The organism is Fundidesulfovibrio agrisoli (assembly GCF_022808715.1).
In the GTDB taxonomy this organism is placed as follows: domain Bacteria; phylum Desulfobacterota; class Desulfovibrionia; order Desulfovibrionales; family Desulfovibrionaceae; genus Fundidesulfovibrio; species Fundidesulfovibrio agrisoli.
Genome location: NZ_JAKZKX010000025.1, coordinates 1 through 53,170 on the forward strand (window position 1 = coordinate 1; position 53,170 = coordinate 53,170).

Annotated in this window: 38 protein-coding genes and 1 pseudogene; 14 read left to right on the plus strand and 25 right to left on the minus strand. The window is 60.8% G+C overall.

Annotated features, from left to right (window positions below; genetic code table 11):
* The 3 genes from MLE27_RS15055 to MLE27_RS15065 all read left to right on the plus strand — a co-directional run.
* Nucleotides 1-567 (plus strand): NADH-quinone oxidoreductase subunit B family protein (locus MLE27_RS15055; RefSeq protein ID WP_480017371.1); only part of this gene is annotated, 567 nt, incomplete at its 5' end.
* Nucleotides 568-593: 26 nt separating this feature from the next.
* Nucleotides 594-2,360: a nickel-dependent hydrogenase large subunit gene (locus tag MLE27_RS15060; RefSeq protein ID WP_243312935.1), complete on the plus strand. Its 1,767-nt coding sequence runs from the start codon at nucleotides 594-596 to the stop codon at nucleotides 2,358-2,360.
* Between the two features lie 257 nt (nucleotides 2,361-2,617).
* Entirely contained in the window at nucleotides 2,618-2,980 is a 363-nt protein-coding gene (locus tag MLE27_RS15065) for a DUF488 domain-containing protein (RefSeq protein WP_243312936.1), read from the plus strand.
* 32 nt (nucleotides 2,981-3,012) lie between these two features.
* On the opposite strand, the gene MLE27_RS15070 is transcribed toward MLE27_RS15065, so the two are convergent.
* Nucleotides 3,013-3,534, minus strand: a complete 522-nt coding sequence (locus MLE27_RS15070; protein ID WP_243312938.1) for a YbjP/YqhG family protein — start codon at nucleotides 3,532-3,534, stop codon at nucleotides 3,013-3,015.
* 192 nt (nucleotides 3,535-3,726) lie between these two features.
* On the opposite strand from MLE27_RS15070, the gene MLE27_RS15075 reads away from it, so the two are divergent.
* The gene (locus MLE27_RS15075) at nucleotides 3,727-4,659 is read left to right on the plus strand and encodes a YceI family protein (RefSeq protein ID WP_243312941.1); all 933 of its coding nucleotides are present in this window, start codon (nucleotides 3,727-3,729) and stop codon (nucleotides 4,657-4,659) included.
* A gap of 89 nt (nucleotides 4,660-4,748) precedes the next feature.
* On the opposite strand, the gene MLE27_RS15080 is transcribed toward MLE27_RS15075, so the two are convergent.
* The 4 genes from MLE27_RS15080 to MLE27_RS15095 form a co-directional block, all read right to left on the minus strand.
* Nucleotides 4,749-5,006: a hypothetical protein gene (locus tag MLE27_RS15080; RefSeq protein ID WP_243312943.1), complete on the minus strand. Its 258-nt coding sequence runs from the start codon at nucleotides 5,004-5,006 to the stop codon at nucleotides 4,749-4,751.
* 143 nt (nucleotides 5,007-5,149) lie between these two features.
* Nucleotides 5,150-6,406: a hypothetical protein gene (locus MLE27_RS15085; RefSeq protein WP_243312945.1), complete on the minus strand. Its 1,257-nt coding sequence runs from the start codon at nucleotides 6,404-6,406 to the stop codon at nucleotides 5,150-5,152.
* A 62-nt stretch (nucleotides 6,407-6,468) separates the two neighbouring features.
* Nucleotides 6,469-9,213, minus strand: a complete 2,745-nt coding sequence (locus MLE27_RS15090; protein WP_243312948.1) for an MGH1-like glycoside hydrolase domain-containing protein — start codon at nucleotides 9,211-9,213, stop codon at nucleotides 6,469-6,471.
* Between the two features lie 157 nt (nucleotides 9,214-9,370).
* Nucleotides 9,371-11,449, minus strand: coding sequence for a WD40/YVTN/BNR-like repeat-containing protein (locus MLE27_RS15095; protein ID WP_243312950.1), 2,079 nt, complete (start codon nucleotides 11,447-11,449; stop codon nucleotides 9,371-9,373).
* A gap of 231 nt (nucleotides 11,450-11,680) precedes the next feature.
* On the opposite strand from MLE27_RS15095, the gene MLE27_RS15100 reads away from it, so the two are divergent.
* Nucleotides 11,681-11,926: a hypothetical protein gene (locus MLE27_RS15100; RefSeq protein WP_243312951.1), complete on the plus strand. Its 246-nt coding sequence runs from the start codon at nucleotides 11,681-11,683 to the stop codon at nucleotides 11,924-11,926.
* A gap of 196 nt (nucleotides 11,927-12,122) precedes the next feature.
* On the plus strand, nucleotides 12,123-13,304 hold the full coding sequence (purT, locus tag MLE27_RS15105; RefSeq protein ID WP_243312953.1) for a formate-dependent phosphoribosylglycinamide formyltransferase: 1,182 nt from the start codon (nucleotides 12,123-12,125) through the stop codon (nucleotides 13,302-13,304).
* 114 nt (nucleotides 13,305-13,418) lie between these two features.
* Here the strand turns inward: purT and MLE27_RS15110 are convergent, their stop codons facing one another.
* On the minus strand, nucleotides 13,419-14,030 hold the full coding sequence (locus MLE27_RS15110; RefSeq protein ID WP_243312954.1) for a TetR/AcrR family transcriptional regulator: 612 nt from the start codon (nucleotides 14,028-14,030) through the stop codon (nucleotides 13,419-13,421).
* Between the two features lie 159 nt (nucleotides 14,031-14,189).
* On the opposite strand from MLE27_RS15110, the gene MLE27_RS15115 reads away from it, so the two are divergent.
* Both MLE27_RS15115 and MLE27_RS15120 read left to right on the plus strand, forming a co-directional pair.
* Nucleotides 14,190-15,605 carry an amidohydrolase family protein gene (locus MLE27_RS15115; protein ID WP_243312956.1) on the plus strand — a complete coding sequence of 472 codons (1,416 nt, stop codon included), beginning with the start codon at nucleotides 14,190-14,192 and terminating at the stop codon, nucleotides 15,603-15,605.
* Between the two features lies 1 nt (nucleotide 15,606).
* Nucleotides 15,607-19,056 (plus strand): acyl-[ACP]--phospholipid O-acyltransferase, encoded by a 3,450-nt coding sequence (locus tag MLE27_RS15120; protein ID WP_243312958.1) that lies wholly within the window; start codon nucleotides 15,607-15,609, stop codon nucleotides 19,054-19,056.
* 37 nt (nucleotides 19,057-19,093) lie between these two features.
* On the opposite strand, the gene MLE27_RS15125 is transcribed toward MLE27_RS15120, so the two are convergent.
* Entirely contained in the window at nucleotides 19,094-19,540 is a 447-nt protein-coding gene (locus MLE27_RS15125) for a hypothetical protein (RefSeq protein WP_243312960.1), read from the minus strand.
* Nucleotides 19,541-19,813: 273 nt separating this feature from the next.
* On the opposite strand from MLE27_RS15125, the gene MLE27_RS15130 reads away from it, so the two are divergent.
* The 4 genes from MLE27_RS15130 to MLE27_RS15145 all read left to right on the plus strand — a co-directional run bounded on the left by MLE27_RS15130 (nucleotide 19,814) and on the right by MLE27_RS15145 (nucleotide 23,790).
* Complete coding sequence (locus MLE27_RS15130) at nucleotides 19,814-20,209, plus strand: (R)-mandelonitrile lyase (protein ID WP_243312961.1); 396 nt, start codon at nucleotides 19,814-19,816, stop codon at nucleotides 20,207-20,209.
* Between the two features lie 349 nt (nucleotides 20,210-20,558).
* Nucleotides 20,559-20,837: a rhodanese-like domain-containing protein gene (locus tag MLE27_RS15135; RefSeq protein ID WP_243312963.1), complete on the plus strand. Its 279-nt coding sequence runs from the start codon at nucleotides 20,559-20,561 to the stop codon at nucleotides 20,835-20,837.
* Between the two features lie 30 nt (nucleotides 20,838-20,867).
* Nucleotides 20,868-21,353, plus strand: coding sequence for a rhodanese-like domain-containing protein (locus MLE27_RS15140; RefSeq protein ID WP_243312965.1), 486 nt, complete (start codon nucleotides 20,868-20,870; stop codon nucleotides 21,351-21,353).
* Nucleotides 21,354-21,366: 13 nt separating this feature from the next.
* On the plus strand, nucleotides 21,367-23,790 hold the full coding sequence (locus tag MLE27_RS15145; RefSeq protein WP_243312966.1) for an EAL domain-containing protein: 2,424 nt from the start codon (nucleotides 21,367-21,369) through the stop codon (nucleotides 23,788-23,790).
* A gap of 26 nt (nucleotides 23,791-23,816) precedes the next feature.
* Here MLE27_RS15145 and nudC read toward each other — a convergent pair whose 3' ends face one another.
* The 10 genes from nudC to MLE27_RS15195 form a co-directional block, all read right to left on the minus strand.
* Nucleotides 23,817-24,647: an NAD(+) diphosphatase gene (nudC, locus tag MLE27_RS15150; RefSeq protein WP_243312968.1), complete on the minus strand. Its 831-nt coding sequence runs from the start codon at nucleotides 24,645-24,647 to the stop codon at nucleotides 23,817-23,819.
* A gap of 171 nt (nucleotides 24,648-24,818) precedes the next feature.
* Nucleotides 24,819-26,141: a BatD family protein gene (locus tag MLE27_RS15155; RefSeq protein ID WP_243312970.1), complete on the minus strand. Its 1,323-nt coding sequence runs from the start codon at nucleotides 26,139-26,141 to the stop codon at nucleotides 24,819-24,821.
* Entirely contained in the window at nucleotides 26,138-26,809 is a 672-nt protein-coding gene (locus tag MLE27_RS15160) for a tetratricopeptide repeat protein (RefSeq protein ID WP_243312972.1), read from the minus strand. The genes MLE27_RS15155 and MLE27_RS15160 overlap by 4 nt, the downstream gene beginning before the upstream one ends.
* Entirely contained in the window at nucleotides 26,802-27,764 is a 963-nt protein-coding gene (locus MLE27_RS15165) for a VWA domain-containing protein (protein ID WP_243312974.1), read from the minus strand. Before MLE27_RS15165 ends, MLE27_RS15160 begins: the two co-directional genes overlap by 8 nt.
* On the minus strand, nucleotides 27,764-28,741 hold the full coding sequence (locus MLE27_RS15170) for a VWA domain-containing protein (protein WP_243312976.1): 978 nt from the start codon (nucleotides 28,739-28,741) through the stop codon (nucleotides 27,764-27,766). The genes MLE27_RS15165 and MLE27_RS15170 overlap by 1 nt, the downstream gene beginning before the upstream one ends.
* Before the next feature lie 3 nt (nucleotides 28,742-28,744).
* On the minus strand, nucleotides 28,745-29,284 hold the full coding sequence (locus tag MLE27_RS15175) for a DUF4381 domain-containing protein (RefSeq protein WP_243312977.1): 540 nt from the start codon (nucleotides 29,282-29,284) through the stop codon (nucleotides 28,745-28,747).
* Between the two features lie 113 nt (nucleotides 29,285-29,397).
* Nucleotides 29,398-30,381 carry a DUF58 domain-containing protein gene (locus tag MLE27_RS15180; RefSeq protein WP_243312979.1) on the minus strand — a complete coding sequence of 328 codons (984 nt, stop codon included), beginning with the start codon at nucleotides 30,379-30,381 and terminating at the stop codon, nucleotides 29,398-29,400.
* A 20-nt stretch (nucleotides 30,382-30,401) separates the two neighbouring features.
* On the minus strand, nucleotides 30,402-31,367 hold the full coding sequence (locus MLE27_RS15185; RefSeq protein ID WP_243312982.1) for an AAA family ATPase: 966 nt from the start codon (nucleotides 31,365-31,367) through the stop codon (nucleotides 30,402-30,404).
* A 110-nt stretch (nucleotides 31,368-31,477) separates the two neighbouring features.
* The gene (locus tag MLE27_RS15190) at nucleotides 31,478-33,043 is read right to left on the minus strand and encodes an arylsulfatase (RefSeq protein WP_243312984.1); all 1,566 of its coding nucleotides are present in this window, start codon (nucleotides 33,041-33,043) and stop codon (nucleotides 31,478-31,480) included.
* A 545-nt stretch (nucleotides 33,044-33,588) separates the two neighbouring features.
* Entirely contained in the window at nucleotides 33,589-34,425 is an 837-nt protein-coding gene (locus tag MLE27_RS15195; protein ID WP_243312985.1) for an alpha/beta fold hydrolase, read from the minus strand.
* A gap of 325 nt (nucleotides 34,426-34,750) precedes the next feature.
* Between MLE27_RS15195 and MLE27_RS15200 the strand changes: the two genes are divergently transcribed.
* Together MLE27_RS15200 and MLE27_RS15205 are read left to right on the plus strand one after the other, a co-directional pair.
* Complete coding sequence (locus MLE27_RS15200; protein WP_243312987.1) at nucleotides 34,751-36,535, plus strand: diguanylate cyclase; 1,785 nt, start codon at nucleotides 34,751-34,753, stop codon at nucleotides 36,533-36,535.
* A gap of 416 nt (nucleotides 36,536-36,951) precedes the next feature.
* Nucleotides 36,952-39,042 carry a serine hydrolase domain-containing protein gene (locus MLE27_RS15205; RefSeq protein WP_243312988.1) on the plus strand — a complete coding sequence of 697 codons (2,091 nt, stop codon included), beginning with the start codon at nucleotides 36,952-36,954 and terminating at the stop codon, nucleotides 39,040-39,042.
* Nucleotides 39,043-39,622: 580 nt separating this feature from the next.
* On the opposite strand, the pseudogene MLE27_RS15210 reads toward MLE27_RS15205, so the two are convergent.
* The 8 genes and pseudogenes from MLE27_RS15210 to MLE27_RS15245 form a co-directional block, all read right to left on the minus strand.
* Nucleotides 39,623-40,703, minus strand: a pseudogene (locus MLE27_RS15210) (IS3 family transposase).
* A 67-nt stretch (nucleotides 40,704-40,770) separates the two neighbouring features.
* Entirely contained in the window at nucleotides 40,771-42,981 is a 2,211-nt protein-coding gene (locus MLE27_RS15215) for a tetratricopeptide repeat protein (RefSeq protein ID WP_243312989.1), read from the minus strand.
* 648 nt (nucleotides 42,982-43,629) lie between these two features.
* Entirely contained in the window at nucleotides 43,630-44,415 is a 786-nt protein-coding gene (locus MLE27_RS15220; protein ID WP_243312991.1) for a glycosyltransferase family 2 protein, read from the minus strand.
* 37 nt (nucleotides 44,416-44,452) lie between these two features.
* Entirely contained in the window at nucleotides 44,453-47,089 is a 2,637-nt protein-coding gene (locus tag MLE27_RS15225; RefSeq protein WP_243312994.1) for a hypothetical protein, read from the minus strand.
* 206 nt (nucleotides 47,090-47,295) lie between these two features.
* The gene (locus tag MLE27_RS15230; protein ID WP_243312996.1) at nucleotides 47,296-49,056 is read right to left on the minus strand and encodes a glycosyltransferase; all 1,761 of its coding nucleotides are present in this window, start codon (nucleotides 49,054-49,056) and stop codon (nucleotides 47,296-47,298) included.
* A gap of 117 nt (nucleotides 49,057-49,173) precedes the next feature.
* A complete protein-coding gene (locus tag MLE27_RS15235; RefSeq protein WP_243312998.1) occupies nucleotides 49,174-49,764 on the minus strand; it encodes a hypothetical protein in 591 nt (196 codons plus the stop codon).
* 248 nt (nucleotides 49,765-50,012) lie between these two features.
* A complete protein-coding gene (locus tag MLE27_RS15240) occupies nucleotides 50,013-51,737 on the minus strand; it encodes a glycosyltransferase family 4 protein (protein WP_243313000.1) in 1,725 nt (574 codons plus the stop codon).
* A gap of 507 nt (nucleotides 51,738-52,244) precedes the next feature.
* Nucleotides 52,245-53,170: hypothetical protein (locus tag MLE27_RS15245; RefSeq protein ID WP_243313001.1), on the minus strand; the 926-nt coding region annotated here is incomplete at its 5' end.

The window sequence follows — 53,170 nt, forward strand, 5'->3', positions numbered from 1 at the left end:
GGCGCCTACGGCACCATCGGCGGCGAGACCATGCTCTCCATCGCCCAGCGCGTGCTGCCCAAGGCCAAGGCCGTCATCGCCTACGGCACCTGCTCCTCCTACGGCGGGCTGGCCGCGGCCGCTCCCAACCCCACCGGGGCCAAGGGCGTGGGCGACCTGGGCATCCTGGGCAGCGTCCCCCTCATCAACGTGCCCGGCTGCTCGCCCAACCCCTACAACCTGGCCGGCGTGCTCACCACCTACCTGCTCAAGGGCACCCTCCCGGCGCTGGACGCCAACAAGCGGCCCACCTTCGCCTTCGGCAAGACCGTGCACAGCCAGTGCCCCAGGCCCCACGGCTGCCTCGAGGACTACAAGTGCAGGGGCAAGGTCACCTACAACAATTGCCCCACCGCCAAGTTCAACGACGGCACCTCCTGGGACATCCAGGCCAACCACCACTGCGTCGGCTGCTCCACCCCGAACTTCTGGGACGTTAACGCCCCGTTCTACAGCAGTAGCTTCGGCACTCAGTACGCCGCGAGCAACCACAGCAAGATCCAGGCTGTCGCCGCCGGCGGCGACTAACCTAATTTTTCAAGGAGAATATACTTATGGCCACCACCGGTAGCGTTCTCACTGGCGCGGCTCCCGCCGCCAACACCGCAGCCACCACCGCTGCGGCCATGCAGCCCGCGCTCAACCTGCTCCTGACGAACACCACCAGCACCGGCGGCAGCGCCGGCGCCAGCATCACCCTGGACCCCATCAGCCGCATCGAGGGCCACCTGCGCATCGACGCCAAGGTCGGCACCAACGGGACCATCGAGTCGGCCTGGTCCTCGGCCACCCTGTTCCGTGGCATCGAGATGATCCTGGCCGGACGCGATCCCCGCGACGCGCCCCTGATCACCCAGCGTCTGTGCGGCGTGTGCACCTACATACACCTGCAGGCCTCCACCACGGCCATCGAAAACGCCATGAAGCTGACCGTGCCCGCCAACGCGCAGATCGTGCGCAACCTGCTCCAGGGCACCCAGTTCCTGCACGACCACATCGTGCACTTCTACCACCTGCACGCCCTGGACTGGGTGGACGTGACCAAGGCCCTCACCGCCGACGTCGCCGCCACCGCGACCCTGGCGGCCCAGGTTTCCCCCTCGGCCCCGTCCATCGACTTCGCGGCCGTGCAGACCAAGCTCCAGGGCCTGGTCAGCTCCGGCCAGTTGGGTCCCTTCTCCAGCGGCTACTGGGGCCACCCGGCCATGAAGCTTTCGCCCGAGGCGAACCTGCTGTTCGTGGCCCACTACCTCCAGGCCCTGGCCCAGCAGGCCAACACCGCCAAGATGATGGCCCTGTTCGGCGGCAAGAACCCGCATCCCCACGTCACCATCCCCGGCGGCGTGACCAGCGGCAACGAGCTGGCCGTGGCGGCGAACATCACCAACTTCACCACCCAGCTCACCGCCACCAACGACTTCATCAAGAACTTCTACATCCCCGACGTGGTCTACCTGGCCAAGCAGTACCCCGAATGGGCCAAGATCGGCGGGTTCGACAACATGCTGGCCTTCGGCGAGTTCCCGGACACCTACGGCTCCGGAACCAACTTCATGCCCGGCGGCGTCATCATGGGCCGCAACGTGGGCAGCGTGGCCACCGTGAACACGGCCTCCATCACCGAGGACGTCTCCCGCGCCTGGTACAACACCTCCAGCCCGCTCAACCCGGCCTCTGGCGTCACTTCGCCCAACTACACCGGCTACAACCAGTCGGCCCAGTACTCCTGGCTCAAGGCCCCGCGCTACCAGGGCAAGCCCATGGAGGTCGGCCCGCTGGCCCGCGTGCTGGTGGCCTACGGCAAGAACCACGCCCAGGTGAAGCCCGCCGTCGATTCGCTGCTCTCCACCCTGGGCCTGACCATCAACGACATGTTCTCGGTCATCGGGCGCACCGCCGCCCGCGCCATCGAGACCCAAGTCATCGGCAACGCCATGGTCGGCTGGCTCAACACCCTGAAGAGCAACATCGCGGCCAACAACCTCGCCACCTACGCCAGCAACACCGTGCCCGCCAACAGCACGGGCGTCGGCCTGGGCGAGGCTCCGCGCGGCGCGGTGGGGCACTGGCTGTCCACCGACGCCTCCTCCAAGATCAAGAACTACCAGATGGTGGTGCCTTCGGCCTGGAACTTCGGCCCCCGCGACGCCCAGGGCGTCTCCAGCGCGGTGGAGTCCTCCATGGTGGGCGTGCCCATCGCGGACTCCAACAGCCCCCTGGAGATCCTGCGCCTGGTGCACTCCTTCGACCCCTGCATCGCCTGCGGCGTGCACCTGATCGACGCCGAGGGCAAGGCCGAGACCCTGGTCACCGTGCGCTGACCGGAACCGGCAAACGATACTGAAGGGGGGCCTCCGCAGGGAGGCCCCCCTTTTTCATTCCGCGCGTGCATGATGCTGTGGATGGCTGGCGGAGAGCGCGGGGAGATTGTCATGCATCGCGCGCACGCAGGCCCCGGGCGGGATTGCCATGAACGCCGCGCCGGGCTAGCGTCCTGGGTGATTTTGTCCAACACCCGCCCCCCGGGAGGCCGCCGTGGCAACCTCCCGGCGGGTCTGACGAAGCGAGGCGCAACCCTATGCTCTTTATCAAACGCGTCTACGACGAGCCCTCCCCCGAGGACGGCAAGCGCTACCTTGTGGACAGGCTCTGGCCGCGCGGCATCGCCAAGGAGGCCCTGCGCCTGGACGGCTGGCTCAAGGACCTGGCCCCAAGCAACGCCCTGCGTACCTGGCTGCACCAGGACCCCGCCCGCTGGGGTGAGTTCGCCCCGCGCTACGAGCGGGAACTGGCCGCCCCCGACGCCGCAGCCCTGGCCGCCAGGATCGCCGCCGAAGCCAGGGAAGGCGCGGTCACGCTGCTCTACGCCGCGCGGGACAGGGAGCGGAACCACGCCCTGGTGCTGAAGGAGTATCTTGAGCGGCTGGGCGCAGGCGCCTAGCCCGGCCAGCCCTGCAACCAGCCCGGGGAGGGCTATTTTCCTTTCAGGATGCCCTGCAGGGTCCAGATTTTGCCGTCGACGCCATACCGGGCGTCGTCCATGACCCAGCGGCCCGACTCCTTGACCAGGACGAACACGTAGGGCTTTTGCCCCTTGCAGCCGTTTGTCACGGTCATCAGGTAGGAGTCCTTTTCCTGAGCCAAGCCCAAAATCTTAAGCGGCTTGCCGCACTCGTCCTGGGCGTTGAAGAAGAGGTCAAAGTCGAGCCGCCCCATCCCTTCCTTGTTCCTGAGGCGCTGTTCGGCCTTGAACAGCTTCTGCAACGCGGAGGAGAACATGTTCTTTTCCAGCGCGAATCCGACGGGATCTGAGGGCTGCGGCTTCAGGAACAGCCGAGAGTACTCCGCCAGCAGGGGCCGGTACACCTGCAGGATGGCTTCCGATTCGTCCGCCGCGCAGCGCCCGGGAACGGGGACGGCCAGGAGCAGAACAATCAGCGGAACCAGGCAGCCCAATGCCAACCGGCGGAAATCGCGGCGTGCTCTCGGAATCATGGGTGCAATCCTCACGTAAATCGGGTGACGGGTTCTGTTCCGCAGTTCATAGGGCGAATGCCCCCGCTTGCATAGAACGGATTCAGACCAGAGCGCGATAATGTTTCTACTTCCCCGCCGCTTCTCAAAACCCGGCCGTTCTGCTACAGAGCGCCCATCATCTCCATCCCGGGCCATTCCCAGGAGGCATTCATGAATAACGAGACCTTTCCCGAGCTGACGCTCGAGGAAGTCAAACTAGCGGTCGAATCCGGCGGCGCCATGCTCGTCGACGTGCTTCCCCCCGAACATTTCGAACGCCGCCACATCCACGGCGCGTTCAACGCCTGCGTGTACCAGGTCGTCTTCCTGGACATGGTCGCCAAGCTGGCGCCCGACAAATCCATGCCCATCATCCTCAGCGGCGCGGGCGCGGGTTCCATGGACGTGCACACCGCGGCCCAGAAGCTTCGCCGGGCCGGATACGCCAACATCTCCGTGTATCCCGGCGGCATCGAGGAGTGCGCCGAGGCGGGCTACTCCCTGGAGGGCAGCGCGGCCCAGTCGCTGGACCAGCCCTTCCCGGCCTTCGCCCCCGAGCCCAGACTCTACAAACTCACCAGCGGCGACGCGGCCATCCTCTGGACGGGCCGCAACCACAACATCAGCCACCACGGCACCCTCTCCGTCTCCAGGGCGGAGATGGACTTCACTCAGGGCGTGCGCAGCGGGTTCAAGGGCCTCTTCGAGATCGACATGACCAGCATCGCCGACAAGAACCTCGAGGGCGACCCCCTCAAGGACGTGCTGGAGGCCCACTTGGCCTCGGACGACTTCTTCTTCGTCTCCCTCTTCCCCACGGCCGTGTTCACGCTCACCGAGGCCACCCCCGCCGCCGAGGGCACCGCCACCCGCCCCAACTACGTGATGACGGGCCAGCTCTCCCTGCGCGGCGTGGGCAAGACCATCTTCTTCCCGGCGCACCTGCGCATGCTTGGCGACGGCAAGATCGGCCTGCACGCCAACTTCGACTTCGACCGCACGGATTGGGGCGTGATCTACGGCTCGGCCAGGTTCTTCCGGCACCTGGGCATGCACGTGGTGTACGACCACATCTCCGTGGAGATCAGGCTCGTGCTGGAATGAGCCGGCATCCAGCCGACACCGCGCAATGAAAACGGGGCCGGGTTCTTCACCCGGCCCCGTCGTTTCCTGTCAGAAGCAGAAGCCCCGGCCTAGTTCCAGCCGGACTCCTTGTCGCACTCGGCCCGCTCCTTGGGATGGGTCTTCTCCCACTGGGTGATGGACTGGGTCTCGTTGTCGCTCATCTTGTTGTTCATGCAGGTGCAGTACTTGGTGATGACTTCGACGGGCACCTTGGCGTCCTTGTTGTCCTTGAGGCACTGGGCGATCCATTTGGCGTCGTCGGCGTTGGCGAAGGCCAATCCGGCGGAGAGGAGCAGCGCGAGGGCGACGGAGGCGAGAATCTTCATCTTGAACTCCTTGGCGTTGTGGGGTTGACGCAATTCGGAACCGACTCATCAGTAGGAATGTCCGAGGGTTCCGACTTCTTCTTATAATACCCCCAAACAATTCGCCTCACAAGCAGATTGTCCCGCTTCCTTGGCGGCCCTGCTCAGTACCACGTACCCAGCAGCTTCTTCGCCCCCTCCTCCTGCAGCTTCCAACCCATTCGCTTGATGAGCCTCTTGCTCATGGGGCTGGCCTTGCCGGTCAGCCACAGCTCCACGCCCCGTGCGGAGAGCTCCCGGGCCTTGTCCGCCATGGCCTCGATGATGGAGGCGTTGGTCCTGGTGCAGGCCAGGTAGTCCAGGGGGAAGGCCAGCACCAGCGTGCCGTCGTCGCGCTGCGCGCCCACGAACCGGCCCAGGCGAACGAAGCGCGCCAGGTTGGCCACGGTGTTGTCGTACCCGGCGTACATGCGGGCCATGCGCTGACGGAACAGGGCCACGTCCTGCTCCTGGGTGCCCGCCGCGAATTCCACGAAGTCGGCCACGCCCTGGGTACCCTGCATGGAGGTCAGCGCCTTGACGATGGAGGTCTGCTGGGTGGGGGTGAACTGCTCGTTGTTGATGAACAGCCTCGCCAGGGACTCGGGCACCCCGGCGTCGAGCAGCGCCTGCCGGTTCTGCCTTCGCAGGTCGGTGGGCGGCACGGAGACGTCGATGTCGCCCAGCACGGCCGTGCCGCTCACGCCGGAGACCGCGATGCCCACCCCACCGGGGATCAGGGCCTGCAGCGCCGAGCCCGTGATGCTCCCGGCGTAGCCCGCCTCGGCCAGGGCGTTGAGCTTGTCCTGGAGCACGGGGTTGGTGGAGTAGGGGTCCACGCCGAACTGCTTGGCGTAGTCCCGCTTGGTCTGGGAGTAGCCGATGAGGTTCTGGAAGCGGTTGCCCTCGTACTTGCTGGGGGTGCTCTCCACCAGGCTCTCCTGGGCGCGCACGAACATCTTGCCCACGCCGGAGAGGGCCCCGCCCACGGTGTTCAGCGGGTCGGTGACCAGATTCACGGCGCCCTGCACGGTCTGCTTGCCCTTGTCCGCCAGGGAGGTGCCGAAGGCCGAGGTGCCCGCCACCTGCTCCATCTTGTCCATGGCCGCGATCTCCGCGATGCGCGTGTAGAGCAGCGCCGTGGATTCCGCGCGGAAATCCCCGAAGCGGGAGCGGATGGTGTAGGCGTTGAGGTAGCCGTCGTTGGTCACGACGCTGTCCACATAATAGGACGGCCCCGAGAGAATGGCCTTGGGCAACACGGCCCGGGCCTCGAAGGTGGGGGGCGTTTCGGTTTCCTGGGCCAGGGCCGTGGCCGCGAGCAGGGCCGTGAGAGCCAGGGAGGCCAGCAGGGCCCCCCAGGCCGCGCGATGCGTCGTCATTGTCCGCCTTTTCCTTGTGCAATGGGTTTATGCCGCAGGTGCATGCCGCCGGTCCGGGCGCGTCAGGCCCCGGCGTCCGAACCCTTCCGGAAGGCGCTGTGCTTGCCGCGCTCCAGGTAGGTTTCAGCGTCTATCAGCCCGAATATCTCGATGAGCTTGGCCACCAGGCCAGTCCACCCCGTCTGGTGGTTCGCCCCGATGCCCGCGCCGTTGTCACCATGGAAGTACTCGTAGAACAGGATGTTGTCGCGCCAGTGCGGATCGGCCTGGAATTTTTCCGCCCCGCCGAACACGGGCCTGCGGCTGTCCTCCCCGCGCAGGAAGATGCGCGTCAGCCGGGAGGCGATCTCCCGGGCGACCTCGAAGAGGTTCATCATATTCCCCGAACCCGTGGGGCACTCGATTGTGAAGGTGTCGCCGTAGTAGGTGTAGTAGTTGAGCAGGGCGCGCACGAGGAGGATGTTCACGGGCATCCACACCGGGCCGCGCCAGTTGGAGTTGCCCCCGAACATGCCCGAATCCGATTCGGCCGGGAGGTAGCCGACCCGGTACTCGTCGCCGTTGGCCCGGAACACGTAGGGATGGTCCTGGTGGTGGCGGGAGAGCGCCCGGATGCCGTAGGGGCTCAGGAACTCCTCCTCGTCGAGCATGCACGTGAGGATGCGCCGCAGGCGCTGCTCGTTGACCAGGGCGATGATGCCGCGCCCGCCGTGGCCGTAGTGCCCCGGCCCCGTAAGGTGAATGCTCTCCAACAGCTCGGGCATGCGCCGCATGAGCCTGACGACTGACGATGCGGCCCGGGGCATGCGCTCGCGCTGCCAGGGCTCGATCACCGTCACCGCGCACAGGGGCAGCAGTCCCACCATGGAACGGACCTTGAGCCGCTGGGCCGAGCCGTCGGGCAGGCGCAGGATGTCGTAGTAGAAGCCGTCCTCCTCGTCCCACATGCCTTCCCCGCCCCCCTGGTTGACGGCGCTGGCGATCCACAGGAAGTGCTCCAGGAACTTGGTGCAGAGGTCCTCGTAGAAGGGGTCCTCCTCCACCAGCTCCGCGCAGATCTCGATCATGTTCTGGCAGAAAAAGGCCATCCAGGCCGTGCCGTCCGCCTGCTCGAGGTGCCCCCCCGTGGGCAGGGAGGCGCTGCGGTCGAACACACCGATGTTGTCCAGCCCCAGAAAGCCGCCTTCGAAGACGTTCTTGCCGAAGCGGTCCTTGCGGTTGACCCACCAGGTGAAATTCAGGGTCAACTTGCTGAAGCAGCGCCGCAGGAACTCCGTGTCGCCCTTGCCGTCCCTGGACTTCTCCGTGAGGTACAGGAACAGGGCGGCCCAGGCGTGCACCGGGGGGTTCACGTCGCTGAAGTTCCACTCGTAGGCGGGCAGTTGGCCGCTGGGGTGCATGTAGCTCTCGCGCAGCATGAGCTCCAGCTGCTCCTTGGCGAAGTCCGGGTCCGCGGAGGACATGGCCACGGTGTGGAAGGCCAGGTCCCAGGCGGCGTACCAGGGGTATTCCCATTTGTCGGGCATGGAGATCACGTGGTCGTTGACCATGTGGAACCACTCCCGGTTGCGGCTGGCGCGCTCCTGGCGGTGCAGGGGGTGGGCCTTGTGCTCGTCGAGCCATTTGTCCGCGTCGAAGTAGTAATACTGCTTGGACCAGAACATCCCGGCCAGGGCCTGGCGCAGCACGCGGGCCTCGTCCTCCCCGGCGTTCTTCGGGGTCTGGTCCGCGTAGTACTCGTCCGCCTCGCCCTCGCGCAGCGCGAACAGATCGTCGAAATCGTGTCCGAAGGGCTCCCCGGCCGCCCCGCCCACCCCGGCCTCACCGCTTGGCCGCAGCCGCACCCTGATGACGGCCCCGGCCCCGGGCTCCACAAGCACGCGGTAGCGCGCCGAGGCCTTGGTGCCGGTCAGGTCCGGGTTCACCGCATCCCGCTCGCCCTGCACCACGCTGCGGTGGATGCCGTCCTTGACGTAGGGCGATTCGTTGGGCTGGCCGTAGAGCCTGACGCGGTTGGTGTCGTTCTCGGTGAAGAGCAGTTCCGGCTCCGCCTCGCAGCAGAGGGCGAATTCGGGCAGGCTCTCCAGAAACAAGGGGTCGGTGTGGCGGGCCAGGATCTCTTTCCCGTGGCCCCTGTCCACGGCCCGGAGCTCCGGCCGCGAGCCCCCCTCCGGCCAGGACCAGGTGTTGCGGAACCAGAGCGTGGGCAGCACGTCCAGCACGGCCGCCTCCGGCCCCCGGTTGCACACGGTGACCCGGATGAGGATGTCCTGGGGAGAGGCCTTGGCGTACTCCACGAACACGTCGAAGTAGCGGTCCTCATTGAAGACGCCGGTGTCCAGCAGCTCGTATTCGGGCTCCAGGCGGGTGCGCCCGGCGTTGGTGCGCACCAGGTCTTCGTAGGGGAAGGCCTGCTGCGGGTATTTGTAGAGGTACTTCATGTAGGAGTGCGTGGGCGTGCTGTCGAGGTAGAAGTAGTACTCCTTCACGTCCTCCCCGTGGTTGCCCTCGCTGTTGGTGAGGCCGAAGAGGCGCTCCTTGAGGATGGGGTCGCACCCGTTCCACAGGGCCAGGGCGAAGCAGAGCACCTGGTGGCTGTCACTGATGCCGGCCAAGCCGTCCTCGCCCCACTGGTAGGCGCGGGAGCGGGCCTGGTCGTGGCTGAAGTGGTTCCAGGCGTCTCCGTCCTGGCTGTAGTCCTCGCGCACCGTGCCCCACTGGCGCTCGCTGAGGTACGGCCCCCACTTCCTCCAGGGGACGCCCTCATCCCTGGCCTCCGACAGCCTGCGTTTCTCTTCGGTGGTCATGAAGCCTGCTCCCTGCATCGCGATTGGCGGAGGGGAAGCCCGTCGATCCGGTCTTCTTCCGCGGATTGTCCAGCCTGCCACGCGAGGCGCCCTCAGTACATGCCGGGGGCCATTTCAAGCGGAAACTTCGCCCTCGCAGCCGCCCAGCCCGGGCGGGCTACTGGTTCACCAGCAGCATCAGGGCCCCAGGAAGGGCGCGGTTGAGCCCCGGCTCCCTGAAGTTGGGGTTGGTGGTCCAGATCACGCCGTTGTCGCCCACGGCGAACAAGGCCTGCTGCTCCGGCGCGCTGGAGAGGTTGTAGATCATGGAGCTGAACCCGCCCTGCACCAGCTCGGCCGTACCGTTCTGGATGCGATAGAGATAGGCCTTGCCCCCGTCGGTGTAGCTGCCGCTGGTGATGAGCGCGGCCCAGAACACTCCGCCCCCCGCGTGGACCACGCTCCTGAAGAAGGCCAGGGGCCCGGCCTCCTGCGGCGGCCGCCGCGTGACGCCCGCCACCGGCTGCCAGTTGGAGCCGCCGTCGGTGGAGTAGAAGGCGGCCTGGTTCTCGCCCAGGGGCACCACCATGCCCGGGCCCGCCGCCACCGCGTTCAGGCCGTCCTTGGGGGAGAGGCCCTGCGCGCCCACCACGCTGGTGCTCCATGTCCCGTTGCGCCAGACGGCCAGGCGGCCCTCCTGCCCCACGGCGTAGACGCTCCCGTCCGGCCCGGCGGCGATATCGGCGTAGGTGTAGGAGTTCGGATCAAAGGGGTCCAGGCAGGTGGTGGAGGCCGCGCCCGCGAAGCAGGGCTGGCCCTGGCTGTTGGAGGCCAGCAGGATACCGTAGCCGCCCGTCGCCTTGGCCACCCCGGTGATGGCCTGGGGCAGGCCGAAGAAGCCGGGGGGCTGCCAGTCGGACCAGGCGGAGCCGTTGAAGCGCTTCAGGTAGTTGGCGCCGTCGCTGGAGGCCACGGCCGAGAACCAGACCTCGTTGGAAGCGAACACCTTGAAGGCCCGCAGGTAGCTGTCGCTCACGCCCGGGATGGGGTGGCTCTGCATCCTGCCCTTGCTCCAGGAATAGATGCCCGTGGCCTGGGAGATGTACATGGGCGCGAGCCACAGCCGCGACCCCAGGCCCGCGCCGCCCCAGGCCAGGCTGTTCCCGGCGACGGTCTTGCTGGAGAGGGCCGTGCGCGCGGCCGTGGCCCCGTTGAAGGTTTCGATGAGCCCCAGCTCGCCCGCCAGGAGGTAGCTGTTGCCCGTGAGGCGGGTGATGGCGTGCCTGCCGTACAGGGGAACCGTGTCGTGGTTGGCCAGTTGGTCCACCGCGCCGGTCCAGTGGCGCAGTGTCCCGGCCAGGCCCGCGAGCCAGACGTCGTTCGGGCCGGTGCCGCTCATGGCCGCCAGGTCGTACCCGTTGAACAGCCCGCCGCCCTGGTTGACCATGCTCCAGGCCGGGGCCTGGGCGGTGTTGTCGAGCATGTACATCTGGCCGAAGTTGCCGCTGGCGAACACCGTCGCCGCACTGGGCCCCCAGACGCTCTCCAGCAGGTTGAAGGTGAAGGTGCCCCCGGAGCCGCCGTCCGTCTCGAACTGGGCCATGAGCTTCCAGCCCGAGGCGTCGCGGTGCAGCACCGTGCCGTAGGAGCCAGCGGCGTAGACGTCGGTGTCCGAGAAGCCGAAGATGGAGGAGCAGGAGAAGTCCGACCGGGCGTTGGGGTGCGCCTGGTAGTCGATGACCAGATCCTCGAAGACCCACTTGTTCTGGCCCGTGTCGAAGCGCGCCGGGGCGTTGTTGTACTCGACCACGGCGAAGGCGCCGCCCGTGGGGCTGACCCAGACCCCGTTGACCACGTAGTTCTGGGCCAGGCCCTGAATGCCCGGCGGGGTGGTGCGCGTCCAGCTCTGGCCGTTGTAGTGCAGCAGCACGCTGCGCTCCGGGTCGGTGCTGGACTCGGTGAAGGAGCTCCCCCCCACGGCCCAGATGTCGTTGGGCCCCGAACCGGAGACCCCGCGCAGCGGGGCCATGGTGCCCGTATCCATCAGCGAGAAGGCGGTGCCGGATTTCTTCACGATCACCCCGCCGTCGCCGGCGAAGTAGACCGTGGCCCCCGCGTCGGGAGTATAGGCCGACAGGAGCGTGTTGGCCGTCGGGGAGTAGTTGAGGAGCTTCCAGGGGGCATCGGCCCTGGCGGGGGCGGGGGCCAGGGCGACGAGCGTGACGAGCAGCGCGAGGAAGGCCGGTCGGGTGAACATGGCGGCGCTCCGCAGGGGTGTTTACAGCTTGGTTTGAACCGCAAACGCATGGGAACGGCTGGTCATGCTTGCTTCCGGCATAGCACTCCCGGCCCGGGCTGTGAATGGGAAGCTGCACACCCCGACGCCTTGGGGGAAGACCTGGGGGAAATATTCGGCTAGGATCACGCCAGGATTCCATGCGCGCCGCCGCCCGGTTTCGGCGGCGCACCAGCGCCCCTGGAGGCCGCCATGCCCAAAACCTACCTCCTCTACCGTTGCGGCGAAGCCGGTCACAGGACACCGGTGACGTTCTTCACGGCCGACTCCGAGCAGGAGGCCCGCGAGGCCCCCACCTGGCTCAGGCACCAGCACCCTGGCAGCGCCACGCTGCACCTGGGCCCCGGGGAGTTCTTCGAGATCATCGAGGAGGGCAGGTGCCCGCCGCAGGAGTGGGAAGAGGCAAAGGCCCTGCTGGATACCGGCGCGGCTCGGTAGACCCCGCGCCGGTTCGGCCCATGCCTCTTCGGCCACTGTATTCCGGCTCCCCTGTTCCGTCCCAAATATCCGGCCCTAATGCCCGGCCGATATGTTCCGGCCCACGCCGCTAGCCCGGGCATCGGGGCGGCGTATTGTCCTCCCCGCCGCTTCCGGGTAGGCTGCGCCCTTTCGAATTTCCCTTCAGGAGGTTTCCATGGCCCGCATCGGCACGCCCAACACGGCTTCGGCCACCAGGATCATGCTGCTCGGCTCCGGCGAGCTGGGCAAGGAGGTGGCCATCGAGGCCCAGCGCCTCGGCGTGGAGGTCATCGCCGTGGACCGCTATCCCAACGCCCCGGCCATGCAGGTGGCGCACCGCTCCCACGTGGTGAGCATGCTCGACGCCGGGGCCCTGCGCGCCGTCATCGAGCGGGAGAAGCCCGACTTCGTGGTGCCCGAGATCGAGGCCATCGCCACCGAGGAGCTGCTGGCCCTGGAGGCTGAAGGCGTCACCATTGTGCCCACGGCCCGCGCCGCCCGCCTGACCATGGACCGCGAGGGCATCCGCCGCCTGGCCGCCGAGGAGCTGGGCCTGGCCACCTCGCCCTACCGCTTCGCGGACACGAAGGAGGAATTCCTGGCGGCCTGCGAGGCCGTGGGCTTCCCCTGCGTGGTCAAGCCGGTGATGTCCTCCTCGGGCAAGGGCCAGAGCGTGGCCCGCGACATGGCCGGGGCCGAGGCCTCCTGGGAGTACGCCCAGACCGCCGGGCGCGCCGGGGCGGGCCGCGTGATCGTGGAGGGGTTCGTTGATTTCGATTACGAGATAACCCTGCTCACCGTGCGCCACGCCGGGGGCACCAGCTTCTGCGAGCCCATCGGCCACCGGCAGGAGAAGGGGGACTACCGCGAGTCCTGGCAGCCCCACCCCATGAGCGCAGCGGCCCTGGCCGAGGCCGAGCGCATGGCCAAGGCCGTGACCGGAGCCCTGGGCGGGCGCGGCATCTTCGGCGTGGAGCTGTTCATCAAGGGCGACACGGTGCTCTTCTCCGAGGTGTCGCCCCGGCCTCACGACACGGGCATGGTCACGCTCATCTCGCAGGACCTTTCGGAGTTCGCCCTGCACGTGCGGGCCATCCTGGGCCTGCCCATCCCGGCCATCCGGCTCTACGGCCCGGCGGCCTCCCGCGTGATCCTGGCCGAGGGCGACAGCGCGGCCCCGGCCTTCGAGGTGGCCCCTGAGGCCCTGGCCGAAGCGGACACTTCCCTGCGCCTGTTCGGCAAGCCCGAGGTGCACGGCACCAGGCGCATGGGCGTGGCCCTGGCCCTGGGCAAGGACGTGGAGGAGGCCAAGGCCAAGGCCATCCGCGCGGCCTCGCACGTCACGGTGAAACTCTAATCGTTCATGCTGCCGGGGTGCGGGCCAGTCCGCGCCCCGGCTTCACTGTGCGGGCTGGCCTCCACTTGGGGCCCGAAACTTGTACCCGCCCGCCGATCGGAGCCCTGCCTCCAGTCATCCTTCGCCCCGGGCGGCCTTGAGCCCGCCCACGTAGTGCACCACCAGGGAGCGCGCCAGCTGCGCCGCGCTGCGCGCCGTGACCACCTCCAGCTTGCCGCTGGTGGCCAGGGAGCCGATGCCGTGCAGGCTGGCCCAGAGCACCTGGACGGCCTCCTCCACCCCGGCCGTGTCTTCGGGCGCGAACAGCGGCGCAAGAACCCGGGCCATGCGGGCCAGGATGGCCTCGATCCTGCCGGTGAACCACCGGGGCAGCTCGGAGCCCTCGCCCAGGCGGTACTCGAAGAGCAGCTCCCACAGCCTGGGGTGGCGCTCCACGAAGCCGAAATAGGCCAGGGCCAGGGCCAGGGCGTCGGCCTGGGGGTCGCCCGTGGGGGCGGCCCCGGCGAGCTCGCCGTCCAGAAGCTCCAGGGTGCGCGCGTTCACGTGCACCACCAGGTCGTCCAGGTTCTTGAAGTGGTTGTAGAGCGTTCCCGGGGAGTAGCCCACGGCCTCGGCCACGCGCCTGGCCGTGAGGGCCTTGAAACCCTCGGCCTCCACCAGCCGCTGCGCCTCGCCAAGCACCAGTTCCGCCAGTTGCTCGCGTGTATGGTCCGACCGCCTGGCCATGGCTTGCCTCCTGCCGCTTCCCGGCTCCGGGCCGGAATCTCGCGGTTGGATGAAAAATATATTGAACATTGTTCAGAAGCAAGCTATTCCCGTTTCTGAACAGCGTTCAATAAGCTTGCGGCGCTGTTCTGAACAATGTTCAATTTTAAGGAGGCACCCATGCAGGCCAGATCCTTGTTCACAGCCCTGTCAGCGCTGCTCATCCCGCTTGCCGCCGAGGCCCAGGCCGCGCCCCCCGCGAAGGCTCACGCGATCCCCCAGGAGAGCTCCCGGGCCATCCCTCAAGCCACTCCCCGGGGCCTCTCCGGCGGCCTTCCAGGGGACAGCTCGGCAAGCCTCCCCCCGCACGTCTCCAAGTCCATGCCCAGGCCAAGCGACAAGCGCCGGGACGCCGCTCCCCTGAGCCCCGGCGCGCAGGCCCTGGTTGAGCGCGCCTTCGCGGACCTGGGCGGCCGCAAGCCCCTGGACTGCCACGTGCACATCCTGGGCCTGGGCACGGGCGGCAGCGGCGTGTACGCCAGCCCGGCCCTGCGCAGCTGGCTGCGCCCCTGGTCCCGCCTCAAGGCTGGCGCGGTGCTGGCCGCATCGGGCGTCACGGACCCGGCCCGGGCCGACCAGCAGTACGTTGAGCGCCTGCTGTCCCTGGCCAGCGATTTCCCCGTTCCGCCCAGGCTGGCCGTGCTGGCCTTCGACTGCCGCCACACCCCCGGCGGCGAGCGCGACCTGGAGCGCACCGAGTTCCGCATCCCAGACGGCTACGTGCTGGACCTGGCCCGCAGCCACCCGGACACCTTCGTCCCGGTGGCCTCGGTGCACCCGCGCGACCCGCACGCCCTGGCCCGGCTGGAGAGCCTGGCCGCGCAAGGCGTGCGCGTGATCAAGTGGCTGCCCAACGCCCAGGGCATGGACCCCTCGGACCCGAGCTTCGACCCCTTCTACCGGGCCATGGCCCGGCTCGGCATGGCCCTGCTCTGCCACACCGGGCACGAGGCCTCGGTGGCCTCGGCCGACCAGCGCCTGGGCAACCCCCTGCTGCTGCGCCGTCCCCTGGACCTGGGCGTCACCGTCGTCATGGCCCACGCCGGGAACCGGGGATCAAGCGAGGACCTGGACCACCCCGGCCGCCGCGCCCGCAACTTCGAGCTGTTCCTGCGCATGATGGACGACCCGCGCTACGCGGGCCGCCTCTACGGCGACATCTCCATGCTGGCCCAGACGGCCCGCAGCACCGGCGACCTCAAGACCCTGCTGGAGCGCGCCGACCTGCACCCGAGGCTCATAAACGGCAGCGACTATCCGCTCCCCGCCGTTGACATCCTCGTGCAGCCGCGTGTTTTATGGCTGGCGGGTTTCCTGACCGAGCGCGAACGCCGTCAGCTGGACGAAATCCGCAGGGCCAACCCCCTGCTCTTCGATTTCGTGCTCAAGCGCACCCTGCGCCACCCGAAGACCGGGGCGCGCTTCCCGGCCTCCGTGTTCGTGGAGCACCCCGCGTTCGCCTGGCGCGACGCGCCCGAGTTTGAAGCGACCCCGGCCGTGACTTCGGCCTCGGCCCCCATCCCGGGAGGATTGTAGAATGAACGCAGGAATCACCCGCGTGCTCGGCAAGCGCAGCTTCTGGCCCCTGTTCGTCAGCCAGTTCCTGGGCGCGGCCAACGACAACGTGTTCAAGAACGCCATCGCCATCCTGGTGATCTACCGCCTGGGCGAGGCCTCGGCCATGCCCCCGCAGGTGCTGGTCAACATCGCCTCGGGCCTGTTCATGCTGCCCTTCTTCCTGTTCTCGGCCACGGCCGGGCAATTGGCCGACCGCTATGAGAAGAGCGGGCTCATCCGCCTGGTCAAGCTGGCGGAGGTGGCCGTGGTCTCGCTGGGGGCCTGGTCCCTGCTGGCCGAAAGCGTATCCGGGATGCTGGCCGTGCTCTTCCTGCTGGGGGCGCAGGCCACGTTCTTCGGGCCGCTCAAGTACGCCATCCTGCCCGAGCAGCTGCCCGAGGCGGAACTGGTGGACGGCAACGCGCTCATCGAGGGCGGCACCTTCCTGGCCATCCTGCTGGGCACCATCGCCGGGGGCATGCTGGTGCTGGAGCGGGGCGGCGTCGCCATCATCTGCGTCATGCTCGTGGGCTTCTCGGTGCTGGGCTTCGCGGCCAGCCTGCTGCTGCCCGAGGCCAGACCCGGAGACAAGACCCTGTCCGTGAGCCCGCACATCCTGCGGGAGACCTTCGCGGTCATGGGAATGGCCAAGAAGAAGCGGGACGTGTACCTCTCGGTGCTTGGCATCTCCTGGTTCTGGCTGGTGGGCATCACCTACCTCTCGCAGTTCCCGGCCTTCGCCAAGGACGTGCTCCACGCGGGCGAGCACGCCGTGACCCTCATGCTCACCGTGTTCTCCGTGGGCATCGGCCTGGGATCGGCGCTCTGCTCCAGGATGCTCAAGGGCGAGATCTCGGCCCGGCACGTGCCCCTGGCCGCCCTGGCCATGAGCGCCTTCGCTTTCGACCTCTGGCTCTCCTCCGCGCACTTCGCGCACCTGTCCGCCGAGGCCCCGGTCATGGGGCTCTCCGCCCTGCTGGCCATGCCCGGCGCGTGGCGGGTGCTGGCGGACCTGCTGCTGTTCTCCGTGGCGGGCGGCGTGTACATCGTGCCGCTCTACGCCATCCTCCAGGCCCGCAGCGAGGAGCACGAGCGGGCGCGCGTGGTGGCCGCCAACAACATCATGAACGCGGCCTTCATGGTGGCCGCCTCCCTGGCCGGGGCGGGCATGCTGGCCCTGGGCTTCGGGGTGGAGCAGGTCTTCCTGGCCGTGGCCGTGTCCACGCTGGCGGTGGCCGTGTACATCTGCAAGCTGCTGCCCGACGCCCTGTTCAAGGCGTTCTTCGTCTGGCTGCTCAGGTCGCTCTACCGCGTGGAGGTCCGGGGCGTTGAGAACCTGCTGGCCGCCGGCGAGCGGGCCGTGGTGGTGGTCAACCACGTCTCCTTCCTTGACCCGGTGCTCCTGGCGGCCTTCCTGCCCGGGCGGCCCGTGTTCGCGGTGAACAGCTTCGTGGCCCGGCTCTGGTGGGTGCGGCCCTTCCTCAGGCTGGTGGAGGCCTACCCCATGGACCCCACCAACCCCATGGCCACCAGGGGCCTGATCCAGGCCGTGCAGGCAGGGCGGGTCTGCGTGATCTTCCCCGAGGGGCGCATCACCACCACCGGGGCGCTGATGAAGGTCTACGCCGGGCCGGGCATGATCGCGGACAAGGCGGACGCGCCCCTGGTGCCCGTGCGCATCGAGGGCGCGCAGTACACGCCCTTCTCGCGCCTGGGCGGCAAGGTGCGCCGACGCCTGTTCCCCAAGATCACCATAACGGTCCAGCCGCCGCAGCGCTTCGAGCTGCCCGAAGGGGCCAAGGGGCGGGAGCGCCGCAAGGTCATCGGGCTTAAGCTCTACGACGTCATGTCGAACATGATGTTCGCCACCTACGACCACCGGCGCACCCTCTTCGCCGCCCTGCTGGAGGCCCTGGGCACCCGTGGGCGCGGGGCCGTCGCCTGCGAGGACGTCAACCGCGCGCCCCTGAGCTGCGGCAGGCTCGCGGCCGGGGTCATGGCCCTTGGCAGGCGCGTGGCTGGCATGACGGCCCCGGCCGAGGCCGTGGGGCTGATGCTGCCCAACTCCAACGCGGCGGCGGTGGCCTTCTTTGGCTGCCAGGCCTTCGGGCGCGTCCCGGCCATGCTCAACTTCACCTCGGGCGTGCAGAACGTGCTCTCCGCCTGCGACACGGCGCGCATCGCCACGGTGCTGACTTCGCGCCGCTTCATCGAGCAGGCCGGGCTGAGCGTTCTCGCTGACGCTTTGGCCGCCAAGGTGAATCTCGTCTACCTGGAGGACCTCAGGGCGCGGATGGGCCTCGCCGACAAGCTGTACGGGCTGGCCGCGCCGCTCCTCCCCGGGCGGTTCGCTCCGGGGCTGCGCCTGTCCTGCGACGACCCGGCCGTGATCCTTTTCACCTCCGGCTCTGAGGGCGCGCCCAAGGGCGTGGCCCTGTCCCACGCCAACATCCTGGCCAACTGCGGCCAGTTGGCCGCGCGGGTGGCCTTCTCCGCCTCGGACGTGGTCTTCAACGCCCTGCCCGTGTTCCACTCCTTCGGGCTCACCGGGGGCATGATCCTGCCGCTGGTCTCGGGGCTGCGCACCTTCTTCTACCCCTCGCCCCTGCACTACCGCATCGTGCCCGAGATGGCCTACGACACCAACGCCACCATCATCTTCGGCACGGACACCTTCCTGGCCGGGTACGCCCGCGTGGCCTCGCCCTACGATTTCTACAGCGTGCGCTACGTGTTCGCGGGCGCGGAAAAGGTGCGCGACGAGACCCGGCGGCAGTGGATGGACTCCTTCGGGCTGCGCATCCTGGAGGGGTACGGGGCCACCGAGACCGCCCCGGTGCTGGCCGTGAACACGCCCATGCACTACCGGGCCGGCACCGTGGGCCGCCTGCTGCCGGGCATCGACTGCCGCGTGGAGCCCGTGCCCGGCGTGGACGAGGGCGGCCGGCTGTGGGTGAAGGGCCCCAACGTGATGCTCGGGTACCTGCGGGCCTCGCGCCCCGGCGTGCTGGAGCCGCCCGTCGACGGCTGGTACGACACCGGGGACATCGTCTCGGTGGATGAGGCGGGCTACGTGCGCATCCTGGGCCGTGCCAAGCGCTTCGCCAAGGTGGGCGGGGAGATGGTGCCCCTTGGCCGGGTGGAGAGCGAGATTTCCGCGCTCTGGCCCAAGCAGGCCCACGCCGTCGTCGCCCTGCACGGCGACAAGGGCGAGCGGCTGATCCTGGCCACCACACGGGCCGGGGCCACTCGCTCCGAGATACTGGCGCACTTCCGGGCCACGGGCCTGCCCGAACTCATGGCGCCCAAGGCCATCCAGGTGCTCCCGAAGATGCCTCTGTTGGGCAACGGCAAGACCGACTACGTGAGCGTGCAGGCTTTGATGGAGGCGGCCGAGGCCGCCAAGCGCGAGGGGAGCGGCGGCGAATAGCCGCACCGGCAATCCGAACGAAAAGAGGCCGCCCGGCTCAGGGGGCCGGATCGACGCTGTGCGTCACGGAGATCTTGGCCAGCTCGCGGTCCCTGGCGTCCAGGGCCTTGACCTGCACCTGCACCTGGCTCGGCTTCTCCTTGGGGCAGGGCATCTGGGCCGGGCCGTACATCGACCCCTTGGGCACCATGGCCTGGGCCCCGTTGATGTAGAGGCCCGTATTGGTGGTGGTGAAGCCGAAATCCTGGTTGAAGATCTCGGACCCGAACTCGAAGTTGAGCACCTTCACGTTGAGCTTCTTGGTTTCGGGCGGGATGTTGTCGATGTGCATCTCGGGGGAGACGTTCTGGCACATCTCCACGGCCTTGAAGCCGACCCTCACCCCGAAACCCTTGGCCGCGTCCACTCCGTCGCCGGTCTTAGGCGCGCAGCCCGCGAGAAGGGCCAGGGCGGCGAACATGACAGCAAGTCGAAACCCGTTCATGGAGCCTCCACCGTTCAGCGGTTGTGTTTGAGCGGCCCTGGCCGGAGCCGGAATAGCCGCCGGTCGCCCGAACCGTAGCACGGGGCGGAGGCTCTTTGGAACTGGGAATCCACATGGAGGGGCGGCGTCACTTCTGGGGACGCTCGCCAGGGCGTGTATGAATATCCCCCGGCAAACATTGGCACATGCGCCACGACCGCGTTATGATCCGGCAGGCCCGGCCTGCGGACACCGCGCCCCGGCCGGCATCAACACAATCAAAGGAAGAAGCCCATGGAAGTCACACGGAGCGGCGCTCAGCCGTCAATCAAGGGATCGGAAGAGAACTACACCGGGGCGGTGCGCATCGACCCGCAGTTCACACCCGAGGAGCCCGCGCGCGCTGGCTGCACCCTGGTAACCTTCGAGCCGGGGGCCCGCACCCGCTGGCACTTCCATCCCCTGGGCCAGCACCTGATCGTCACGGCGGGCAGCGGCTGGGTCCAGCGCGAGGGCGGCCCGGCGGAGGCGATCCACCCCGGCGACGTGGTCTGGATCGCCCCGGGCGAGAAGCACTGGCACGGAGCCACGGCCAGCACCGCCATGAGCCATATCGCCGTGCAGGAGAAGCTCGAGGGGAAGTTCGCCACCTGGTTGGAGCCCGTGAGCGCCGCGCAATACCCCGGATGACCAGGCGGCCCGGCTTTTTCCGGGCCGGGCCGGGCGGCAGCGGCGAGCCCGGCGGTCCGGAGGGATTTCCGCCCGGTTGTCTGCGACCGGCCCCATTGGTGTCCATCAGCGCGGCCGAATCCGCCCGGCCAATATTTCGGTTGCCACGTTGCCTCAAATTGATATGCATGGTCACTCAAACCCAAAGGGTTGTGGATAGCGCGCCGGAGCACCCTCGCGTGCCCGTTCCCGGAGGCGCGCCCGGAGCCCGGCCTGGCGGCTCCAGGCCGCCATGGGCTCGGCTCAACGCAGCGAACGTAACGGAGTAACTGCTTACCGGACAACCTCAACGCGTTGCGAGGGCGGATCAGTGAAACATCTCACAGTCTTCCTGCTGGCGTTCCTGTTGTGGCCCCTCCCGGCGTCCGCCTTCGACCGCTTCGACATCGTGACCACCGAACAGGTCCGGGAGATGCTCGCCGCCCGCGAGGCGGGCACCGGCGAGGACTTCCTGCTGGTCAACACCCTGGACGACATCATCTACCACCACGAGCACATCCCCGGCTCCGTGAGCCTGCCCTGGACCCGCGTGGCCGAATACGAGGCCGTGCTCGGCGGCGACAAGGGCAAGTGCCTCGTCTTCTACTGAATGGGTTCAAGGTGAGTATTCGCCTACAAGGTGGCGGTCGCCATCAAGAACCAGGGCTACACGAACATCAAGATTTACAACGGCGGCATCAAGGATTGGAAGCAGGCCGGGCTGCCCGTGGCCTCCATCGAGCCCCTGCCGGAATACACCGGCGAAATGATCACCTGCGAGGAGGTCTACGCCATCATGCAGCGCAGCGAGAACTGCCTGGACGAAAACGGCAACCCGCTGCTGACGATCCTAGACTTCCGCATCGAAAACTCGCTGGAGGAGGCGGCCGACGGCCTGAAGCGCATCAAGACGCGCTGCCCGGTGATAACCTGCCTGCTCGACGAGGTGCGCCTGCCCGAGCAGCGGGCCCGCATCCCCAAGGAGGGGCTCGTGGTCACCATCACGGAGACGGGCAACCGGGACGATGTGGCCATGCGCTACCTGAGCGGGTTCGGCTACAGGAACGTGAAGGGTCTGGAGTTCGGCATGCGCGGGTGGATCAAGAGCAAGCTCCCCATAGAATAGCCGGGGGAATCCGATGCATCTGCCGTCCATAGGTACCCGGCTGTACCAGCTTGTGGTTCTGATGTGCCTGCTCGTCGGGCTGGCCATCTCCATGCTGGTGCTCAAGAGGGTCGACTCCCACATCCAGGAGCGCACGCAGGAGGTGCTCCGGCTGGACAAGGCCCTGAGCAGCCTCGACGCCGACGAGGAGGCGGCCCTGCGCGGCGAGACCGTCGCGATGCCCTCCGGGCATCTGCGGATATCCGAGCACTTCAAGGGTCACCTGACCCCCGAGGTCGAAGGGATGCTGGTCACGCGCGGCGGCATTTTCGACCAGCTCCTTGTCCTGACCCGGCGCATGGAGAACGAGCACACCGAAGTCTTCTCCAAGCTGCTCGACATCACGGACGCCGTCCGCTACATCCACCAGCACCATGCCACCTTCCTCCAGAACCTGGTCAACCGCGAGGCCATCTCGGGGCCATCTCCCTCCGGCCGCGACCCCCAGCGCAAGCTGAACGAGTCCGCCAACACGGAGCTCTCCATCATCCGTGAATCCCTGAACATCTATACGTCACTCTTCGATATCCACGCCGTGTTCTTCAAGCTGCAGCAGGCCGGGCCCGAGGGCGTGGGCGAGCTGTTCCAGAAGCACATGGCCAAGTTCAATGCCGCCATCACCGCCTTCGAGGACTACTCACTGGACGCGCAGGACGGCCTGCTGGTGGAGGAGCTGCTGCTCACGGGCAAGAACTTCGAGCAGTCCTTCTCCGGGCTGGTGGAGATGGCCCGGGAGCGCGTGCGTTTTCTCCAACTGCTGGACCAGAGCAAGGCCGCACTGAACGTGACCACGCAGAAGTTCCTGGCCGAGCAGGAGGCCGAGGTGCGCAAGGCCCAGCTCTGGTCGGACATCCTCCAGACCACCTTCATCGCCGTCATCGTGCTGTTCGCGGCCCTGTTCATCGCCCACTGCTCCCAGATGTCCAGGGCGGTGAAGCGCATCGCCAACGAGGCCCACATGCTCCAGAAGGACCTGGGGCACCGCGTGGACACCGATTCGGCCTGGTTCGACGAATTCCAGGCCGTCTTCATGACCTTCAACACCATGGCCGGGACCCTGGGCCATCAGATGGGGCAGCTCACCTCCCTGGCCTTCAACGACACCCTCACCGGGCTGCCCAACAGGACGCACCTGCTGCACCGGCTGGAATACGCCATCGCCGCCTCGCGCAAGACCCCGGACTACATCTTCGCGGTGGTCTTCCTGGACCTGGACCGCTTCAAGATCATCAACGACAGCCTGGGGCACGAATGCGGCGACGAGGTGCTCAGGACCTTCGGGCGCACCCTCGTCGAGTGCATCCGCGAGGGCGACACGGTGGCCCGCCTGGGCGGCGACGAGTTCGCCATCCTGCTTGAGAACCTGCGCTCCCGGAGGGAGGTCATCCAGGTGGTCAAGCGCATCAAGGCCCGCATCGCGAAGCGCATCTCGGTGTCGGGCTTCGGTCTCATCGTCCAGGCGAGCATCGGCATCTCCATCAACCCCAAAGGGCAGAAACCCGAGGACATCCTGCGCGACGCCGACATCGCCATGTACGACGCCAAGAAGAAGGGCGCGGGCAAGTTCAAGGTCTACACCCCGCGCCTGGGGGAACAGGCCCTGCGCGTACTGAACATGGAGCTGGACCTGCGCCAGGCCATCGAAAGGGAGGAGATCGAGGTCTATTTCCAGCCCATCATGGAACTGGAAACCGGCAGGCTCCACGGCTTCGAGGCCCTGGCCCGGTGGAGCCACCCGGTGCACGGGGTCATCCCGCCCTCCAAGTTCATCCCCCTGGCCGAGGAGACCGGGCTGATCCTGCCGCTGGGGCGGCTGGTGCTGTCCCGGGCCTGCGGCTACGCGGGCCGCTGGCACGACACCCTCGGCCCCGGGGTGGGCCTGATCGTGCACGTGAACCTCTCCCCCAAGCAGTTCTGCGACGCCGGGCTGGTGCAGGAGGTGGCGCGGGAGCTGGGTACCCACGGGCTGCCCGCCCGGCTGCTGAACCTGGAGATCACTGAGACCATGCTCATGGCCAACGCCATCAACGCCCTGGGCATCATGAACCGGCTCAAGGATCTGGGGGTCGGCCTCTCCCTGGACGACTTCGGCACGGGCTATTCCTCCCTGGGCAATCTCCGCGACTACCCGGTGGACACCTTCAAAATCGACCGCTCATTCATCACCAGGCTCTGCCACGACCAGAAGACCGAGGATATGGTCCAACTGGTGCTGGCCATGTCCAGGACGCTGGGCAAGGAGGTGGTGGCGGAAGGGGTGGAGAACGCGGGGCAGGTCGCGCTGCTGCGCAGCCTGGGGTGCAGGCTGGTGCAGGGGTACCATTTCTCCCGCCCGCTCAGCCCCCGGGATATGGACGCCTTCATCGAGTTCGGAGTGCCGCGGTACCAGACGGCCTGATCGCCCGCCCGTCCTTCAGGCGCGGGTCAGGCCGCGCCGTTGCGGAAGGCCTCGATCATGTCCCAGGTGAGGCTCATCAGGGATTCGGCGGGGGGCAGTTCGTGCCGCCCGAACCAGCGCGCCTCGGCCAGCTCCTTGCCGTCCAGGGTCACGGCCGGGTCGCCGTCCAGATCCGCGAAGAAGCCCATCAGCAGGGAGTGGGAAAAGGCCCAGGGCTGGCTCTTGTAGTAGCGCGGGTTGGCGACCTTGAGCCCCACCTCCTCCATCACCTCGCGCGCCAGGGCGGCCTCCAAGGTCTCGCCCGGCTCCACGAAGCCGGAGACCAGCCCATGGTAGCGGTACTCGCCCCGGGCGTTCTTCACCAGCAGCAGGGAGTCCCCGTGCACGATGCCCACGATGACCACGGGGTAGACGTTGGGGTACTTCACATCGCCGCACTCCGGGCAGGCCAGCGCGCGTTCGTCCCCCTTGGCCTGCATGGGCGCGGCGCACCGCCCGCAGTAGCGGTTCCTGCCGTACCAGCCCGCGATGTGCACCGCCGTGGCGCAGGCGAAGGCGAGCTGGGGCGGCTCCAGCCCGCGCAACTGACGCATGTTGGAGTAGGCGAACGGCCCGAAGGGCTCCGTTTCCCCGGCGCAGCAGTAGAACCCCGCGCCGTCCATGGAGAACATGTAGGTCAGCGCGTCCGGCCGGGCCTGGAGCGCGGGCGGCAGCGCGCCGAACACGGGGAGCGCCGGTTCCTCGCCCTGCCCGAGCAGGACCCGCCCGCCCTTGAGGAAGACCACATGGTCGTCGGCTTGCGGCGCGCCATGGCCAGGGTCGTAGCTGATCGTGTGAGGATGGATATCCTGGAACATTCTTCGGCCTTGTATGAATTCAGGCATGGCCCGGCCCGGACGGTGAACCGCCCCGCGCCCGGCCGTCTGCCCCTGGCCCGCCCTTGTCGTCCCCCGGGGGGCTGGCGTCAAGGCCGGACGCAGCACGGAGAAGGCGTTCGGCATGTCCCGCCCGCCGGGCATGGGCCTTTCTCAGGGATTGAGCGGCCCGAGCGCATCGCGGCGGGCCGGGTGGGCATGGCTGCGTCGGCTGTTCCTGCGCGCCGCGGCGAACCCCTTGGCGAGCAATTGCCCTGACCAGCTTTCTTTTTGCCTGCCGTAGAGGCAGGCTTCCAGGGCGGCGAATTGCCGCTCAAGCTCCGCGTCGCCGAATTGCGCGATGAACCCCAGGATGGTGCCCGGATGGCCCGCCGCATCGAACCAGCGGGACAACGCCCGCATCGTCCCGGCCTCTTCCTGGGAAGCAGCCGCGCGCGTGAATTGCCGGAACAATTGTTTCTCGTTCTCCTGCGCCGTTTGCCCGCCCTTCCCGCTACGCAGTACAGCGATCCCCGCGCCCGCCACGGCGAGAACAGCGAGCGCGGTTGCCCACAGCCAGGGTGAACGCGCCCCGCGCGCCCTGACCGCGCCTCCGGAGGAGCCCGCATCCAGCACGGGGGTCGGGGCCACATGGAGCGTGACGGGGGGCAGCGTCACCACCCGCAACGCCTCGACAGCGGGGTTCCACCACTGCACCCGCAGCTCCGGCAGGGTATATGTCCCCGGACTCTGGCACACCAGGGAGAACGACTCCACGCGCTTCCCGATGAAATCCCCGCGAGCCATGTCGGTTCCGACCTGCGCCTGCCTGGCGTACACGGCCAGGCCGTCCATGGGCTCCATCCGCAAGGGGGGCATGGCCATGCCGGGCAGGCCGGCCGCCCGCATGATGATGGCCCGGGTGAAGGCGTCGCCCACCGCGGGCTTGTCCGGGCTGGGGTCCCAGCGGTCGTCGAGGGTGAAGTCCGTGGCGGTGACGAGCGGGAGCTTCCGGTCCGCCCCGGGCACATCCAGCACCGTGACCGTCGCGGCGGTGGTGGGCAGGGTCGCGTCCTGATCCTGCCCCGCGTCGCCCTTGTACCCGAATTCCACCTGGAAGGCGGGTACGGCCAGCGCGCCTGCCCGCAAGGGGAAGAGCGAGATGGAATACTGCTTCGTGAGGTAGGAGACGCCGTCGATGGTCGTCGAGCCCAGAACCGGGTGTGCATCGTCCGCGAACATGGCCAGCCCGGCGTCCTTGGGCAGGTCGAAGCGGGGAACCCCGGTGAAGGACTCGGTGGTGAAGAGGGTGACGCTCAGTTCGAGCCGCTGGCCGACCCACACCTTGCCCGGTTGCGACAGTTCGCTTCGCAGCAGGGCCTGCTCACCGGCCGCGAAACACGGGGCCACCGCAAGCCCGGCAGCCAGCGAGGCCGCACCCACGGCCGCCAGCAGGAACTTCATCCGCAGGGTGCGCAGGGCTGTCCGGGCGTTCATTCCAGCCCCTCCTGCCCCTGAGCCCCCGGAGCCTTCCGCGCGGCCTGATAGGCGAATTTGGCCCGCAGGAAATCCGCCGGGCTGGTCTGCACCCGGCGCAGCCACATGGCGCGCAACTCGGCGTCCGAAAGCCGCCGCTCCCCGCCCGCCACCGTCTCCTTCTGATCCTGCGGGGCGTTGGCGGCCTGCCTGTCGAAATCGATCTTGTCCGGCGGCAGTTCCCCTCCCGTGCCCTCATCCCCCTCGTCGGGCGGGTGGAGCCGTTTTTCCCGCTGGTCGGCCAGCTCCAGGTTGTCGGCCGCTTCCTTCCAGCCGGGCTTCAGGGCCAGGGCCTTGCGGTACCCGGCCATGGCCTCCTGGTAGCTGCCCAGCATGACCAGGGCGTTGGCCCGGTTGTAGACGGCCTCGGCGCTGTCGTCCTGCCCGAAGGCGGCGGCCGCGTCCTTGAAGTCGCCCGCGCGGTACAGGGCGGCCCCCCGGCGCATGGGGTCCTCGAATTCCCAGGCGGCCTTGTCGTACTCCTTGCGGGCCATGGCGATGCCGCCGCGCTGGTCCGCCGTGAGGAAGAGGCCCTCGGGCGACCAGTTGGCCAAATGCAGGGCCAGCACAAAGGCGCAGGCGCACAAGGCCAGCGTACCCGGCAGGATGTATTTTCCCCGGCTAGTCATAGCTGACCATCCAGCCGCGCCGGGCGAAAAACAGCCCTATCGCCAGCAATGCGGGCAACAGCCAGTAGCCTTCATCCTGCCAGCTTTGCCCCTGGCCCTCCTGGGCGGCGGCCATGCTGGACTGGATGCGCCCGGCCAGCTTCTCCACGTCCCCGTCGTCGACGCTCGCCACGGTCAGGTCGGCCCCCAGCGCCGAGGCCGCCTTTTCCCAGGCCTCCGGGTCCAGGGGCGGGGCCGGGGGGCTGTCCGCCGGGACGCGCACGCCCTTGGGCGCGGCCATGGCGTACAGGTGCAGCGCGATCCCCGCCTGCCTGCGCAGCTGCTCCATCCGGGCCAGTTGCGACGGCGGCAGGGAATCCGCGATGAGCAGGACCGAGCCCCCGATGTTCGCCTGCCTGAGAAGCGCGGCGGCCTGGCCGAACGCCGCGAGCGGATCGTCCCCCTCGTCCGGCATGACGTCCGGGTCCAGGGCCTGGGAGAACATGTCGATGATGGCGGGGTCCACGGTGAAGGGCATGACCAGATGGCTCGACCCGGCATAGGCGATGAGCGCGGTTTTCGCGCCGGGGCGCAGCTTGAGCAGGTCGTGGATTTTCTGCGAGGCCCTGACGAGCCGCGAGGGCTGGACGTCCTTGGCCGTCATGGTGGGCGTGACCTTGAGCACGACGGCCAGCCCGGCGGTATCCTGGGTGAAGGGCGAAGGCGTCTTCTTCCAGGCCGGTCCGGAGACGGCGAGGATGCCGAGGCCCCAGAAGGCGGCCAGCAGCATCAGCGGCAGCCGCCGCTTCCGCCGCCCCTCGCCCACCAGCAGATGCGCGAGCAGATGCCTGGCGATGAGCGTCTGCATGCCGCGCCTGCCGTCCTTATGCAGGGCGTACCCGATCAGCCCGGCTGCGGGGAGCAGCAACAACAGCAGCCAGGGGCGCAGGAAATGGAAATTGTGGAGGCTCTCCATCAGGCCGCCCCCCGCGTCCGCGCGATGCGCCCCGCGTGCAGCAGCATGCTGAGCAGGAGCGCCGCCCCCAGGGGCCAGTGATACAGGTCCGCCTTGGGCCGGTAGCTGACGCTCTGGACCTGGTGCGTGCCCAGCTTGTCGATATCCTTGTAGATGTTTTCGAGGCCCGCGCCGTCGCCGGCCCAGAAGTAGGAGCCCCCCGTGGTCGCGGCCACGTCCTTGAGCGTTCTGACGTCCAGTTTCTGCTCGCCCACGGCCGTGGGGTCGCCCACGGCCACCGTGTAGATCACGATGCGCTCGTCCTTGGCGATGGCCGCGGCCTTTTCCGGCGCCAGCCTGGAGCTGCTGTCGTTGCCGTCGGTGAGCAGGATCAGGAGCTTGTCCTTGACGGTGCTGGCCTTGAACATGTTGATGGCCACGCCGATGGCGTCGCCGATGGCCGTCCTTGGACCGGCCATGCCCACCTGGGCCTCGCGGAGCAGTTCCCGGCAGGTTTCGAGGTCCTCGGTGAAGGGGGCCTGGATGAAGGGCGCGGTGCCGAAGAAGATGAGCCCCACCCGGTCGCCCTTGCGCCGCTTGAGGAAGTCGTCGAGCACGCCTTTGACCGCGTCCAGGCGGGTGCTCTTCCGGCCGTCGGCGGTGGTGAAATCCTCCGTCTCCATGGAGCTGGAGAGGTCCACGCCGAGGAGGACATCGCGCGTGGGGATCTCCCTGACGATCGGCGGCTCGACCCACTGGGGCCTGGCCATGGCGACCACCAGCAGGAGCCAGCACAGGCTGGCCACGATCTGCCTGGGCAGCGTCTGCGCGCGCACGACGGCCCCGTCCCCCGGAGTCTGGCCGGAGAGGGCCGCCAGTTCGTCGAAAAAGGGCACCAGCACCGCCGGGCGCTCCTCCCGATAGGGCCGGGAGAGCCACCGGACGACCAGCGGCAGGGGCAGGACGGCGAGCAGCCATATGTGGGCGAAGGTGAACATGGGTCAGGCGGAGCCAGCTGTTGCGGCAACGGTCGGTTCGGGGCCGTCGCCCGCGCGGTGCCCGGCCAGCCACGCCCGCACCGCCCCGCACAGGCCTTGGGCCTGCGCCCGGCTGACGCCGTGGAGCAGCGTTTCCGGGCCGTAGGAGCACAGCAAAAGCAGCCTGCCGTTGTCCCCCGCGAACACGGGCCTGCCCAGGCGGGCATCCAGAAAATCGAGCCAGGGCTGCCCGCTCAGGGAGGCCGCCGCCTCGCGCCCGTAGGCGGCCAGGGCCGTGCGTTTGAGAAGTTCGGGAATGCGCGGCAGCAGAAGGTGGGCGGGCTGCTCCCCGGCCAGGCCGCTTTGCAGCCGCGCGAGCTCGGCCAGGGCCTCGCGCCGGTAGGCGTCGCACCGCCGGTGCCGCGCCAATGCGACGGCGCCCCAGATCATGAGCAGCGCCACGGTCAGGCCCAGCGCGTACCAGCCCGGCGCGGGCGGCAGCCAGGGCGCTGGCCCGGGGACGATTATATCGTGCAGATCCTGCAGATCGATGGGGCTTGGCATGGGCGGTTCACCGGTTCATGTTGTGCAATACCTGTCTCCAGCCCTCTTCCAAGGCCGCAGCGCGGCATCCCGTCCCGCGCCGCGTGCGCCGGGATCTCCTCAGCGGGACATGCTCAGCGGGCTCCTTCCAGGGGGACTCTGACCGCCCGGACATGCTTGCCGGGCACAAGCCCCAGGGCGTCGCGCAGCTGCGCGGCCACGTCCCTCACCGTATCCAGGGGCAGCACGGGAACCCCCAGCCGGTTCAACGCCTCGCCCAGGGTCTTCAGGCGGCCTTGCAGAAATTCCGGGAAGCGCTCCTTGAATTGCCGGTCGTGGCTGTCCAGCCGGATCTGGCTCTTGCCGTCGCTGATGACCAGGTAGCCCTTTTCCGGCAGCTGTCGCGCCAGGGGGTCGTACACCGGGGTCAGCAGAAGATCGTTGTGCCGGGCGAGCTCGGCGGCGTGGCGCAGGGTCGCGTCGTTCATGCCGAAAAAATCGCTGATGACGCAGACCAGGTAGTCGTGCCCCGCCAGGGACACGGCCTTTTGCAGGGCCTGGTTCAGCATCTCCGGGGAGGGCGCGATGCCCCGGTCGACGCCCAGGGCGTTGTTGCGCTCCACCACGGCCCGCAGGATGCGCATCACGTTCTTCTTCGAGCGCTGGCACCGGATCACCCGCATGTCGCCGTCGCCGAAGATCATGGCCCCCACCCGGTCCCCGGCGGAAACCACGCGCCAGGCCGCGAGGGCCGCGGCCTGGGCGGCCGTGACCGATTTCATGTTGACCTGGGAGCCGAAAAACATGGAGAGGCGCTGGTCCACCACCAGCAGCACCGGCCGCTCCCGGTCCTCGGTGTAGACCCTGACCTGCGGCTGGCCGGTGCGCCGCGTGGCCTTCCAGTCCATGGAACGGATGTCGTCCCCGGGGCGGTACTGGCGGAGCTCCTCGAAATCGAGCCCCCTGCCGCGCAGGCGCGAGGCGTGCCTGCCGGAGAGCAGGCTGTGCACGGGCTGCCTGGGGAGGAGGCTGAAGCCCGACGCCTTGTGCTGGAGGCGCACCAGATCCTCCAGGGAGACGTAGACTCCGGGGCTGTTTTCGCTTGGTTCCGGCCGCATGTCGCCCTTCCCGGCCATTCTCAGGCCACGGCCACCAGCTTCAGGATGGCGTCTATCACCTGGTCGGCGTTCACTCCGGCCGCGTTGGCTTCATAGCTCAGGATCAGGCGGTGCCGCAGGCAGTCGTGCACCACCGCCCGGACGTCGTCCGGCAGCACATGGTCCCTGCCGTGGAGCCAGGCGTGCACGCGGGAGCACTTGTCCAGGGCCAGGCTGCCCCGGGGGCTGGCCCCGACCTCCAGCCAGCCCGCGAGCTGCTTGTCGTATTTCTCGGGGTGGCGGGTGGCGCTCACCAGCGCGACCACATAGCGGTCGACGGCATCGGAGGAATAGACGGCGCTGATCTCCTCGCGGGCGGCGAACACGGTCTCCTGGGCGATGGCCTCCTGCGGGGGCTGCTGCCCCGCCCCCTGCTCGCCGCGCACCAGGCGTATGATCCCGAGCTCGTCCTCGTCGCCGGGGTAGCCGATCCTGACGTGCATGAGGAAGCGGTCCATCTGGGCCTCGGGCAGGGGGTATGTGCCCTCCTGCTCGATGGGATTCTGGGTGGCCAGGACCATGAAGAACCGTTCCAGCTTGTGCGTCTTCCCGGCCACGGTCACCTGCCGCTCCTCCATGGCCTCCAGCAGGGCCGACTGCACCTTGGCCGGGGCCCGGTTGATCTCGTCCGCCAGGATCAGGTTGGAGAAGATGGGGCCGGGCTGGAATTCGAACAGGTCCTTCCCGCCGGAGGCGTAATACATCTCCGTGCCGGTGATGTCGGAGGGGAGCAGGTCCGGGGTGAACTGGATGCGGGAGAACTTGACGGAGAGGTTGGCCGCCAGGCTCTTGACCGCCCTGGTCTTGGCCAGGCCGGGCAGGCCTTCCAGCAGCAGGTTGCCGTCGGCCAGGAGGCAGACGATCAGCCGTTCGACGACGTCCGCCTGGCCGATGATGGATTGCTCCATCCGCGCCTGCAAATCCTTTATCGTATCACGTGTGGCCATGATGATTTCCTGGGCGATGCGACGCGGGTTGAGCCCGCACGCCTGCCCCGGAGACCCGCCCGGCCTTGCCGGGCGGGTGCTCCATGAGCCCGTGCGGTTGTCGGTTCAGGCTACCTCTTGGCGCCGGCGGCCTGTTCCAGCTGGAACAGCGCCTTCTTCACTCCGTCGATGGTGAAGCTCCCGGGGAGCTGCGCCGGAGGGTAGTCCTTGAAGGTCATCATGAACTGGCCGAGCACCTCCTGCAGCGGGTAGAGGAGGAAGATGTGGTCGAGGGTCCAGTCCCAATAGGTGTTGGAGGTGATGGGCGAGCGCTCGTACGGGTCGAGCCGCAGGTTGATCATGAGCGGGAAGCGCAGGTTGCGGAACTCACGCTGCCAGACGTCCAGGGTTCCCGGGGAGTCCTGCACCATGAAATGCAGCTTGTAGTTCCCGTAGCGGAGGGCCAGCAGGTCGAGGTCGTCCGAGAAGTACCAGAGTTCCTTGCGGCGGCTCTTGTCCTCCTGGCCGGTCAGGTAGGGGAGCTGGTTGTAGCCGTCCAGGTAGTTCTTGAAGTTCTTTCCGGCGGCGCTGTAGCCCTTCTTCAGCTCGTCCGCGATGTTGGGGTCGCCTGCCGCCGCGACCAGGGTGGGGAACCAGTCCAGGCCGGAGAAGATCTCGTTGGAGACCTGCCCCGCCTTGATGTGCCCGGGCCAGCGGACCATGGCGGGAACGCGGAACGCGCCTTCCCAGCCGGAGTTCTTCTCGTTGCGGAAAGGCGTCATGGCGGCGTCCGGCCAGGAGTTCATGTGCGGGCCGTTGTCCGTGGTGTAGATGACGATGGTGTTGTCGGCGATGCCCAGCTTGTCGATGGTCTCCAGGATGGCGCCGACGTTCTTGTCGTGGTCTATCATGGTGTCATGATAAAATCCCTGGTTCTCGCCCGCCTGGCCCACGCTCGCGGGCTTGGTGTGGGTGCGGAAATGCATGTGGGTGAAGTTCGTCCACAGGAAGAACGGCTTCTTCGCCTTGACCTGGCGCTCGATGAAATCCTGGGAGCGGGTCTGGATGTCGTCGTCGATGGTCTCCATGCGCTTCTTGGTCAGGGGGCCGGTGTCTTCGATCCTGCCGTCCGCGAAGGAATGGATAACGCCCCTGGGGCCGTACTTCTTCCTGAATTCCGGGTTCTTCGGATAATCGGGCAGCTCCGGCTCCTCCTCGGCGTTGAGGTGGTAGAGGTTGCCGTAGAACTCGTCGAAGCCGTGGTTGGTCGGCAGCATCTCGTCACGGTCGCCCAGGTGGTTCTTGCCGAATTGGGCCGTGGCGTAGCCGAGGTTCTTGAACACCTGGGCCATGGTGATGGTGGAATCCTGCAGGCCCTGCTTGGCGCCCGGCATGCCCACCTTGGAGAGGCCCGTGCGCGCGGTGCTCTGGCCGGTGATGAAGGTCGACCGGCCGGCGGTGCAGCTCTGTTCCGCGTAGTAGTCGGTGAACAGCATGCCCTCGTGGGCCAGCCTGTCGATGTTGGGCGTCCTGAAGCCCAGCAGCCCCTGCGAATAGGCGCTGATGTCGGTGAGGCCGATATCGTCGCCGAAGATGACCACTATGTTGGGTTTGTCGGGGGCGGCGAGAGCGCTTCCAGCCACCAGGGCCAGTGAAATGATTATGGACGACGCAAAGGCGAACTTCCATCTATTCATCAGGGTGCCTCCTTGTCTCGGCGGAATGTTTTCATCGGCGTTTACAGTGTTGCCATCCTTGATTCATGCATTCACCTTGCATCAAGGCATCTTGCGCTCTGCTGATGTAACCGATTCACAGCCCCGGACAAGCGGCAATCGACTTGGATGCTGCGCATCCTCCCAGGCCCATGCTACGGGCGCATGTTTCCATGATTTCAAATGCGCGTCCCTTTCCCCCTGCGGCTTCACCTCGCCACCAACCCGAATGTGACCGCGATGCATTCCGGATCGTTTCGCTCGGGAACAATACTACAGGGTTCAAGACCATTGTTGCATACCCCAATCGAAACGCCAAGCAGGGAAAAGGAGGTTCTTCACATGCAGACACAGGGTGGGGCAAATCCACCGGGAGCCCCTCGCCTTATCGGCAAGCAGCGCCTCTCACCCTGGAGGGCTTTCCGACGCCCCGCCTGTCGGGCTGCACTTGGCACTCACTGAGACAAAGAGCGGTGCGGAGAGCAGGCGAGATGCCGACAAGGCAAGAACGGCTCAAAGGGAACCCATTACTGGGCGCGAGGCGGAACGGTTTCGTTCATCTCCAGGAAGGTCAAGACGATTCGGGAAAACTCCGAAGGAACCTCAAATTGCAGATGGTGCGTTCCATTCTTGAATTGCACGAGCCATGCGCCGGGAATCAGGCGGGCCAGCGTTTGTGAGCTCTCCGTACCCACGATGTTGTCCGCGGTGCCGACCAGCAGCATGACCTGGTTTTTGATGAGCGGCATCTTGTCCAATGGGGATTCCCAGTCCATCGCCGCCATCAGCTGCTTCTTGACCGTGGGATTGTCAGGCAGATCAATGCCCTTGAACGCCGCGGCAACGGCTTTTCCATTGATCGACGTGGCGTGGATGACGGCCTTGCCGACCCGCTCAGGATGGTAGAGGAGAAGGTTTTGCGTGGTGACGCTGGATTGGGAATACCCCAATACGTTCGTCTTCGCGACTCCAAGAGCGTCAAGCAGGCTGACGACGTCCTGGGCGAATAGCTCATAGCTGAACTTTGCGCCGTTGTCCGTGGTGTACCCCATGCCGCGATTGTCCATGACGATCAGCTGGTACTTTTTAGATGCCTCGTCGATGAACTCCGGGGTCCAGCGATCCATCGTGCAGCCGAGGCCGGTGAGCAGCAGGAGCGGATCACCGGAACCGATCAATTTGTACCCGATCCTGATCCCGTTCCCTTCAACCTGGTAAATGGCGCGGCCTTGAGCATCTGCGGCAATGTTCTCGCCAACGGGCGCTATGTCCTTGGCCGAAGCCACGGAAAGCGTGGCGACCAACGCGAGGGCCAACGCACACATGACGCGCATACCAAAGAATAGGGCGCTAATATTTCTCATGATATTCCTCGGATCGGGATTGAGCAGGCATGATCTTCATGAACGAATGCCATATCCACGAAAACGGTTTCCCGCAATTCTCGGCAAGGGGCGCAGGACAAGGCCATCCCCTGGGTGCCGGGCGGGATGCGGTGGACCGGGAGGACCCTGACGCCGGAAACTCCCTGCCCCCTATGACCTTCTCCGGCTGTGCCAGCCCCCCCAGCCGAACACCATCCAAGCGGAATGTGGCGCGCGGACCGCTTCAAACGCCTTATCGCGTTTCGGGCAAACAGACCGGTAACTTTCCCTATGCAAAGCGCCATCTGTTCATTATATTTGGGGAATGAGCACAGCAACGTCATGCATACGTACTTGCCGGATTATTCGGCGGCATGTTGAGGTTGCGCTGGCCATATCTCTGCTTGCCTTGTCTGCGCTGGCGGCATCAACCTCGCTGGCTGCGGATGTCCCCACGACGAAAATACTCTATATAAATTCCTACCACCGGGGATACTCCTGGAGTGACGGACTCGAGGACGGACTGCGCGAGGCCCTGGAGGCTTCCGGCAGAAAGTTCGAAATCTCCGTTGAATATCTGGACAGCCGCCGTTTTGCATACAATTCGCTGGTTGAGCCCCTGGCAAAATCCATGGAGGTAAAATACGCCTCCTACCGCCCGGATCTTGTCGTAGTTTCGGACAACGCCGCATTCGACTTCGCCCTCCAGTTTCGTGACCGCCTGTTCCCGGGCAAGCCCATTGTTTTTTGCGGATACAACGATTTTCGACCTGAGGTTCTCGACGGGATTCAGGATGTCACCGGCGTGAACGAGGAGATCGACGTGACAGGCGCGGTGGAAATGGCCATCAAGGTCCACCCCAAAACCCGCGCTCTGGCCTTTATCGTTTCCACGGGCGAAGCCAGCAGCAGTCGCATCGGCGAGATGGCCGAGCGCGATGTCTTCCCCAAATTGCGGGACCGGTTCGAGGTCGTGGTCATGAAGGACTTGTCCATCACGGAGTTGAGCGAACGTTTGGCGAAGTTGCCACCAGAGACACTCCTTTTTCTGTGCGGACAGGTCCGGGATGTGGGCGCGGGCCGGGCTTTGTCTCCAAGCGAGAACGGTCGCCTGATCACCTCCGTCAGCCCGTTCCCGACCTACACGTTCTGGGATTTCCATCTGAACCAGGGCGTGATCGGCGGCCATATCATCACGGGGCCGGATCAGGGCCGGGCCGCGGCTGATCTCGCCCTGCGCGTTCTTTCGGGAACTCCGGCCGGGCAGATTCCAGTCATAATGACTACTCCGCACGCAAATGTTTTCGATTACGAGGTCTTGGAAAAATTCGGCGTTTCAGAATCCAGACTGCCTCCCAACGCTCGAGTCATCAACAGGCCGCATTCCTTATGGACGCAATACCGCATACAGATCATTGGCGTAGTCGTGCTGATGACTCTGGAAACCATCCTCATCGCCGTCTTGCTGCGCATGATGCGCGAGCGTCGTTTAGCCCTGCAGGAGTTGAGCAAGGAACGTGAACTGCTGGAGCACAGAGTCGAGGAACGCACCTCCGAGCTGAAGATCGCCAACGATCAACTCGCCGAGCTCAGCTTGAAAGACGCGCTGACAGGGCTGGCCAACCGCCGGCGGCTCGATGAGGCCCTCGAAGTCGAGTTCCGGCGGCTGCACCGTTCAGGCAAGCCACTTTCATTGATCATGCTCGACGTGGATCACTTCAAGAATTTCAATGACGCACACGGGCATGTGGCTGGAGACGAGTGCCTGCGCCGCATCGGCACGCTGATCGGGGGCATGGTCTGCCGTTCCCCTGATCTGGCGGCGCGCTACGGAGGAGAGGAGTTTGCGATCATCCTGCCGGAGACCGGCTCCCAAGGCGCGGCAGGGATGGCCGAACGAATCCGCAAGGCTGTGGAGGACTTAAGAATTGAGCACGCGGACTCGCCAGTGGCTGGTTGGGTTACCGTCAGCCTGGGCGTGACCACTGTTTTCCCCTCCCGCATGGACTCGGCCCTGGAGGTTGTGACCAGGGCGGACGGCGAGCTTTACAACGCCAAGTCCGCTGGCCGGAACAGGGTATCAACCCTTTATTGCGAGACAACAAACTGACTGCCGGCCTCGAAACCGTCCCGAACCAGCCGATAGATCAAGCACCCCCCTGATTTCTCCTCAGGAGGCGCTTTCCAAATCGATCATGCTCCGCTCCGTCTTCTCCGGAATCAAATCCCTAAACCCATCGAAAAGACGCAATAAAAGCCAACCTCTCGAAAACTTGCGAGGGGCCTTCTCCGGGCATGCTCAAAATGGGATGATTGCGCTTCGCCGGATCAGCTTGGCTTGGGGGGCCAACAACTTCCTGTTCCGGAACCAAGAAAGCCAAGTTTTTTTGGCTGGCCCCACTTTTCCAGCCCTTTTAATGCGGGTATGATCCGTCACAAACAACACCTCGGAACTCATTCTGGGTGAAAGCCATTCCAGGAGACGCACCCCAGCACCCGCCCCCGGTATCCGCAGAGGAGGCCGCCATGACGAGCAACTCCGTCCTCGACTCTCACCTGTGCTCCCAGCCCGGTCGCGGCATGCATCCCGGCGATCCGCAGGCCGCCTACGCTGACACGATCTCCTCTTCCCGCGCCGAGATTCTGAAGGAACTGGACGGGAACGAGAGCAGGACGACGGCGGTTTCCGTCGCCCTTGTCGACGGCGAGCGCACCCTCTGGGCCGAGGCCTTCGGCTCCATCGACCGGATACGAGGCGTGACGCCCACCACGCAAACCCTCTTCTGCAGCGCCTCCTGCAGCAAGGTGATTGCCGCCGTCGCGACGATGATCCTGGTTGACCGGGGGATGGTCGAACTCGATGCCCCGCTGGCCCGCTACATGGCCGACTTCCGCATGGCCGACGGCGAACCCTGGCGCGACATCACCGTGCGCATGCTGCTCAACCACTCCTCCGGGCTGCCCGGCGTCCATTTCCCAAACGTCCTCACCGTCATGCCGTGCCCAGGCTATGCCGCCCAGGTCAGGGAGATGCTGTCCGCCGAGCGCCTCAAGCACGCTCCGGGGGAGATGGCGGTGTACGGCAGCGACGGCTTCCTGCTGGTCGAGCCGCTGGTCGCCGCCCTCACCGGCCAGACCTATGCCGGGTTTGTCGGGCAGGAGATCCTGGAGCCCCTCGGCATGAGCCGCAGCCGCTTCGCCCTGGCCCCCTTCCCACCCGGCGGCTTCGCGCCCACCCTGGATGAAGCAGGGCGGCCTGAACCCCAGGAATACGCCAACATCTTTTCCAGCGGGCTCTTTTCGACACCGGGCGAGCTTGGAAAATTGGCGATGATGTTCATCAACGGCGGCCGACTGGGGGACCGGAGAATCCTCTCCGAGGCAGCCGTGGCCGAGATGGGCCGGGACCAGACCCTGAACCTGCCGTTCAACCCTGTCACGGATCACCATGCCCATTTTGGCCTGGGCTGGGACGGTGTGCGCCAGGGCGGGCTCGCGGCGGCAGGGGTGAAGGCATGGCACAAGGCGGGTGACGCGGATCATTATCACAGCTATTTCATCGTCGCCCCCGACGAGCGCCTCGCGGCCGTGGTCATGGTCGCCAACCGCATGGGAATAGGGAGCATTGCCATCCCCCTGGCCGAACGGATCCTGCTCCACGCCTTGGCCGAGCGGGGGAGCATCACCCATGTCCCGGCGCCGCCCGAACCGGCCGCCCTCCCAGCCGTCCAGGCCAGTGACGGCGACCTGGCCGCCATCGCCGGAATCTACGCCAGCAGCTACGGCGTGCAGCGGCTGGACGCCTGTACGGACCACACGCTTACCCTCTCCAATTTCACCAGCGGCGGCTGGCAACCCGCCCTTGAAGGGCTCAGGCTCCGCCAGGATGGACGTTTCTCGGCCGACAGCAGCCCCGGCACGTCCTACCGCGTGTTTGCCGCAGCGGGCCGCCGTTATCTTGCTGTGCGCTTCCCCTTCGGGATGAGGCACTACACGATGGAGCTCCCCGCCGGTCATGAACTCCCCCCCGCTCCACCCTTGTCGGCCCGATGGCAGGCGCGCATCGGCAGACGCTGGCTGGCCGCCAGTGAACCGTACAGCGTCTTTCTGGCCCTGGGGCGGCAGCCCCCGCTGATCACCCTGGCAACGGTCCCGGGCTTGGAAGGCTACGTCGCGGTATCGCTCCGCTTGGCGGGGCTCGACTTGATGCAGATTGTGCATCCGGGCGGGAGTGACCATATAGCCCGCATGTGCCTCAGGATACCCATAGACAACGGCTGGGGGCTCAGCGACCTGGTGGTCGAAGAGCGGGAGGGAGAGGAATGCCTCCTCTGGTTCGGCACCCGGTACCGCCCGCTGGAGACCGTCCCTGCGCTGGAACCAGGGCGGGGCGCGGTAACCATCGGCCCCGAAGGGCAGGGCGAGTGGTTCCGGTGGCCGGCGGTTGCCCCGCTCAGCCTGACCGGAGCGCGATCCTGGTACCTGTATGACGGCGGATTCGGCCTCAGGGGCTGGGGCATGGGGGAAAAGGCAGTCGTCGGCGCAACCGACGAGGGCGCGTACCTGCTGCTTTATGGCGCGCCGGGTTCGGACATCGCGCTGACGGCGCAAGCGTGAGCGTTCAGGGAGCACTGGGTGACGATTTCCGGCATCTCTCGTCGTCGACTCGCCGGGATCGCGGATTTCGACTGGCACGGATAATGGGAGATTTACGCCGGGATGCCCAAACAAGGGCGATTGTGCTTCCCTGGGCCGGCTCAGCTTGGGGGGGGAAACGGCTCGGGTCGGCGGGGGCGGCATCGTCAAAAGCAGAAGGGGTTAGATCTTGCGATCTAACCCCTTGAAAAGTGTGGTGGAGCTGGACGGAATCGAACCGACGACCTCTTGAATGCCATGAATGGGTGCCGATGCTATAACACCTTTAAATAGAACAATTTTTAAAAAGTGATGTCACCCGCCAAGTGGCAAAAAACGGCAGAAAGTAACGAAATAAGGTGACATCGCCAGTTTTAGGCACCAGTTCAACGTTCCCCCCCACTGTTCGCTGGGCGGTTTGAGACCGAAGGAATACAGGTGGGGCCCGAAAAGTGAGAATCTAAAAGAGCCGAGTCCGAACTTATCCTTGGCATACCCGATAGGGTAAGGTCACTCAAGCGAGGAGGACGGTCTACTGACCTGCCGGGTTTCTCCGGACCACTCAATTCTTGAGGGCGGCCCTCCGGTTCAGGTTATTGCAGTTCATTGCCGCAAAGGCGCTTGGGGTCATTTTCCCCAGGCTCGAGTGAGGACGGACCTCGTTGTAGAGCCTGCGCCAGTCCTCAATGACGACCTTGGCCTCCACCCTGGAACGAAACCACTCCATGGAGAGGCACTCGTCCCGGAACTTCCCATTGAAGCTTTCGACCACCCCATTTTGCCAGGGCTTGCTGGGATCGATCAGGGCGATGCCCAGCGATTCATTCGTGGCCCAGCGCAGCAGCGCCTTGAACACGAACTCCGGTCCGTTGTCCGAGCGCAGGTAGCGCGGCGCTCCCCGCTCGCTGCAAGGCGCGACAGCACCTCAATCACCCGCCCAGAGCGAATGCTTCCGGCCACGTCGATGGCCAGACACTCCAGAGTAAATTCGTCAATGATCGTAAGGCATTTCAGCTGCTGCCCGTTGGCACAGGCATCAAACACGAAATCGTAAGCCCATACCTCGTTGGCTCCGCTTGGCAGCTGGGGCCGGGGACGTGACCCTGCAACTCGTTTCCTGGGGCGTTTCTTTGGCACTTGAAGGCCCGCCTTACTCCAGAGCCTGAACGTCTTGTCAGGCCCAATGACATGGCACAGATGCTCCATGAACACCTGTATCCGGCGGTTTCCGTACCGAGGATACAGGTTCGCCAAGCCGGTCATGGCTTCGATGAGTGGGCCGTCACGGGCTTCCATGCGCGACTCGTAGTGCAAAGCCGAACGGGAGGTGGACAACTGCGCACACGCCCTGCGTTGTGACAGTCTGCGGTTCAACGCGAACGCAATTTGCTGGCGGCGGACGAGTGCGCCTACCATTTTTTTTGCCGCGATCTCCTTCTTCACCTCGATTTCGAGGTCACGCTCGACCAGCAGCTTTTTCAGCCTGGCGTTTTCTTGCTCCAGCAGCGGAGTTACTTCACGTCATCGGCGTTCATGCTGCTGACGCGCTGCCGCGACGTGTAAATGGTCTGTTCGCTGATGCCGTGCCGCTTGGACACCTGCGCCACCGGGTCACGGTCGGCTTCTCGCAAGATGTTCACCATTTGTTCTTCTGAAAAGCGTGTCCTCCGTAGACTCCCTCTTCGTCGTCGGGAGCCACCGTCTCAAGTTTCAGCTGGTCCGAAAAGTGCCGAGCAGGACATTTGCACAGGATTTGAGCATTCGTTTAAATCGACTATGGAAGGATTGTTCATCCTTAAGTTTTGTTAATTGGCAAATGACTTGAGGGTTATCCGGGGAAAAATTGAGAGCAATTAATGCTTCTTCGGTTGCCTCATGCATCTTACCTCGATGCATCAGTAAGTTGATGTAGCTTAAACGAAAATCATAATCATCTGGAAGTACAGAAATTGCCTTTTTATAATATTCTTCAGCCAGTTCAAATTCCGAAACTTTAAAATACAGATTCCCAAGATGGTGTAGTAGGTAAGGATGTTCGGGGACAATTTTAAGAGCAGCTAAGACCTCAGAAATGGCTCTTAGGGGTTTGCCTTGTTCACTTAACAGGTGACTGTAGCTTGCATGGAAATTAAAGTCGTTGGGGTATATGGAGATTGCTTTTATATAGCTGGCCTCAGCAGAAACAAAATCTTTTACGTTCCTGTAGAAGTTCCCGAGGTGATGATGAACATGAGGGTTTCCAGGGCCTAAGTCCAAAGCCAATAAAGCAATGGAGATTGCCTCGTGTGTTTTACCTTGTTCAAATAGTAGCAGATAGCTACTTATATAGTAATCTTGATTATCAGAGTCGATTTGCAGCGCCCTGTTATAGCAGTTTTCAGCCTCGCAGAAATTTTTAACTTTTTGGAATAGAGTTCCAGTGTAGTGTTGGTTGCGAGCATTTCCTGAATTTAGTTTTAGAGCAAGCAGGGCTTCATCGATCGCATCATAAATCTTGCCCTGAATATTTAGTAGTTGGCTGTAATTGATATAAAAGTCTACGCAGCCAGGGCTAAGTTCAATCGCTTTTTTGTAATAGACCTCTGATAATGTATAATCTTTAACACGTCTATGAATGTTAGCCATGTGATTTATGATATGAGGATTTGCTGGGTCAATATCAAGCGCCAACATGACCTCGGCAATTGCCTCATCAACTCTTCCAAGTTCATTCAACAAATGACTGTAGTTAACATGAAAACTAGCAACTCCTGCATTCAGAAATATTGCCTTTTTATAGCAGTCTTCTGCTAAAACATATGATTTTAATTTTCGATAAATTCCAGCCAAATGATGAAGTGTATGTGGATTATTTGGATCTAAATCAAGAGCCAATAGTACTTCAGCAATTGCTGCTTCAATTTTATCTAACTCAACTAAAAGTTGACTGTAATTGACATGGAACATTGGAATGTTTCTGTCAATTTCGATTGCTTTTTCTAAAAATTGTGAAGCCAAAAGAACATTGGTAGAGCGAACGATGCCCGCCGCATCTGCATAAAAATCAGCAGACATAGATAAATTTGACTCTAATACGGAGTGTGCGAATCGAATAGCAAGATCGCGGTCGAATTGACTAACAACCCTAAGGAAAGACGAGTCAAGGTGTTCGCGATTGGAATCAATTGTTTTGAATTCGTTCAATAAGAAATAATCATTGAAACTAACAGTAGTTTTATCAGAAAATAGACCCACTAATGTAGTGAATTTTGTATCGTTAACAACTTTGAATTCTTTAAAAATATCATCAGACCAGTTTTTATTATTGGAATTTGTCAGTGCATCAGATGATGGCGCAAGAATGGTTTCGCGATGAAAGATATGTTCGGAATCACTCAACAAAGGGAAGCTACCACTGTCTGTAATCAATAATAGATCGAAATTTAATTCAGGCAATACGTGGCAAAGGGTCGAATACAACTCTAGTAAATCAGAATACAGTTCATTAGCACTATAAATTTTGTCAGCGATTTTTTCTTTCGGGAATTTCAAAATAAACAAAACTTTTTTGCCAGAATTTTTGAGATTTAAAAATTTCATCCAAAGATAGGCCTGGCGGGATATCAATTCGTCATCAGCACATTGAATCCGTTTGGCGCGAGTGTCTTCATTTAGATTTCCAAGGGTGGCGAATTGAACTCTACCATGGAATGCAACGCCAAAATCTGGATACATAAAAAAGTCTCTACCGTTGGGTTCAGACTGCTCGGTCAAAAGATTCATGCCCGTCGAGAGGCATTTGACCAAAGATTTTAACGTAAAAACAGAGGCCCATCCAAAAAAACTAGAAGAATAAGAATGACAGAATTTTCTAATTTTTGATGAAACTTCACAATTCAATCCCAAACTGATAAACGCATCATAATACTTTATGTCCTCCATTAATTTCCTCCACTGAAACTTTAGAATGTTAACCCCTTAACACATTGACTTTACAGCTAAGGCTAAACATAATTTATGACTGTTTCGTAATTATCTGTGTCGATTATTGAACGTGGACAGAGACAAACAAAAGTTGTATTATTGGCGCAACTTATTTGATAAATAATTTTGTCTGGAATAACCTGAATAGGCTTTAGGCCAATAATTCGAAACAAAATTATAAAATGAAGGCATAGTACTGCCCCTAGTTTGTTAAGCAGCCGCCAAATGAGTCCTCGGTAAAGAAGTTCAGCAACGAAAAGCCACTGGCGACATGTTGCCGAGGGCGAGTGCAGAGAGTTTGCATAGATGTCGTCGAACCAGGGATTCTGAGGCTTAATAAAGCCTCCCGGACTTGCAGACCAATTGTTCCAGACAAGCTTCTCCTTGAGTTTGCGCATAAAGCAGTCCGCGTCAGCTTTGCATTTGATAATTAAATAGCAGTTGAAAGATTGGGGGAAGCCAATTCACAGCAATCCCCCTTGATGCCTACCGCTATTGCGAAGCTGCCGCTGTCATCCTTAAGATTGAGGCCGGGTCCCTGCACGGTTGCAGGAACAGCAGGTTCACTGCTATGTCCAGGACCACTAGTCAGTGTCTATAATGTGGCTAACTAGCGACTACATCAAAGGCTGGATGGTACATAAAGTGGGAGTTATTAGACAAAAACAAAGGATGTTTGCGTTGGTGAAACATGCGAGTAATCTCCTTTGGAAATCCTTCAGACAACATAGAAAGCTTTTCACGATAGTAATAGCCAAAAAGGATAGGGACAAATACAATTGTTTGATTTTCAGCAAACAAATGTGAAACTAGCTCCCAATCTTCGACACCTTTTACACGACCCGAAACAGAATACCCCCCCGCCGATAAAATGATTTCGGAATTAACCAAAGACATTGCATCGATATAATTTTTACAAAATAAGGACTCACAAATAATGTCATGGTTTGAAAGGGAGACAGGCTGACCATTTTCAATCGTGATGATATTTCCATATACCATTGCAGCGTTGAATTTCAACGCTGTCGAATAGAAAGAATACATATTGAGAGGTGCAATAGAATTGTCAGCATCAAGCATGCAGCAGAATTTATAACGAGAACTATTTAAGGCGAGATTTCTTGAAGCTGGCAAGCCAAGATTATTTTCGTTGAAACAACACGATATGTTTATATCAGAGTATAGCGCTATTAATGAGCATATAAATCTCTGTGAACCGTCACGCGATGCATCGTCTACAATGATAATCTCAGATGGCACACCTAGCCTAGAAAGCTCACGACATGCTCGCACAGAACTGCCGACGCTTCTGGACAAATAAAATCTATGGTTCCAATTAGGTATAACAAATGTTATACCGTTCGTTTTATTTCGAAAATTACGGCAATTCATTCGCCCTCCCTGTAATTATAAGAAGTTAAGCATTTAGCTAAGATTTCAGAGTGAAATTACAAATTTGAAGAGAAGAAATGTCGCAGCCAAAGGAATATGTTGAGATAATAATATGCCCTGAATTTTGCAGTCTCGACTTGAAAACATTCTGAAATGTGATGAAATTTGAACTAGCGACAACCCAACCAGAATCGTAATCTGCATCACAAAAAGTCTCAGAGACAAATGGTCCGGCAAGAATTTTTATATATAAACTATCCGCTGGAGAAGTGACATAGAATGTAATTTCGAAGCCAACTGTGTTGACAGGAAATGCAGATATAATGTGAGTAAACGAGATTTTGTTTGGCTCAAAACGCAATGGCAAGTCAGCAGTCCTAGTAAGGCATCCGTAGTTGTTATGAAATGCATTATACGGAAATGAAATCGATTTTGGAAGGCCAGACGGTGAGGTGAAAAGCGGAAGGGCTGGCCTGAAATAGTTCACAAAAGAAACAACTGGATTAACGTACTCGAGGATGATGTTGTTAAAACGTGCCTGGGCGTAACGGCAATTTGAGTTTGATTTTGTAGCAAATACAAGAAAAAAATCAGAGTTGTATGGAGTGTTGAAGTTTAATTTTAATTTTTTTGAGGTATTGTGCTTAGTGATCTCTGCCCACGCAGAAGCCGATATCAAATGCTCAGAGCTTATGATATCATCAAAATTCATATTGGAAGGGTCAACAGAAATTGAAAGCAGACAAAACTCTACTCCTGGGGATAATTCATGACTAATAAAACAGTCGGCTTCGATCGCGACGACAGACATTTTGGTTTTTATAATAAATGAAGCATGTGTTACCGATGAAGGGATTGGATGAACAAGAATCTCATTCAAATCACCATCGATTTGTATCATTTTCTTGTCACAGAGTACTTTATGCCGAGAATAGATACTTTTGGAATAGTCAGTGAGACTGAGAATGAACTTGTGACATCCGATGTTTTCTTTGAATATACTATTCAATACTGAATCAGTATTATGGCTTTGGCTTTCCCCGGCTAAGGCAACGGCAGAAAGGAATAACTTGTTTTGATATCTCAGATGACTTGCTCCGAAATCGACAGCAATGAAAAGGAACTTTCCTCGGTCACTTGTCCTAATTTCGAGTGTTTGCGAACTAGAGTAGTCAAAAATTGTCCAATCAATGGAACTATCAGGAAAATCTGAACCAGGATAATTTGTAGCAAGGCCGTCATGAAAAAAGCACCCAACTTTCACATCTGATGATGGCTTTGATAATTGAAACGACAACACAATTGAAGCAAAGCTAGAATATTCTGTAACATCTATTTTAAAATATTGTTTTCGAAATTCATTTGACACAAATACATAGGATTCTCCAGACTCACCCGTAGAAGAAGTGATCTTTTTGGAATTCACACCCAAAATGTTTATATTTAATTCCTTACGAACTAGAACAGCTGCAGGTGAAGAATGGCTGTCGCAAGTAGCTATATCAATGCCGACAACATCGAGCCATTGATTTGCATTTGTTTTGTGCGTAGTCTTGCTATAAATCACTAAATTACATTTTTTGACGATCAATTGACTAGTACAAATACTTACAGTAGTATTTTCGAAACCAGTAGGGACATTAGTCCAGCCAGAAGAGGCCGAATTTAGTGCCCGTGAGGTTTTATCAAAATCAAAATCTGGGGGAAGAATTTCACATAAGATCTCAGCACAACTTGAATTTTTGTGCGAGATTCTAGCAGTAATATCAATCCCAGAAATGTGCGCATTAAACTCTAGAGGAACAATAGCTGATGTCACACCAGACCGAGGAGGATGCACTCTAATTTGTTGATTCATTTTGTTAATGGAAAAATATTTAGGCTGACTCTCATTGGAAGACAGATGCTTCGAATAATACGCCCTTTCACAAGCTTTCTTAATATATCTTCTGGGAGAATTAAGAATGGCACTAAAACACTGAGAAACATGCTCTTCAAATAACCCGAAATCAGTGAAAAAATCGAGACTTGCAACATAAGACTCGAGAATTCCTGTTGAATTTATCGCTTGATACGCATGTTCGACATCTGAATAAACCCAAGGGAAATCACTGAAATGTTCGTACGTTCCTTTGCTTATCCGAACAGGAACACAATGATTTTTGAGACAAAAAAGAGTTCGCAAGGCTTCATGGTGCGGGAAAGAGTGGTGTGAAGACCAAATATTTAGATTCGAAGAAGATAAGATCTCAAAATATTTTTTAAAGCCAATGGTTTTTGTTGAATCGTTAACATTGCGAAGATTGGGAAGAAAAAAGAAACCATCAGCACCAAACCTTTCGACAGAATCATATATGTCACGAGTCCTTTCGAGTGAATAATGGCCGACATAGCTCCACGTAATTTTTTTTGGGTGAACATCGTTCTTTATAGAGGCGATATCTAACGTAGAAAAGGATTCCTGCAGGAACAAAAAAGGCACAGAGAATGAACTTTTATTGTAATCCTGTGGGGCGACCCCATAGTCAACAGCAGCCAACCATTCGATTCCATACTTAAACTGATTTTTAAACCAGCTTGAAGAAATAGATTCTGCCGAGATCAATATGTTTGACTGGAAACTTTTGGCGACTTCAACTAATCTTGATCGAGCTGTGCTTGACATTGAGCTCATAACACACTCATCAAAATTCACCCACAGGTTAGTCCCGTTTATGAAACGAGAAGGAAATCTGCGAAATATACGAAGGAAATCGCTCGCCTGAATTAATTTCACATCGCCCTGAAAAGCAGAGGCAAGCGAATTTGTGATCTTTTGAGAAATAAAGCTATAGTACCAGTTTATACCAGGAGAGATAATGTTTATTCTTTTCATAGCTATTAGGGATAAAGTTGTAAAAAATCATTAACCCACACGTCAACAATTCGCCGCATCACAGTATCAAGACAGTGTTCACTTTTTACATAATCAAATGCATGCCTCCTCATACTTTCAATAACATCTTGACGCACTTGGCTGGCTGTTCTAATCGCCAGTTCAAAACCATTTATATCACAAGGTTGCACTAGATACCCAGTGTTGTCATTCAGTAGGTCCGGAATTGATGACACGTTGGAAGAGAACAATGTACATCCCCGAGCAGCTCCCTCAAGTAATATTACGGGCAAGCCATCTAAATCGCCATCGTTTGCTTCTTTGCATGGCAACAAAACCCCACCTGCACGGTTAAGAGTTGCATAAACTTCATTGTGCGAAATTTTTCCGCAGTAAAGTGCGAGGTTAGGTACGGAACCAGCTCTTGATGCAACTTCTTCCTCCAAAACACCGTAACCATAAAGTTCAAATTGAAGATTTAAGTCTTGGCATCGTTGCGCGATTTCAATGAAATCGAATACCCCTTTCTTTTCAACAAATCGAGAGACAAGAACTATCGGACTCAATGGCTTAAAAAAATCAGGCGAATCATCAAACCAACTAGTGGGTACACTGCATCCTACCCTAGTAATCTTGCTCTTTGAAACACCGTTATTGATGTAGAAATTTTCATGGTAGGATCCAATCGCAAAAATTCGCTTACAAAATGTTGACTTTGAAATAGCTAACAATTCAACACGATTTCTGTTTCCTTTACTAAAGACATCAATCCCGTGTGGCATTGTTGTAAAAGGTATTAGAGCATTTTCCGCTGCTGGCCAACCAAGTTTTGTAGTTTGAGGGTAACCAAAATGAGCATGTAGCAGATTCCTGCGATGAATCTTTGCCAAGGAACTTAGATGTTCATATGAGTCGATTTTATAATGCGGAACTTCAAAATCTAAATTAGCAGCGGGATTTGCTTCTTCCCGATAATAAACAACCACATCAAACCCACTGCAAACCAGCCAAGAAAGTTCGTTATGAACGAACATCTGTGAAGAAGCCGGAAAATCCCATAATACATAACCAACTCTGAGATTGCGACTTCGAAATTTAGACACAGCAAGTTTTGTAGGAGCCCACGGCCTTATTCTGTCTTCAGAATGTGTAATGCCACCCGCCCCTCTATAGTAAATATATAAATGCTCATTTATGAAAAAGAAAGAAGTGAACTCGGAAGCTCGAAGCATCATTTCATAGTCTACCCAGCGGAATAAATTCTCATCGAAATTTCCGGCGAGTTGAATCAGGCTAGATTCAATAACAAATCCATTTAAGTCTAGAAGAGGCTGATGAAACATCAATGCTTCGGAGTATAGAGGGGGTATCGTTCCCCGAAGACTGTCCTTATCATACAAATACCCATTGCAGTAAAACACTCTAAATTTCGAAAAGTTATTTTGTATGGCATCATGGAATTTTTCCAAGAAGTTGCACTTCCACTCATTGTCTGCATCCAAAAAAGCTATGTACTTGCCTTTCGAATTTTTTATGCCAACGTTTCTCGCAGCCGAGACGCCTGAATGTTCAATTTTTTTAATTATAAATCGATCATCATCAATTTCAGCGAGGACTTCAATGGTGTTATCCGAGGAACCATCATCAATAACAATCAATTCATAGCTATCGAATGTTTGCGAAAGCACAGATCGTATAGCCCTATTGATTGAATCAGCCTGATTAAAGGTAGGCATAATAACGGAAAAAAAAGGGTCACTCTTCATCTGTTTCTCCGAAAATAGTATTTAATCTTAATATGATTGGCACAACTGCTATTTATTTATCCGTAATCACCAGGAGATATCCGTCAATGCACAGCCATTATGCAGGCGCAAAACAATTTACTTAGTTACCCTTCCAACCTCAACATCCACTAGCCTTTGAAAGATTGATTCGTGGAGATCAAGAATGCTTAAGCATGTTGCGTTGAATGTAATATCGCAAATTTTACGAAATTTGCACACAAGATCTTCGTACGTGTCGTTATAAACCAAGATGAAATTTGTATTGCATAGTGCAGGATGAAATTGAGACGAAAATGCAAAAGTATTATGCATTTTCTGCTGACCCAAGGCAAACAATTCATCAATTGAGAACGCGCGCGGAGAATTAAACAAAAAACAAGGCGTCCCTTCAGGCGGCCTCACATTTGTATGAAGGTAAGAATTATAATCCGCAAAAAAAACTTGCGCATGCGCAGCTTTATCCACGTTAACGCGAAAGCCAATTTCGTTCAATTTTTGTTCTATGGATGACATTGCAGCTGACAAGCAAAAGTCAAGGCCGAGAAATTCCCAGCCATTCTCTTTAGCTAAATACAAAGCGATGGATGTGTCAAGTGGACTAAGATTTTGTATGCCAAAATCTGCAATAAAACAGTGCACAATTTTTTTGATGTCTGAAAAAGTCTGCAGACCCCTAGTTGCCATCACTGCTCTCCCCCTTTTATGTTGACAGTAACATATACATATTGACACGACTGTTACAATCACAACACCATCAACCAAGATTATAGTAGCATTATTGCTTCAGGCAGATATAAAGTTGACAATTTTACAATTTCAATTTACCGCCTTGACCATTTCAAACTTTGAAATTTAAATACCATGACTTTCATAATTAGTAAATAATAAAATTTAATTGTCAAGTAAAATGAAGCAGACAACTAGAGCGACCTTTTTTACATCATTTTTTTGGAGGTCGAAGCCGGCAATGTATTTGCGTCAGAGATTTTGCACGGGATGTAAGGCTGTTGCCCATGACGAAACGCTTTCTGGAGTCGATTCACGCGTAGTCGTGTAAACCAGAGGCCGAGGAGGCGCGTGTCGCTAGATAAGCCGTGTGAGCTCGGTGAAGAAGGCCCGGATAGTTCGAATACAATGTCGACAAAATCTGAAATTATGTCCTTTGGGTGGACGATGAGTTCGAAATTGCGAATCAGACCTGCCTTATCCATTTTGAATCTCGCAATCGCTCGCCCGCAAAACAAGACACGGACCCCTATCTTTCTACATCCCCCTGCTAGAAAGGGACGTGCCTCAAACTCAATTACAAGTCCATCCGAAAACTCTTTGGGGAGGGTCATGACCACACGCGCACGGTTGCCAATTGTCCAACGCCCTTCTCCTTCACCAACTCCCCAGCCTTCTTTGAGGAACTCAACGCAGGCTAGGTCGTTACCCATTTGGATGTTGACCCCAAAAGGCGATTCGTTCGGCGGTCGATACGTAGCACGACAAGGGTAACACATAGTAGACGCGGTAATTCTGTCTGTCAGACAAGCTATCAATTGCGAGTAGTCCTGAATCATGCGCTTAGCCGAGAAAAGGCACTGAGCCCTGTTGCGAGCCGATTTACCAAGAAGCAACCTATAGGCTGGATCTGTCGCCAACGTGGTCAATGCCTGAGCAAGCGCTGAAACAATGGAGTCGGGATTTTGCACTGGGTCGGGCAAGAGGATACCGGTACGTCCAATTTGTTCTGGAATACCGCTTACTGCTGTCGCAACAATTGGTAGTGCCTGCCCCATGGCCTCTATGATGCTAAGAGGCATGCCTTCAGACTCTGATGCGAGAATGAAGATGTCCGACACTGATAGCCAGTCACGTACATCGTCGCGTTGACCGAGGACAAGGACACGAGAGGAAATACCCAAATTGGCAAGGTCACGAGTGACCCTTTCCTGCTCATTGCCAATGTCATGACCGATCCAAGCAAAACGAAGCTTACAACCCACGGGATGATCCTTCAGTGCAGTTGCAGTCTTCATAATATATTGATAACCTTTTCTATGTTCAAACCGAGCCACAGTTGTACACAATACAGCGTCCGCTTCAAGCCCAATGACTCGCCGCATGCTTTCGCGTTGCTCGTATGGTTGCATTTGAAAATAATTTTGCGGCCTTCCATTATAGATAACGCTAGACTTATTTTTTGAAACATAACCGTGTTTTTGCAACAAATTTAAATTGTCTGTAGAGACTGCAACTACGTGCAATGCCCCAGCCATAGCTATTATCGCTTCTTTTTTGTACCAAGATTCTTTTTTTAGTACAGATGCTGCTATGTAGTTCACAATAATGACATACGGGATTCCCCAGTCTCTACAGACCTTTTTTGCTGCTAAGCTTGAATCATATGCACTGTCACAGAAAACAACGAGGTTAGGCTTAGCCGTGAGAAATACAGCCTCAGGTTCGTTGCGACTAAACGCCCCCTTGGCGGAATTTTGTAGTAGTCCATTTTCAATGGGAATATGTCGCAGGCCTTCAGGACTACCAGACACCTGTGGATAGCAGGCAATTGTAATGTCATACCCCTCCTCCAAAAGGCCTGTTGACAGTAACTTCGCGTTGCCCCATGTGCCCCCTACTCCTGGATCATCGCAATATATCATTACGTGCATATAAATCGCCTGACTTTCATTCAATCATGCCTAGATTTACATTCTAAACTTGCTGACCTCAAACAGGACTTTATAGTTGACTATATTCGCTTTGTTAGACATGTACTTGTTTCTTACAAATGCCAGAACAATCCGTATCATTTGAGACCCTGGAATCTCGCTAGCCTGTTTTGAAGAACCCCAAAATGCTCTCAAGGCAATTGATTTGACTATGCTGAAGGGGAAACTCATTCTCTACAGGTTGCCTAGAAACTGCATTCTATACCAGGTCAATGCGGCCGTTGTTATATAGCAAACCATCTGAAGGAGGGTGATACTCCGACTACCCCCACTTCATAAAGCATCCACAACAGGAACTCTTGCCATCGCGCAAGTCATCAACGCCATATAATATATAGTGCTAACTATACAAAGACGTTTTGTCCTGTTAATTATTGTAATTTAAGCCTGGCATCCACTAATACAATCAACAACCTATTGTCTATCGGGATTCGGGTAAGCCTCCACCTATTGAACAGCTTTCCTTCTAATCATACAAACTAAAGATTCAAGAGCATCGTCATGACTGATGGACTGTAGACACTCGCCGTTACGCACTTCCGCAACCGACCCACCCTGCACGAAGGTGCCTGAGTAACAGATGTCATAGGCTTGCTCTGCCCAGCCTTTTAACCGTGCCACGAAGCCCAGTAGCGGCATACCCTTGCCACGCGACCCGCAGAACTGGGGTGCCGCCGCCCAGGGGGTCAGACGCCCGTCGTGGGAAATGGCGGCGTATTCCAGAGCGTCGGGCTCCAGGCCTTCGGCGAGCATGGCCACGGCCTCGAGGTGCAGTTTGGAGCCGGGCAGGCCCGCGGGCTGGCCGTCCTCGGCCACCTGGTCGCCGATGTTCTGGATGTGACAGGCCAGATGCAGCTTGACGCCGGTGGCCGCCTGGGGCTGCTGCCCGTACATCGGCATCTGGGGAGCCTGGGGGGCCTGGGGCTGAGCGAAAGGAGCGGCCTGAGGCTGCTGTGCGAACATGGGAGCCTGGGAAGCCGCCTGGGGCTGCTGCCCGAACGTGGGAGGCTGGCACTGGGCGAAGGGGGCCGCCTGGGGCTTCTGCCCGAACATCGGAGTCTGAGGAGCCTGGGGAGCGGCCTGAGCCTGGCCGAAGGGAGCCGCCTGGGGCTGCTGTCCGAAAATCGGAGCCTGGGGAGCCTGGGGAGCGGCCTGGGGCTGGCCGAAGGAAGCGCCCTGCACGGCCGCCTGATGCCTGCGGACTTCCAAGTGCATGCCCGTGGTGGGGTAGTCGCCGGGGCGCAAAGTCAAAAACTGCACGATGGCGCCGCGCTCGCCCACGGTGACGGCCACTTCCTGCCCTGGGGAGGTCAGCCAGGCCACTTCGCCGGATTCGAAAGCCACCGAGCCGGAGCCCATGAGGGGCAAAATAC

Coding starts and splice junctions, on each gene's coding strand:
- MLE27_RS15185 (WP_243312982.1), bottom strand. CDS start 31,367: ATGGCCACACGTGATACGATAAAGGATTTGCAGGCGCGGATGGAGCAA.
- MLE27_RS15100 (WP_243312951.1), top strand. CDS start 11,681: ATGCCCAAAACCTACCTCCTCTACCGTTGCGGCGAAGCCGGTCACAGG.
- nudC (WP_243312968.1), bottom strand. CDS start 24,647: ATGTTCCAGGATATCCATCCTCACACGATCAGCTACGACCCTGGCCAT.
- MLE27_RS15130 (WP_243312961.1), top strand. CDS start 19,814: ATGGAAGTCACACGGAGCGGCGCTCAGCCGTCAATCAAGGGATCGGAA.
- MLE27_RS15065 (WP_243312936.1), top strand. CDS start 2,618: ATGCTCTTTATCAAACGCGTCTACGACGAGCCCTCCCCCGAGGACGGC.
- MLE27_RS15190 (WP_243312984.1), bottom strand. CDS start 33,043: ATGAATAGATGGAAGTTCGCCTTTGCGTCGTCCATAATCATTTCACTG.
- MLE27_RS15205 (WP_243312988.1), top strand. CDS start 36,952: ATGACGAGCAACTCCGTCCTCGACTCTCACCTGTGCTCCCAGCCCGGT.
- MLE27_RS15060 (WP_243312935.1), top strand. CDS start 594: ATGGCCACCACCGGTAGCGTTCTCACTGGCGCGGCTCCCGCCGCCAAC.
- MLE27_RS15120 (WP_243312958.1), top strand. CDS start 15,607: ATGAACGCAGGAATCACCCGCGTGCTCGGCAAGCGCAGCTTCTGGCCC.
- MLE27_RS15085 (WP_243312945.1), bottom strand. CDS start 6,406: ATGACGACGCATCGCGCGGCCTGGGGGGCCCTGCTGGCCTCCCTGGCT.
- MLE27_RS15195 (WP_243312985.1), bottom strand. CDS start 34,425: ATGAGAAATATTAGCGCCCTATTCTTTGGTATGCGCGTCATGTGTGCG.
- MLE27_RS15075 (WP_243312941.1), top strand. CDS start 3,727: ATGAATAACGAGACCTTTCCCGAGCTGACGCTCGAGGAAGTCAAACTA.
- MLE27_RS15240 (WP_243313000.1), bottom strand. CDS start 51,737: ATGCACGTAATGATATATTGCGATGATCCAGGAGTAGGGGGCACATGG.
- MLE27_RS15230 (WP_243312996.1), bottom strand. CDS start 49,056: ATGAAGAGTGACCCTTTTTTTTCCGTTATTATGCCTACCTTTAATCAG.
- MLE27_RS15090 (WP_243312948.1), bottom strand. CDS start 9,213: ATGACCACCGAAGAGAAACGCAGGCTGTCGGAGGCCAGGGATGAGGGC.
- MLE27_RS15215 (WP_243312989.1), bottom strand. CDS start 42,981: ATGGAGGACATAAAGTATTATGATGCGTTTATCAGTTTGGGATTGAAT.
- MLE27_RS15220 (WP_243312991.1), bottom strand. CDS start 44,415: ATGAATTGCCGTAATTTTCGAAATAAAACGAACGGTATAACATTTGTT.
- MLE27_RS15080 (WP_243312943.1), bottom strand. CDS start 5,006: ATGAAGATTCTCGCCTCCGTCGCCCTCGCGCTGCTCCTCTCCGCCGGA.
- MLE27_RS15070 (WP_243312938.1), bottom strand. CDS start 3,534: ATGATTCCGAGAGCACGCCGCGATTTCCGCCGGTTGGCATTGGGCTGC.
- MLE27_RS15110 (WP_243312954.1), bottom strand. CDS start 14,030: ATGGCCAGGCGGTCGGACCATACACGCGAGCAACTGGCGGAACTGGTG.
- MLE27_RS15200 (WP_243312987.1), top strand. CDS start 34,751: ATGAGCACAGCAACGTCATGCATACGTACTTGCCGGATTATTCGGCGG.
- MLE27_RS15145 (WP_243312966.1), top strand. CDS start 21,367: ATGCATCTGCCGTCCATAGGTACCCGGCTGTACCAGCTTGTGGTTCTG.
- MLE27_RS15160 (WP_243312972.1), bottom strand. CDS start 26,809: ATGACTAGCCGGGGAAAATACATCCTGCCGGGTACGCTGGCCTTGTGC.
- MLE27_RS15095 (WP_243312950.1), bottom strand. CDS start 11,449: ATGTTCACCCGACCGGCCTTCCTCGCGCTGCTCGTCACGCTCGTCGCC.
- MLE27_RS15225 (WP_243312994.1), bottom strand. CDS start 47,089: ATGAGCTCAATGTCAAGCACAGCTCGATCAAGATTAGTTGAAGTCGCC.
- MLE27_RS15155 (WP_243312970.1), bottom strand. CDS start 26,141: ATGAACGCCCGGACAGCCCTGCGCACCCTGCGGATGAAGTTCCTGCTG.
- MLE27_RS15125 (WP_243312960.1), bottom strand. CDS start 19,540: ATGAACGGGTTTCGACTTGCTGTCATGTTCGCCGCCCTGGCCCTTCTC.
- MLE27_RS15165 (WP_243312974.1), bottom strand. CDS start 27,764: ATGGAGAGCCTCCACAATTTCCATTTCCTGCGCCCCTGGCTGCTGTTG.
- MLE27_RS15115 (WP_243312956.1), top strand. CDS start 14,190: ATGCAGGCCAGATCCTTGTTCACAGCCCTGTCAGCGCTGCTCATCCCG.
- MLE27_RS15175 (WP_243312977.1), bottom strand. CDS start 29,284: ATGCCAAGCCCCATCGATCTGCAGGATCTGCACGATATAATCGTCCCC.
- MLE27_RS15170 (WP_243312976.1), bottom strand. CDS start 28,741: ATGTTCACCTTCGCCCACATATGGCTGCTCGCCGTCCTGCCCCTGCCG.
- MLE27_RS15180 (WP_243312979.1), bottom strand. CDS start 30,381: ATGCGGCCGGAACCAAGCGAAAACAGCCCCGGAGTCTACGTCTCCCTG.
- purT (WP_243312953.1), top strand. CDS start 12,123: ATGGCCCGCATCGGCACGCCCAACACGGCTTCGGCCACCAGGATCATG.